Here is a 57,671-nt window from a genome sequence, read left to right as displayed (position 1 = left end):
GGAGCGTGTCGTGTCGGCGAAGGAAGCGCTGGAACAGCTTTCGCCGGGCTGAGGCCGAGTACTGCGCGAGGCGCTACTACAAGACCCCACAATTGTTCGGTGCAGGCCGACCTTCGAACCGGTCGACCACCCAGTTCGCCGCCGCAACCAGCGCCGGGAGCGCCTCGAGCAGATGGCCGGTCGCGGTGCTCGGTAGCACCGGCGGAATCGCGTCGGTCTTGTCGAGGTGGATGGTTGCGCCCTGCGCGCACCAGTCGACCGCGAGCTGCCGCACCTGCCCGAACGGGATGACATCGTCGCTGACGCTGCCGGCAATAAGCACCGGCGCAACGGGTTTCAGCCCGCCGATCCGTTGTGCCTGCAGCACGGCACGCAGATTCGGTGCGGTCGCGGTGATCTCGCCAGCACTGCGGCCATCAGTGGTGAACGACGTCGAATGGCGGAACATCTCGAGCAAGCTCAGTTCGATCACACAGGTCTGTGCGGCGACCGCCAGCATCGCCTTGCCTGCCGGGTTGAGCGCGGCATCGATCTCGCCGCGGGTCTGCGGATAATCGGCGTAGAGCCCGTTGAGCACGTATCCGAGTAATCCCGCAGCGGTGCCGCCAACCCGGTCGAGGCCGAAACCGCCGTCGAGCGCGGGAGCGGCGAGGGCCGCGCCGAGATCGGCTGGTGGGGCGCCCGCGTACGTACCTCTGACGTCGAGTTCCGGCGCGTAGCTGCCCTGCAGTTCCGCCGCCGCGGCAGCGGCGCCACCACCCTGCGAATATCCGAAGATCGCGACCGGTGGACGGGGTTGCAAGCCGGTGTCGGTGAGCCGATCGACGGCGCGCGCCGCGTCGAGCACCGCGTGCGCCTCGGCCAACCGATTGACGTAGTCGTGCATGTAGCCGGTGCCGAGTCCGTGATAATCGGTGACCACGACACCCATTCCGCGCGCCAGCAGCGCGAACGCCGTCGAAACCTCGTAACCGGTGAAGAAATCGGTCGGCGGGCTGTAGTGCGCGACTTCGCCGAACAGCTTGGACGGCGCGCACTGATCGCCCTGCCCCTGCGTGCCGGGTGCGACGACGACGAGCGGTCGCGGCCCCGGTCCGGTCCAGTCCTGCGTCGGCTTCAGGTACGTCCCGGTGACGACGGCCGGTTGGTCATGGGTGTCGTTGCTGAGGTACATGATTCGCCGCGCGCTCGCCGGCAGGGGAAGGGCGAGCGGGAACGGCTGTGTGCGCACGACATCACCGGCCCGGCCGCCCGGAAGGGGATCGGGAATGGCGTAGAAATCGTTCGGTGCCGCGCTCGCGGCACTCGCTGCCAGCGGGGCCACGGCCACCGCGAGCAGCAGGACGCCCAGCCACGCCAGCACTCGATTCGTTCGCGAGACCATGGGCGCCCCCGGAAGCCAGTTCGTTACCGCCGGTATGGACAGTACGGAACGACGTGTGGCGCTGTCCGGAGTTTTCACCGGTCTGTCACACATTGCCTGCCTGTCTCGTCCAATCGGCAAGACCCGAGAGAGGAGCCCAAAATGAAGGTTTTTGTCGCCGGAGCGACCGGCGCGCTCGGTAGGCCGTTGATAGCCGAACTCGTCGAACGGGGCCACGAGGTCACCGGGATGACGCGCACTGCGGCCAAGCAGGATCTGCTGCGCAAGCTCGGGGCCGGGCCCGTGGTGGCGGACGCGCTGGACCCGGGTGCGGTCATGCGCGCGGTCTCGGACGCGGAACCGGACGTCATCGTGCACGAACTGACGGCGATCGGAGCGTTCAATCCGCGCCGGATGGAGAGCGGTTTCGCGTTGACGAACCGCCTGCGCACCGAGGGCACCGACCACCTGCTCGCGGCCGGTCGCGAGGTCGGCGTCAAACGTTTCGTCGCGCAGAGCTTCGCACCGCTGGCGTATCTACGGACCGGCGGCATGATCAAAACCGAGGACGACCCCCTCGACAGCGCGCCACCGGCAACCATTCGGACGTCGAACGCAGCGATCAGGCATCTCGAAGCTGTGGTCGCGGGCGCCGATTGGACCGAGGGCATCACGCTGCGCTACGGCGGCTTCTACGGCCCGGGCACCTCGATGGGTCTCGATCCGCTCGGGGATATGGCCGAGGCCATCCGCAAGCGCCGGATGCCGCTCGCCGGCAAGGGAACCGGCGTGTGGTCATTCGTACACGTGGTCGACGCGGCGAGTGCCACAGCGGAGGCGATCGAGCAAGGTAGTCGCGGCGCATACAACGTCGTCGACGACGAACCCGCCCCGGTGTCCGAGTGGCTCCCCTTCCTGGCCAACGCGCTCGGCGCCAAACCTCCACTGCACGTTCCGCTCTGGCTCGCCCGAATCGCCGGCGGCGAAGCCGCAGCGGTGATGATGAGCGAGCTGCGCGGCTCGTCCAACGCCAAGGCGAAGCGCGAACTCGGTTGGCAGCTCAGGTATCCGAGCTGGCGGGAGGGGTTCGTACACGGGCTGCGGTGAGCGGCACTCGCACGCGGGATCCCATGAAAGGACCCGGTCCGGGCGGCACCTGGACTAGGGTTTGATGCAACCCACCGAGGCTGGACCCATGACCGAGATACCGTTTCGCAGCGCATTGACTCCCTATCTCTGCGTGGCCGACGCGCGCGCGGCGATCAACTGGTACATCGACGTGCTCGGCGCCGAAATCACCTACGAACCGATCGTGATGGTCGATGGACGCATCGGTCACGTCGAACTCGCCATCGGCGGCGCGGGTTGGATGATGGCCGATGAGTTCGAGAGCGCCGGCGTGGCACCCCCGGACCCGGCTCGCGGGAACGCCGTCTCACTGCACCTGACGGTGCCGGATGTGGACGCGTTCGTTGCGCGGGTAACCGCGGCGGGTGTCGATTTGGACCGCGAACCCGAGGACGAACCACCTGCCGGGCGCGTGGCTGCATTTCGCGATCCGTTCGGGCACAGGTGGTTTATCAACACCCCAGCCGACTGAGTCGCCGGCGAACACCCCAGCGTGACGAGGCGCTCGTCGAGCCTGGTGGCAGTGATCGGCCGCACGACGCTGTGCCGGGCGACCGGAGCTCAACTCCCTCCGCTCACAGCGAACAAACCCACGGAACAAACCCATACCCTCCCGGGGTTGAGTAGGTATCGCTCAACTTTGGAGGGCAAACGAACGTGACTTCAACACTGCGTCTACCAGTGCTTTTCCTGACCGAACCGGTCGTGCTGCCCGGCATGGTCGTGCCGATCGAACTCGACGAATCGTCCCAGGCGGCGATCGACGCGGCTCGCGCCGGCAGCGACAGCAAGGTGCTGCTCGCGCCTCGACTGGACGAGGGCTACGCGTCCTACGGCGTGCTCGCGTCCATCGAACAGGTGGGCCGCATGCGTGGCGGCACGCCGGCCGCCGTACTCAAGGCCGAGGAGCGCGCGAAGATCGGGCACGGCGTGACCGGGCCGGGCGCTGCCTTGTGGGTGGAGGCCGAACTCGTCGAGGACAGCACCACCGACGGTCGCACCACAGAACTCGCGGCCGAATACAAGAAGCTCGTCGTCTCGGTGCTGCAACGGCGCGAGGCGTGGCAGATCATCGACGCCGTCAACCGGCTGACCGATCCGTCCGCGATCGCCGACACCGCCGGTTACGCGCCCTACCTCGACGACGAGCAGAAGCGGCAACTGCTCGAGACACCCGATGTGGCGCAGCGTTTGACCTCACTCATCGAGTGGACCAAGGCGTATATCGCCGAAGCGGAGGTCACCGAGAAGATCGGCGCCGACGTTCGCGAAGGCATGGAGAAATCCCAGCGCGAATTCCTGCTGCGCCAGCAACTTGCCGCGATCCGCAAGGAACTCGGCGAAGGCGAACCCGACGGCGCCGACGACTACCGCACCCGGGTCGAGACCGCGGACCTGCCGGAGCAGGTACGCGAGCAGGCGCTGCGCGAGGTCGACCGGCTCGAGCGGTCCAGCGACCAGAGCCCGGAGACGGGCTGGATCCGAACTTGGCTCGACACCGTGCTGGAACTGCCGTGGACAGTGAAAACTGAAGACAAAACCGATGTTTCGGCTGCCCGGGCCGTGCTCGACGCCGATCATCACGGCCTCGACGAGGTGAAGGACCGAATGGTCGAGTACCTCGCGGTCCGCTCCCGGCGCGCGCAGCGCGGGCTCGAAATAGTCGGCGGACGCGGTTCGGGTGCCGTCATGGTGCTCGTCGGTCCGCCCGGGGTCGGCAAGACCTCGCTCGGCGAGAGCGTGGCAAGGGCGTTGGACCGCAAGTTCGTTCGCGTCGCACTCGGCGGTGTCCGGGACGAGGCGGAGATCCGCGGTCACCGGCGCACCTACGTCGGCGCATTGCCCGGCCGGATCGTGCGCGCGATCAAGGAAGCCGGCTCGATGAATCCTGTTGTGCTACTGGATGAGATCGACAAGGTCGGTTCGGACTACCGCGGTGATCCCGCCGCGGCCCTGCTCGAGGTGCTCGACCCGGCGCAGAACCACACGTTCCGCGACCACTACCTCGACCTGGATCTCGACCTGTCCGACGTGCTGTTCATCGCCACCGCCAATGTCATGGACACCATCCCGGGCCCGTTGCTGGACCGGATGGAGCTCATCACCGTCGACGGCTACACCGAGGACGACAAGGTCGCCATCGCCCGCGACTTCCTGCTGCCGAGGCAGCTCGAACGCGCGGCGCTGACCACCGACGAGGTGTCGCTGACCGACGCGGCGTTGCGCGAGATCGCGGCGAACTACACCCGGGAAGCCGGTGTGCGGCAAATGGAACGGCTGCTGGCCAAGGCGCTGCGCAAGGCGGCGACCAAGCTCGGCACTGAAGTCGATCCGGCCGCGATCGCCATCGATGTGCCGGACCTGAAGGAGTTCCTGGGCCGCCCCCGGTTCACGCCGGAGTCCTCGGAACGCACTGCGGTGCCCGGCGTTTCGACCGGACTCGCAGTGACCGGCCTCGGCGGCGACGTGTTGTTCATCGAGGCGAACGCCACGGACGGCGATCGCGCGATGAAGATCACCGGCCAGCTCGGTGACGTGATGAAGGAGTCCGCACAGATCGCGTTGACCTACGTTCGCTCGCACCTCGCCGATATCGGCGCAGACACGGGTGCACTCGATCGCGAGATCCACGTGCACGTGCCCGCGGGGGCCGTCCCCAAGGACGGACCCTCGGCCGGCGTCACGATGGTGACCGCGCTGGTGTCGCTCGCGCTCGGACGACCGGTGCGTTCGGATGTCGGCATGACCGGCGAGGTCACGCTGAACGGGCGGGTGCTGCCGATCGGCGGGGTGAAGCAGAAATTGCTCGCCGCGCAGAGAGCCGGCCTGAGGACCGTCTTCATCCCGGCGCGCAACGAGCCCGACCTGGACGATGTTCCGGCGGACGTGCTCGACGCACTCGATGTGCGGCCGGTCGGCGACGTCGCCGAGATCCTCGCCTACGCGATCGAGCCGGCCGCCGCGCTGGGTACCGCCGCCGCGTAGGCGAAAGCCCTACGCCACGTGCACGTACTGCGATGCCCGCGACGGTCCCCTCCGCCGTCGCGGGCCTCGCGCACTCGGCGCGGCCACTCGTGTCGGGGCCTGCCACCGGTCCAGCACGGCCCGCAAGGCAGGCTGCTCGGCGGCCAGGTCGGCCACGACCTGTTGCGGATCGAGGAACTTCTCTTCGGCCAGATCCAACCGCGCGGTCACATGATTGCGCCACCGGTACTGCAGCGTCAGCAGCAGGCCGTCGATGCCGCCGAACAGCCGGTCGAGATCGGGTAGGTCCCGGAACAGTTCCGGGTCATCGGGATTGCGCTCCGCTCGTGCGAGCACCTCATCGATGATTGCGTTGCGCTGGTGTAGATCCGTCCACGACATCCTCGTTCCCCTCCCGAGTTCGCTGGCGAAATCCCGATGCCCCAACGCTATGGACCACCCGTTGCTCGCGCGCCGTCCCCCGGTCGCTACTTTTCCTCCTACCAGGGGTGGAGTCCACGACCGCTCCCGGAATGATGCGGTCCGCACCCCGTCCGCCTTAGGCTGGCCTGATGAAGGTCGCCGCACCCGTGAGCGCCGTGACGGAGAAGGCGCTGCGGTCCCGGATGGTTCCGGCCAAGGCCGTCGACTACATCGCCCGCCGCATGGCCGAGATGCCGCACGAATACACGCCGGCGGTGGTCATCGTCTCCGATGTCGCCATGGTCGTCATCGCCATCGTCGCGGTGGCACAACGCGACGGCTTCTTCCCACCCGGCGTGGCACTCCTCGGTGGTCTCATCACGATCCTGCCCCTCGTGGCGATGCTCTTCCGCAAGGACTTCATACCCACCCGCGGACAAATGTTCTTCCGACTGTCCGCGGGCGCGATCGTCGGAGCCTCGCTGATCCTGCTCGAGCCCGCGTACGCCGATGTCGCGCCGTTCATCCTGGTGTTGATCGTGGGCGAGATCGCCGCGATGGCGAGCGTTCGGGTCAGCCTGCTCGTCGCTGCCGTTGCGGTGGCCGCGCTGATCGTTCCGGCGTTGCTGGGCCGGCTCGAATTCGTTCCCGTCTACATCACCGTGACGGCGCTGGGCTGGCTGATCGGGTTCGTTCTGCAGACGCAGCTCCGGTTGCTGGAGCAGGAGCGGTTGGCGCAGCTGACGAGGGCGGATCAGGCCGCGAGCGCGGAACGGCAACGCATCTCGCGCGAAGTGCACGACGTGGTCGCTCATTCGCTGAGCGTGACGATGCTGCACCTGACGGCCGCTCGGCGGGCACTGCAGGAAGACAACGACACAGCCGAAGCGATCGACGCGCTCATCGACGCGGAACGCCTCGGCCGGCAGGCGATGAGCGATATCCGGCGAACCGTCGGACTGCTACGCGAGGGACCGGCCGACCATGCGCCGGAGCCGGGAGTGGGTGACATCGGAACTCTGATCGACGATTTCGTCCGCGCCGGCCTACCGGTGGAATCCGCGATCCGCGGCAATTCGAAGCTCGTGCCGGACACGGTCGGCTTGTGCCTGTACCGGATCACGCAGGAGTCACTCGCCAACGTCGCCAAGCACGCGTCCGGTGCGCGGACCCGGATAACCCTGAAGATGGGTTCGACCGGCAGCACACTCATCATCGGAAATGACTTGCCCCGCAAGGTTTTCGGTCAGCAAAGTCAGGGCGGATCCGGATTGATCGGAATGCAGCAGCGTGCGCGGCTGGTCGGCGGCACGCTGACGGCGGGCCGGACCAGGGACAGCTGGCAGGTCCGCGCGGATATCCCCTATCAGCCCGAAAACTCCGCCGCCGGGCACACCTGCACCTTCGGTGAGTGGCGATGACCGCGCCCGACGTCGGCGTCCTGCTGGTGGACGATCAAGATCTGGTCCGCTCCGGCTTGCGCCGGATTCTGCGCCGTAAGGATGGCTTCACCATCGTCGCCGAATGCGCGGATGGCGCCGAGGTGTCTGCCGCCGTGGCGACGCATTCCCCCGATGTGGTGTTGATGGACCTGCGCATGAAGGTCGTCGGCGGCATCGAGGCGACCGAGCGAATCAGCCGCGGCCCCGATCCCGTACCGGTGCTCGTACTCACGACCTTCGACGACGACGAGTTGCTCTCGGGCGCGCTCCGCGCCGGCGCCGCCGGCTTTCTGCTCAAGGACTCACCGGCCGAGGAACTGATCCGCGCGGTGCGCACGGTGGCAGGTGGCGCGTCCTGGCTGGATCCGGCGGTCACCGCTCGGGTACTCAGCACCTATCGCAGCGCGCCCGCGCGGGGCGTTGCCGGTATTGCCGCCGGCGAACTTACCTCGCGCGAGCGCGATGTCCTCGCGCTCATCGGCCGTGGCCGAGCCAATTCCGAGATCGCATCCGACCTGCACATTTCCGAGGTCACCGTGAAGAGCCACGTCGGTCACATCTTCGCCAAACTCGGACTGCGCGACCGTGCCGCCGCGATCGTCTACGCGTTCGATCACGGCATCGTCGCACCGCGCGTCTGAGAGGTTCCGTCGCGCTTACGCCCGATTCCCCGGTGATGTGCATCGAGCCGAGCAAGGAGCCGTACGAGATCGTGCCGCTCGTCGGTGCTGAGCGGTTCGACGAGTGCCTCCTGGATACCGTCGAGTGCCCGCTCCAGCTTGCGCAGCTGGCGAATTCCCGACTTCGTGATGCTGACAATGTTGCGGCGACGGTCCGCGGGATCGGGCGTCCGGTCGACGAAGCCGTTGTCGACCAGTTCGTTGATCCGTGCCACCACATCGCTCGGATCCAATTCGGTGCGCCTGCCGAGCGATGCCTGGCTGCCGGGGCCGAACTCGGCCAGAGCCGCGAGCAGGCGGTACTGGTAGCCGCTCGAGTCGACCGCGGCGAACCCCTCGCGTAGCAGTCGTCGCGCGTGTGCCGCCACCTGACCGACGAGCCACGTCGGTGCTTCCCGCACCCGGGATGGTGGTTCGTCGGGCTCGGTCATGACCTCGATCGTACTAACCATTGGCGACACCAACAATCTGGTGCTACCGTTGGTATTGCCAACGTTGGCGTGACCAACAAATATTCGTCGAGGAGTGGAAATGCCTGCACGACTGACCGACATGATCGACCGTGCCGAACTGACAAGTCTCGTGCACTCGGTAGGACGCAACCTGGACCAGAAGGCGTTCGAGGGCATGCGTGCGATCTACACCGCCGATGCGGAGGCAATCACGCCCGGCGGTACCGCCCACGGCATCGAGGCCGTGATCGCCCAGGTGCGTCGCAATCACCAGGATTACGAAGCGTCGCAACATCTTTTCGGGGATGTGCAGGTCGATGTCGACGGCGATACCGCGGTGATCGGTGCAAACACCGTGGTCACTCTCGTACCCGAAGCCGAACATCGGCACATCCACCGGACTATCGGCGTCCGCTACCGGTTCGACGGGATTCGCACCTCGGAGGGCTGGCGATTGCGCCGCGTCGGCATCACACCAGTGTGGGAGCGCAGCACCATTTCCGCCTGACCGGCGGATTATCCGGGCAACGCAATCCGGTCGAGCTCCGCGGCGAACTTTCCCGAGATCAGGTCGAAACCGTGGCCCGTCGGGTGTAGTTCGTTGGCCCAGTAGTCGCGGTAGTCGTCGCCGGTATGCAGAGTGCCGAGCAGGTCGACGTAGCGGACATGCGCAGCCTCGGGACGTCCGGTGAATTCGACGAGCATGGCGTTGTACAGGTCGACGATTCGTGCCGCGATCCGCTTCTTCTCCGCCAAGTCGGTGAAGTTCTTCGCTTCCAGACTCGGACCGAGCCACGGACCGGGCAGCGGACCCCATCCGCCCAGAAAGCCGCGGCCGTCGGGCACCGGGTAGTCGTAGCCGTGCACCAGGATCGGAATGCGGCGATCGAACAGTGACTCGCACATCCGGGTGACTGCGCCGACGAAATGCGCGAGCGCCGACTGCATTCGGCAGCCGATGAAGTCGGCCAGGATCGCCTCGTCGGCGCCGGGCCTGGCGCTGTTGCGGTGGCCGATGAACACTCCGAATTCGGGCCCGGCAAAGTCGTTTCCACCGCCCGAAAGCAGGATCGCCACCGGTGTCTCGCCGCGGGCGCGCACCCACTCGAGCTGCCGCGCGAGGCCGGTGAGCTGAGCATCGTTGTAGGACATCGACTCCAGCGTGTCGCCCAGGTGCGCGACCGAGACGATCTCCCAGCCGGCGTCGTCCTGCAGCGCCGCGAGAATGTCGCGGCGCGGGTAGTCGAACCACGAGTCGCCCTCGGCGACGAGCAGTCCGCGGCGATCCTCCCGGATCCCGAACCTGCGGCGTTCGGCGAGGATGCGCTCGGCGGTCGCGATGCCCGCCGCGGTCTCGTCGGCAATCGGGCAATCCGGCATCGGACACTCCTCGCCTCGTTGCGACCTGTCCTGAGCACCCATTATTCGTCCGCAATGGCGCCAGGCCGGGTGAAAGTGCGAAAAATGGCTGCTCGGGCCCACCCGTATATTCGTTCCCATGACGTTCTCCGCAATGGTTGCCCGGGAATCCGAGGGCGAGATCGTGCTCGCCGCCGAGCAGGTCGAGGAGGACTTCCTCCCTGCCGGCGAAGTGACGATCAAGGTGCATTTCTCGAGCGTGAATTACAAGGACGCGCTCGCGGTCACCCCGAAGGGTGGCGTGGTGCGCGCATACCCCATCGTGCCCGGCATCGACGTTGCCGGCGAAGTCGTTGCTGCCGAGGATGATTCGTTCGCCGTCGGCGACCAGGTTTTCGTGCACGGATACGACGTCGGCACGGCACGGCACGGCGGCTACGCCGAGCTCGCCCGGGTTCCCTCGGCGGGGGTGGTCAAGCTCGACGGTCTCACCACGCGGGAGGCCGCGGCCATCGGCACCGCGGGGTTCACCGCGGCGCTGAGTGTGCAGGCGCTGCTCGACCGCGGACTCACCCCCGGCGACGGCCCCGTCCTGGTCACCGGCGCCAGCGGCGGAGTCGGCACCGTGAGCGTTGATCTGCTCGCCGCCGCCGGTTTCGAGGTGGTCGCGTCCAGCGGCAAGGCAGACGCGAAGGACCTGCTCACCAGCCTCGGCGCGGCATCGGTGATCGGCCGGCTGCCCGAGGACCCGGACGCCAAACCGCGTCCGCTCGGCAAATCCCAGTGGGCGGCCGCGGTGGACTGTGTCGGCGGCGCGACTCTCGCCTACGTGATCAGCACGCTCGACTATGGCGCGGCCGTCGCGGCCAGCGGCAACACCGGCGGTATCGGCCTGTCCACCACGGTGCTGCCGTTCATCCTGCGCGGTGTCCACCTGATCGGCATCGACTCGGTGCAACTCCCGATGGAAATCCGGCGCCGGGTGTGGGCGAGCCTGGCCGACGACCTGAAGCCGCGCCATCTCGGCGATCTGGAACGTGGGGTGCCGGTCCGCGACGTGGCCGGCGTGCTCGCCGAGATCAAGCGCGGCGAGCGCACCGGCCGCGCGGTTGTGGACGTAGCGAACGGGTTCTGACCCCTCGGGGCGTCAACCCGCGGTCGCGTACTCCGGGCCGCCGGCCGCATCCTCCTGGAACTGCGTGCGGTAGAGCTCCTCGTAGCGCCCCCGCGCCGCCAGCAATTCGGTGTGCGTGCCGCGTTCGATCACGCGGCCGTCCTCGACCACCAGGATCGCGTCGGCGGCGCGGATGGTGGACAGCCGGTGGGCGATCACCAGCGCGGTTCGCCCGGCCAATGCTTCACCGAGCGCTTCCTGCACCGCGGCCTCAGAAGTGGAATCCAGCGACGCCGTTGCCTCGTCCAGGATCACCACCCGGGGTTGTTTGAGCAGCAGTCGCGCGATCGTCAGCCGCTGTCGCTCACCGCCGGACAGCCGGTAGCCGCGCTCACCGACCACGGTGTCCAGACCGTCCGGCAGCGATGCCACCAGCTCGGCGAGCCGTGCGCGCTGCAACGCCTCGGACAACTCGGCCTCGGCCGCCGCCGGCCTGGCGAGCAGCAGGTTGCCCCGAATGGTGTCGTGGAACAGGTGCCCGTCCTGGGTCACCATGCCGACCGTATCCTGGATCGCCTGCGCGGACAGGTCGCGCACGTCCATGCCGGACAACCGGACGGCGCCGGAGTCGACGTCGTACAGGCGCGAAACCAGTTGCGCGATGGTCGATTTGCCCGCCCCGGACGACCCCACCAGTGCGACCACCTGTCCGGGCTCGGCTCGCAGCGAAATCCCGTGCAGCACTTCGATTCCGCCGCGGGTGTCCAGCGTCGCCACCTCCTCGAGCGAGGCGAGCGACACCTTGTCGGCCGCCGGGTAGGCGAACCGGACGTCATCGAGTTCCACCGAAACCGGCCCGGCCGGAACTGCCCGCGCATCGGGCTTGTCGGTGATCAGCGGAGGTAGATCGAGCACCTCGAATACCCGCTCGAAGCTGACCATCGCGCTCATCACCTCCACCCGCGCGCTCGCCAGCGCGGTGAGCGGGCCGTAGAGCCGGGTCAGCAGCAGCGACAGCGCCACCACCGAGCCTGCGTCGAGTTGCCCACGCAGCGCGTAGAAGCCGCCGAGCCCGTAGACGACCGCCACTGCGAGCGCCGATACCAACGTGAGGGACGTGACGAACACGGTCTGCACCATCGCGGTGCGCACACCGATATCGCGGACCCGGCTGGCCCGCGAGGCGAACTCGGCGGATTCCTGCGCGGGCCGGCCGAACAGCTTGACCAGCGTCGCACCGGGCGCGGAGAACCGCTCGGTCATCTGGGTGCTCATCGCCGCGTTGTGGTCGGCCGCCTCCCGCTGAATGCCGGCCAGCCGATTTCCCATCCGGCGCGCGGGCAGCACGAAAACGGGGAGCAGCAGCAGGGCGAGCAGCGTGATCTGCCACGAAATGCCGAGCATCACGACCAGGGTCAGCACCAGCGTGACCAGGTTCGCCACCACCCCGGACAGCGTGTCGCTGAATGCTCGCTGCGCGCCGATGACGTCGTTGTTCAGCCGGCTCACCAGTGCGCCCGTGCGAGTGCGGGTGAAAAACGCGATCGGCATGCGCTGCACGTGGTCGAACACCGCGGTGCGCAGGTCGAGAATCAAACCCTCGCCGATATTCGCCGACAGAAATCTGGTGGCCAGGCCGAGCCCGGCGTCCAGCACCGCAATCAGCGCGATCAGCAGGGCCAACCGGACCACGACCGCCGACTCGGAGCCCTCGGTGATCGCGTCCACAACGCGCCCGGCCAGCACCGGAGTCGCGACGGCGAGAATCGCGCTGACCACGCTCAGCACCAGGAATCCAGCGAGCATCCGCTTGTGCGGCCGCGCGAACCCGCCGATCCGCCGCAGCGTGGCCCGCCGGAACGGCCGCCGCTCGCCCGGCGAGTTCATTCGCCGGTACATCTGGTTCCACGCCACCGATTCGATGCTCATCCCATGTCTCCCGTCGTGCCCCTCCAAGTGAAGCACTGACACCGGACGTTAAGACCTCGAGTTAACTCGAGGTCAAGCGCGCGGGCGCAGCACCGGGTCCGAGACATAAAAATGCCCCGGAGCGCGTGCTCCGGGGCATTGCTGCAGTTGGCTCAGCTACCGAACGGCAGGGTGCCCGGCGTGATGTAGTAGCCGCTGCTTCCCGCGGAGAGGTTTCCCCACGTCCCCAGGATCCAGTTGAGCGCGTTCGTAATCATGAACAACCCTTTCGCTTCGGCGCACCAAGTCCCCTTCGGCAACAGCGCTGGTCACGCAGGGAGAGCGCTGCCGGTGCGCGCACACTCGATCCACGGTACCCCCATCGACAAACCGTGCCCGACGTTCGGGGGCAGGCGCAGAATGGTCTGATGAGCAATCTCGAAGCCACGGCAGGTGTCGTCACCTGCCCGAAATCCGCCGAACCCGAGCAGCCCGATGCTCCGGTCGAGGTGCTCACCCCGCGCAGCGTCCCCCTCGGCGGGCTGCGAGCGATGCCGGTGCGACGCACCCTCCCGCAGCGAAAGCGGTCGCTGATCGGGGCTTGGTGCTTCGCCGACCACTATGGACCCGACGACGTCGCCGAAACCGGCGGAATGGTCGTTGCGCCGCACCCGCACACCGGATTACAAACCGTCAGTTGGCTTTTCGATGGTGAGATCGAACACCGGGACAGCACCGGCGTGCACGCGATGGTGCGTCCCGGCGAGCTGAACCTGATGACCGCGGGGCACGGCATCGCGCATTCGGAGGTTTCCACACCGCGCACCACGACCTTGCACGGAGCGCAGCTCTGGCTCGCGCTGCCGGACGATGCACGCGACATGGCCCCCGGGTTCGCGCACTACGCCCCGACGCCCTTCGACGTACCCGGCGCACGACTGAATGTGTTTCTGGGCACACTTGCCGGGGACACCTCGCCGGTGCACACGTTCAGCCCGCTGCTCGGCGCCGAGATCACCGTCGAGCCCGGTGCGAAAGTCACGCTGGACGTCGATGAGCACTTCGAGCACGGTGTGCTCATCGACACCGGAGCGCTGCTGCTGCACGGCACGCGGCTCGACCGCGCCGAGCTCGGCTACCTCGCGCCGGGCCGGAACCAGCTGATCCTGCACAACCCGACCGCAGCGCCGACCCGCCTGCTGCTGCTCGGCGGCGCACCGTTCGGCGAACAGATCATCATGTGGTGGAACTTCGTCGGCCGCACCACCGAGGAGATCAACGCCTACCGCCGCCAGTGGCAGGCCGAAATCGGTGGCGGGGCCGGTACACCCGACGGGACGCGATTCGGGAAGGTGCCCGGGTATCGCGGCGGCCCGATTCCCGCGCCGGTGCTGCCAAACGTGTCGCTCAAGCCGAGAGGCTGACCGACAGCCCACACTGTGGGGGTGCTGCACCTGCGCATCCTGTCTCCGGCGGCGCTGACCGAGGCCGTGGTCGATGTCCTCGACTCCGATCCGGCGGTCAGCGGCCTCGCGGTCATGCGCGGCGCAGCGCTGCGGCCACCCGGCGACGTCGTCATGGCCGACATCGCCCGCGAGGGCGCCAACGACATCGTGGAGCGGCTGCGCGCGACCAAGGTGCATCGCGAGGGCAGCATTGAAATAGATCCGGTGCCCACCTTCATGTCGCAGGCCGGCTTCGACGCCGAGGTGCGCACTCCGGGCAGCAGCGCGGACGCCGTTGTGTGGGCGGAGGTGGCGCAGCGCTCCTACGACGAGAGCGAGCTCAACTGGACCTTCCTGAGTTTCCTGACGCTGGCCACGATCATCGCGAGCATCGCCATTATCGCCGATTCACAGATCCTGGTGATCGGCGCGATGGTGCTCGGGCCGGAGTTCGGCCCGATCGCCGCGCTCGGCGTCGCGCTTGTCAGACGTCGGTTCGTGCTGTTCGGGCTCGCGGCGCGCACCCTGGTAATCGGCTTCGTCGTCGCGATCGTGACAACCACACTGATTGCTCTGGTCTGGCGCGCGCTCGGCTGGATCACCATCGACGACGTGACCGGGCCCAGGCCGGAAACCGACTTCATCTACTCCCCGGACAAGTGGTCGTTCATCGTCGCCGTGATCGCCGCCGCGGCCGGGGTGTTGTCCCTGACCTCGGCGCGGGTGAGCGGGCTATCCGGTGTGTTCATCTCGGTCACCACCGTGCCCGCGGCGGGCAACATCGCGCTCGGCACGGCGTTCGGCGCCGGCAGCGAGGTGTGGGGCAGCATGGCCCAGCTCGCCCTGAATCTGTCCGGGATGGCGATCGCCGGCTGGGCCACGCTCGCCGTGCAGAACGCCGTGTGGTCGCGGGTGTCCCCGCGCCGTCCGCGGGCCATGACCAGGCCGTATCGGATGCTCTAGGCTGCGATTGTGACCTCGGGGCGCTCGGCAAGTCCCGCGAGCTTTGCCTCGGAACGCGTGCTGCGCACTCCGCTCCCGGTCGACCTCGCGGCCACCCTCGCGCCGCTGCGCCGCGGCCGCGGCGATCCATGCCACCGCACCACCACCGACGGCGCGACCTGGCGTACCTCCCGGATGCCGACCGGACCGGTGACCTACCGGTTGCGCCAGTGCGGCCGGCACGAGGTGCATGCGCAGGCCTGGGGCCGGGGCGCCGCCGAGTTCCTCGACGAGCTACCCGTCATGTTGTGCCTCGACGAGCGGCTCGACGATTTCGCGCCCGAACATCCGAAGATCGTCGAGGCGCACCGGCGCCACCCCGACCTGCGCATGCTGCGCACCGGCCGGGTCTTCGAGGCGCTGGTGCCCGCGATCCTCGAACAGAAGGTGCACGGTATCGCGGCACGCGCCTCGTGGCGGCGACTGGTCGGGCGCTTCGGCGAGCCCGCGCCCGGCCCGGCTCCCGAGAGCATGCGCGTGCCGCCGAGCCCCGAGACGTGGCGGCACGTCCCGTCGTGGGAGTTTCATCGCGCCAACGTCGATCCGCGCCGCGCCCGCACCATCGTCACCGCGGCCCGGGTCGCAGGCCGGCTCGAGGAAGGCGCCCGGCTGACCCCGGGCGAGGCCCAGCGCCGACTGCGCACCGTGCCCGGCATTGGAGTGTGGACCGCCGCCGAGGTGGCGCAGCGCGCATTCGGGGACGCGGATGCGTTGTCGGTCGGCGACTTTCATCTGGCGTCGATGGTCGGCTGGACACTGCTCGGCAACCCGCTCGACGACGACGCGATGGTCGAGTATCTCGAGCCGCTGCGCCCGCATCGGTATCGCGCGGTCCGGCTGCTCGAGGTGAGCGGGCAGGTGGTGCTGCCGAAGTTCGGCCCCAGAACGCCGGTCACCGACCATCGGCAGCACTAGCCGGCTCAGTCGCGCGGGCCACCCGCAACGTAGATAACCTGCCCGGAGACGAAGCCCGCACCCTCGCTGACCAGGAACGACGCGGTGTGCGCGATGTCGTCGGGCTCGCCGGCCCGAGCGACCGGCGTGGCCGCCGCGTTGGCCGCGATGAAATCGTCGAAGCTCATTCCGACGCGCTCGGCGGTCGCCTTGGTCATATCGGTGACGATGAAACCGGGCGCGATCGCGTTCGCCGTGACGCCGAACTTGCCGAGCTCGATGGCCAGCGTCTTGGTGAAGCCCTGCATGCCTGCCTTCGCCGCCGAATAGTTCACCTGGCCACGGTTGCCCTGCGCCGACACGCTCGACAGGTTGACAATGCGGCCCCACTTCGCGTCGACCATGTACTTCTGGGCGGCACGGGTGAGCAGAAACGCGCCCCGCAAGTGCACGTTCATCACGGCATCCCAGTCCGACACCGGCATCTTGAACAGCAGGTTGTCCCGGGTGATACCGGCATTGTTGATCACGACGGTCGGGCCACCGAGTTCCTCGGCGAGCCGGTTGATCGCGGCTTCCACCGACGCCTCGTCGGAGACGTCCGCGCCCAGCGCCACGGCCGAGCCACCGGCCGCCTTGATGGTGTCGACGGTGGTGCCACAGGCACCCTCGTCGAGGTCGAGGACGCCGACCGCGAGTCCGTCGGCGGCCAGCCGGGTGGCAATTGCCGCTCCGATTCCCCTGGCCGCACCCGAGACCACGGCCACCCTCGGCGTCGATTCGGTCATGTCTGCTCCTGTTCTGCTCGGCGATGTTCTCGACCGACAATACGAGCAGCCGTTACGGGGCCGACGAGCTACGCCACCACCAGCCGACCGATCGCACGCAGCGGCAGATGCAACCACGTCGGCCGGTTGCGCGCCTCGTAGGCCGCTTCGTACACCGCTTTGTCGAGTTCGTACGCCCGCAGCAGCGCGGACTGCTCGCGCGGGTCGGTGCCCGCCACCGCGGCATAGCCGTCGCAGAATGCGGAACTGTTTCGCGAAACCCATTCCTGGGCCCGGTATTTGCGCTGCGACTCGCCGGGCAGGCCGTCGCCGAGCGGCTGATGCCCCGCGTAGTCGAAGGACCGGAGCATGCCGGCCACATCGCGCAGCGGGCTGTCCGGCAGCCGGCGCTCCACGACCGGTTTGAGCGGCTCACCCTCGAAGTCGATCAACAGCCAGTGATCCGGGGCGCGCAGCACCTGCCCGAGGTGCAGGTCACCGTGGATGCGCTGGACCGGGGTCGGCCCGCTCTTGGCGGCCTCCTCGTACACCGCGAGCACCGCGTCCCGATGTTCGGCGAGTTCGGGCACCACCCGGGTGGCCACGTCGAGATTGCGGCGGAGCGTGTCGAGGACCGACGACGTCAACGGCTGTTCGGCGGCACCGAGCGCACGCGCAAGGTCGGCGTGTACGTGCGCCACCGCCGCGCCGAGGCGCTCCGCTTCGGCGGCGAAATCGGTGCCGACCTCGGCGGCGTGCAGATCGGCCTCGGCGAACAGGTCGCGAACGCTGGTCAACGCGAGCCGCCAGCCGTCCGAGGCGTTGCCGACGAACTCCTGTGCCATCGCCAACGTGGTCGTGACGCCCTCCAGGTCCGCCTCGACCCAGCCACGCAACGGTGCCACGTAGGGGCAGTCGAGTTCGCCGAGTGCGTGGTGCAACTCGACGTCGGGGTTGATCCCGATCGAGATCTGCCGGAAGAACTTCACCAGCAGGTTGTCACCGAAAACCACGGTGGTATTGGATTGTTCGGCGCTCAGCATACGGCCGTGCGCGGCGGGGTCGACCGCCGTGCCCGCGAGACCATGGAACCGCAGCGGGCCGACCGACTCGGCCCCCGCGAGGGCACGCACGTACCGCGCGATGATCCGCTCGTCGCGCAGTCCGTCGTAGACGACCGTGCGCGGCGATACCGACAACGCATGCTCGGCGAAGTCGTCGGCAGGTCCGGGCCGGTACCCGATCGGCAGCTGGAAGGACAACGGATCCGTGTCCCGGAATGCTACCTCGATCACGAGATGATCTGCGGCCATGCCGCTTTCGCGCAGCATCGGTACGCGCTGCAGCAGGTCGACGCGCACGATCGGGTGGTTCTTCGCGGAGAACCAGCGCTGCGCGGGCAGCCACGCCGCGATCTGTTGGGCCAGCGCGGCGTCATCGGGCAATGGCAGGTCGGCGGCGGTCACGGCTGCACCGCCGCCTCGGCCTCGCTGCTCGCCGGTTGCCCGGTGGCCATCCCCTCGTCGGCCGGATCGGGTTGCAGCGCAAACCAATAGAAGCCGTGCCCGGGCAATGTGATCATGTATTCGGGGCCGGTGATCTTCGGAAACGGGATGGACCCGGTGAGCTCGACCGGGATCCGGCCGTGGAACAGGTCCAAGTCGAGGATCACCGCCTGCGGGAACCGGGAGAGGTTGTTCACGCACAGGATGACCTCGCTGAACCGGCGGTCCTGGTTCGGCCGCTCCAACTCGCGCAGATAGGTCAGCACCGACGGATTGTCGTTGCCGAGCTCGGTGAACGTACCGAGCCCGAACGCCGGATGTTGCTTGCGTACCTGGATCATTCGGCGGGTCCAGTGCAACAGCGTGTTCGTCGAGTTCATCTGTGCTTCGACGTTGACAGCCTGATAGCCGTAGGTCGGATCCATGATGACCGGCAGGTACATCCGCGCGGGATCGGCACGGGAGAAGCCCGCGTTGCGGTCCGGCGTCCACTGCATAGGCGTCCGTACCGAGTCACGGTCGCCGAGCCAGATGTTGTCGCCCATGCCGATCTCGTCGCCGTAGTAGAGCATCGGCGAACCCGGCAAACTCAGCAGCAGCGCGGTGAACAGTTCGAGCTGGTTGCGGTCGTTCTCCAGCAGCGGCGCGAGTCTGCGGCGGATGCCGATGTTGGCCTTCATCCGCGGGTCTTTCGCGTACTCGGCGTACATGTAGTCGCGTTCGTCGTCGGTGACCATTTCGAGGGTGAGCTCGTCGTGGTTGCGCAGGAAAATGCCCCACTGTGCGGATGACGGGATGGCCGGGGTCTGGGCCAGGATTTCCGAGATCGGAATACGATTCTGTCGCCGCACCGCCATGAAAATGCGTGGCATCAGCGGGAAGTGGAACGCCATATGGCATTCATCGCCCTGCTCGGGTTCGCCGAAGTACTCGACGACGTCGGCGGGCCACTGGTTGGCCTCGGCAAGCAGCACTCGGCCCGGGAACTCGTCGTCGACCACTTTGCGGCATTGCTTGAGGAAGGCGTGCGTCTCGGCCAGGTTCTCGCAGTTGGTGCCCTCCCGCTCGAACAGGTATGGCACCGCGTCCAGGCGGAAGCCGTCGATACCGAGATCGAGCCAGAAGCGCAGCACGTCGATCATCGCTTCCTGGACTTCGGGATTGTCGTAGTTCAGGTCCGGCTGATGGGAGAAGAAGCGGTGCCAGTAGTACTGCCCGCGGACCGGATCCCAGGTCCAGTTGGATACCTCGGTGTCAACGAAGATGATCCGCGCGTCGGCGTAGCCCTCGTCGGTGTCGGCCCAGACGTAGTAGTCCCCGTACGGGCCGTCCGGGTCGGCGCGGGATTCGAGGAACCACTGATGGGTGTCCGAGGTGTGATTCATGACGAGATCGGTGATGATCCGGATACCGCGGCGGTGCGCTTCGTCGAGCAGCACCACGAAATCGTCGATAGTGCCGAAATCGGGCAGGATCGCACGGAAGTCGCGAATGTCGTAGCCGCCGTCGCGCAGCGGCGAATCGTAGAACGGCGGCAGCCACAGGCAGTCGACGCCGAGCCACGAGAGGTAGTCGAGGCGATCGGTCAGACCGCGCAGGTCACCGTTGCCGTTGTTGTCACCGTCGCTGAACGCCCGGACGAGCACCTCGTAGAAGACGGCCTTCTTGAACCATTGCGAATCCACCTGCAGCGGCTGCGCATGGTGGAAATCCGCCGCGTCGACCTCGACCAGATGCCCGTCGGGGGTGTGCTCGGCGACAGGTGTCGTACCGGCTCGTGCATCTTCGGGGGCCATGCACACCTCGGGGATTCGCTCGACGACGGTTCCAGCCCGACCCTAGCGAAAGTTCGCGATGTTGCCCGGCGGAGCGCTCAGACCAGTGCCTGCTCCCGGCGGATCCGCCAGCGCACGTACGCCATCTGCGGACGCCCGACGTTACGGATGAACCGGGGGAGGAATCGATTGACGAAGCCGACGAAAAGAAACAGATGCTCGAAGCGGCGCTGATCGGCGGCACTCCACTCCACACCCATGTGCTCGCGGAAGTGCGGTGCCAGGAACCCCGTCGTCAGGAACTGCAGCAGCCCCCCGAGTGGCAGTCGCAGGAACCACGGGATCATCCGCAGGTGCAGCAGGTCGTCGATGTAGGCGCGGACCTCCTCGTCGATGCTCACCCGGGTGCACGCCTCGGTCCAATACGCGTCGAACTCCGCGCGCGTTTTCGGCCACATGTCCTCGTGGACCTGCAGCGTGGTGCCGAGCGACGCGGATGCCTGGTAGAAGCTCTCGGCCTGCTCCGGGCTCATCTTCCCGTTCAGCAGTTGGTAGCCGTCCTCGAACCCGACGTACAGACACGCGGCGACCCACAGCTGCACGTTCCGATCGAAGGCGTTGTATTTCACCTTCGCGCCCGGCTTGGATCGCACCTGCCGATGCGCCCTGTTGACCGCCTCACGCATGGCCAGCTTCTCCTCGTCGGTACCGAGGATGGCCACGGCCAGATACGACGCGGTGGTGCGCAACCGCTTCCACGGATGCACCATCAGCGCGCCGGATTCGACCGGGCTCTCGATCACACCGCGCCCGACCTCGGGCCAGCTCATCTGCATGGCCACATTCGCCGCGGAGGCGGAGAGGCCCCAGAAATCGAGGGCATCGGCCAATCGCGGTGGCCTCTTCGACGTGGGACGATGAACGCCCGGGATGGCGATCCGGATCCGGTCGTTCGGCAGCGGCTGCGCCGGGCCCACCGTGGATCGCACCACTCCGAGGGGGCGCGATCGCTCGGGCGCGGGATCTTCCGCTACGTATGAATCACTTTGTGGGTCATCGTAGTTCGGCTCCCAAGGCTGAGCGTTCATAGCCGGGTTGATCCTTCCTCGCTCGGTCTGGAGATTTCAACTGACGTCGCCTGCACGCTCTCACGCAGATGTGATCCTCGTCAACACTATGTTAGTGCGTATTCGGATTTTGAGCATTGGTCCGACGTGAGCTTTTTCGTGGTTCGATGTGCATCGAAATTGCCACTGTACTGGGAGAGATTCGGGCGATCGTACCTAGGGTGGAAACATTAAGTTAGTTTCCGTTCCGCGCTTCTGTCCGACTGCCTTCAATCGCGCTACACCAGAGGCTTGCCACGCTCCTGCCGCAGCCGCATCTCCCGCAGGTAGTCGTCGTACGGGTACAGCCGCCCGCTTTCGGGCAGCCGAGTGAGGATGCGGCCGAGCGTGCGCATGACGATCTCGAAAGCACGCTGCCGGCGAGGGCTCCACGTCAGGTCGAGTTCGTCGCGAAAATGCTGCGGGAGAAAGCCGGTCGCAAAGAATCGATTCACTCGGCGCAAAGCGAGTCTGCGCAGACGGCTGTGTGGACCCAGATCGACGACTTGGGTGAGCAGGTAGGTCTTCACCTCGTCGTCGAGGCTGATTTCGCTCAGCTTGGAGTCCCAGTAGGCCTCGAAGGCGGCGCGGTCGGCCGGCCACATCTCGGGCCGCATCTGCAGTGTGGTGCCGAACCGGGCGGACTCGCGATAGAGATCATCGGCCGTTTCCTCGTCGAGGTCGCCGAAGAACAGGACCAGGTAGTCACGCACACCGCGGTAGATGCATGCCGCTACCCACAGCTGCAGTTCCGGGTCGAAAGCGTTGTAGGAGACGCGACTGCCGGGATCCGATCGCACCGGACGATGCGATGTGTTCGTTGCCGCACGATAGGCCGCGCGATCGTCCTCGGTGCCGATCATCGCGACCGCCAGATACGTCAGCGTCGTGCGCGCTCGCTTGTTCGGATGCCGGTCGTAGCGACCCCGTTCGACAATGCTCTCGACGACGCCACGGCCGACGGCGGGGTTGCTCAGCTGCATGATCACGTTGGCGTTGCCACCGAGCATTGCACCCGGCCCCACCATGTACTGCCGTCGACGAGCGATCCCGGCATCGGGATCCGGCTCCGTTTGCGCGTCCCACGCCGGTGCGGATCGAATCGGGTACCCCACCATCCACCTCCTGAGTCAGTGAGAGAAATACTGACTCATTCTCTCACCGGAGATTGGGATGATCAACCCCAACACGACGACGTCAGTGCATGACTTCCGCACCCACGGCGGCGCCCTCGCCCTCCGGACCGGTCGCGGCGGGCTTCTTGCGCGGCAGGAAGGAGGCCGGGATCAGCGTCAGGACGATCAACACCACCGCGACGATGAACGTGTGCCCGAACGCCTCGGCCGCCTGCTCGAGCCCCACATCGATGGCACCGGGCGGCAGCGTCGCCGCGACCGACGGGTCGGTCTGCGATGCGATCGCCGGGCCGGCGAACTCCTGTTTGAGCAGGAGGTTGGTCAGTACCACCGACATCGTCGCGGTGCCGATCGAGCCGCCCGTCTGGTTGACGATGTTCATCAGCGTCGACCCGCGCGCAACCTGGGCGTGCGTGAGCGTCTGCAGCGCGGCCGTCATCGTCGGCATCATCGTGCAACCCATGCCGAGCCCCATCACGAACAGCACCGAACACAGCAACGGATACGGCGTCGTGGCACCGACCTGGGTGAGCGCGGCGAGCGCCACGCCGATCACGCTGACGCCGGTAAGCACGATCTTGCCCGGACCGATCTTGTCGACGAGCCGGCCCGCGATCGGCATCGTGATCATCGCGCCCAGACCCTGCGGGGCCATCAGCAGACCCGCCGCCAGGGTGGTTTCGCCGCGCACCTGCAGGAAGTAGCTCGGGATCAGCAGCGCCGCGCCGAAGAACGCGATCGCGAACAGAATCATCGTGCCGACCGCAGCGGCGAGATTCCGGTTGCGGAACAGGTGCAGATCGATCAGCGGATGCTCGGTGCGCAGCGCATGCGGCACGAAGGACGCCAGCAAAATCACGCCGATCACCATCGGGATCAGGACCCGCGCGGATGCCACTGTCCCCACCTCGGGCATCGAGGAAACGCCGAATAGCAACAGGGCCAGGCCCGGCGAGAGCAACAGCATGCCGAGGAAGTCGAACTTCTCCGACGGCACCGGTGCGTCCCTGTCCAGCACGATGAACGCGAGCGTGAACGCGACAATGCCGATCGGCACGTTGATGAGAAAAATCCAGTGCCAGCTCGCCGCCTCGATCAGCCAGCCACCCAGGATCGGACCGCAGATCGGGCCGAGCAGCATCGGCACACCGAGCACGGCCATGACACGGCCGATCCGCTGCGGGCCCGCGGCGCGCGTCATGATCGTCATGCCGAGCGGCATCAGCATGCCGCCGCCGAGGCCCTGCAGGATTCGGAAGCCGATCAGCGACGGCGCACTCCAGGCGAAACTGCACAGCACCGAGCCGAGCACGAACAACGTCAGCGCCGTCAAATACAAGCGTTTGGTACCGAACCGGTCCGCGGCCCATCCGGTCAGCGGGATCACGGTCGCGAGCGCGAGGGTGTAGCCCGTCATGCTCCACGCGGCGATCGCGTAGGTGACGTCGAACTCCTCTTGGAAAGTGGGGATTGCGACGCTCACGACGGTCATGTCCAGAATCGACATGATCGCGCCGATCACGACGACGCCCGCAATGCGCAGAACGCGTGGATCGAGCTTGTCCGGCGGCGTATCTTGATCGCCGACGGTGACCGCGGACGAGGCAGCCTTGTCCGCGGCAGGATCGGTACTCGAGGTCATTACCCAACAATCCCAGTCTCGTGGCGTATGACCAAACCCTTTTTTGGTGTGCGACGCCCGCTACACGAGGGGTCGTCCGGACGCGATCCGGCGGCGCATGTCCCAGAGGTAGACGTTGTTCGGGAAGTTGCGGACGGGACGGGGCAGCAACATGGTCACCCGGGCTCCCGCCGTGACAATCCGATCGAACCTGCGCTGCTGCGCGGGCGTCCATCGGTAGTGCATCTGCTCGCGGAACTCCGGCGGCAGAAAGCCGACGGTGACGAACTTGTTGATCGGGCCGAACACGGTGCTGATCGGCTTCGGCAGGAACGCGACCGTGGCGACCTTGTCCAGATACGCGCGAACCGTGTCGTCGACCTCGATCTGCTCGACGCCTTCCTTCCAGTACCGCGCGAACGCGTCCCGGTCGGCGGGCCACATCGCGTCGGGCACCTGCAGCGTGGTGGCCAGCCGAGCCGACTCCTGATAGATGGTGTCCCGGCTCGCCTCGGAGGCATCGGGAAACAGGATCGCGACGAGGTCCTCGATGCCCTTGTACAGGCAGGCGGCCACCCAGAGCTGAAGGTCGCGATCGAAGGCGTTGTACTGCACCGGACTTCGTGGCGTCGATCGAACCTGCCGATGCTGACCGTCCACCGCGGCGCGGTAGGCCGCCCGCTCCGCCTCGGTGCCCTCCATCGCGACGGCGAGGTAGGTGACGGTGGTACGCAACCGCTTGACCGGGTGCCGAAAGACCTGCCCGCTCTCCACCGTGCTTTCCGCGACGCCGTGCCCGACGGGCAGCCGGGACAGTTGCATGATCACGTTCGCGGCCCCGGCGATCAGGCCGAAGCCCGCTCCGAGATCCTGAACCCGCACGGTGCGGTCACCGGCCATCGTCGACCACCTTGTCATCGAAGAACCGTCCGTCGAAGGATACCGAGAAATGCTGCGCCCCAGTGGGGTCGACGTGCAATTGCGCGTCAGAACCACCTTTCGGCCGGACGGGTCGCGTTAGCCCATCCGAGGCCGAACTGTCACCCTACGCGCCCCAATCGTGACCGATTTGTGCAAAACCTGGTTTTGATCCGCTGTTGCGGGGTAAGCCTGTTGTATGCATACCGTGGCGGGACCTCCGGGCCCCCGGTACAAGTTCTCACTCCTCGGTACCGATTGGGTGGAGTGGGTACTAATCGGAGTAATCAGTGGAGTTTCGGCGGTGGGCGTGGCCGCACTCGGCGGATCGATTCTCGCAGCGGTGTTGACCGCGATACTGGTGGTCGGCGTCGCAGCGATGGTGATCGCGCTGCTCTAATGTCGCGCGGACGCTAGGCACCGACGACATCGACTACGACCTTGCCACGCGCGTGGCCGGCCTCTAGATAGCTGATCGCCTCGGGAATCTCGGCGAACGAATAGTGCCTGTCGATACTCGGACGCAAGGCCCCCGCTTCGACAAATGTGTTCAGCTCGGCGAGGTTCCGGCCGGTCACCTGCACGTTGACCTGCTTGATTCGCTTGCCGCCGCGCACGACAACGCCGACAAGCATTCCCACCGAGGTGAACCCGGTGACCGCGGCCCTACCGGACTGTCCGAGCGCGCGGCGAAGATCGCCGACCCTACGATTCCCGATCGTGTCGAGAACGAGATCGTAGGTCTGCCCCGTGCGCGTGAAATCCTCTGCGGTGTAATCGATTACGTGATCCGCTCCAAACGTGCGGACCAAGTCCAGATTCGGCGTGCTGGTCACGGCCGTTACTTCTGCGCCGGCGGCCTTGGCAAGTTGGATGCCGAAATGCCCGACTCCGCCCGACCCGCCGTTGACCAGCACGGATCGGCCCGCTTCGAGGCGGCCGTGGTAGTCGAGGCCCCGCAACGCGGTCGTGGCAGCAATCGGCAGCGCAGCGGCCTCCGCGTCGGACAAGCCTGCCGGTATCGGCGCCAAAGCCCCGAGCGGGACGCGGGCGTACTCGGCGAAGCCACCGAAGCCGCTGCCGAACAGACATGCGTACACCGCATCGCCGGGTGCCACCGTGGTGACACCGGGCCCCACCGACTCGACCCGACCCGCGATGTCAGCGCCGAGAACGGTCGCCTTGGGCCTGATCGGGCCCAATGTCGCGCGGGAAAAGACGGGCTTGCCACGCAGGCAATGCCAATCCGCGGGGTTGACCGATATCGAGCGCACCTTCACGAGCACCTCGTCCGTACCGGGTTCGGGGACGTCGACCTCGGAAAGCTCGAGCACGTCGGGTCCCCCGTAGGTGCGCGATACGAATGCCTTCACTGTCGCCGGCCAAGAGACCCGTTGATCGACGACATTCGCCGGTTCAGCGGCGGAACAGCTTGTTGCCGAGCCAGACGATCGGGTCGTAGCGGTGCCCCGCGACCCGTTCCTTCATCGGAATCAGCGCGTTGTCGGTGATCTTGATGTGCTCGGGGCACACGTCCGTGCAGCACTTGGTGATGTTGCACAGCCCGAGCCCGAAGTCGTCCTGGGTGGCATCACGGCGGTCGGCCGCGTCGAGGGGATGCATCTCGAGTTCGGCGACACGCATCAGATAGCGCGGGCCCGCGAACGACTCCTTGTTCTCCTCGTGGTCACGCACCACGTGACAGGTGTTCTGACACAGGAAGCATTCGATGCACTTGCGGAACTCCTGCGAGCGCTCCACGTCGACCTGCTGCATCCGGTACTCGCCGGCCTTCAAGCCGGGTGGTGGTGTGAACGAAGGGATTTCGCGGGCCTTGGTGTAGTTGTAGGACACATCGGTGACCAGATCCTTGATCACCGGGAAGGTCCGCAGCGGCGTCACCGTGATCACCTCGGCCTCGGTGAACGTCGACATCCGGGTCATGCACAACAACCGGGGCTTGCCGTTGATCTCCGCGGAGCAGGAACCGCATTTGCCTGCCTTGCAGTTCCAGCGGACCGCGAGGTCGGGGGTCTGGGTCGCCTGCAGGCGGTGGATGATGTCGAGCACCACCTCGCCCTCGTTGACCTCGACGGTGTAGTCCTGCAGATCCCCGTCGGAATCGTCGCCGCGCCAGACGCGGAACTTGGCGTCATAGCTCATGGCTGCCCCTTCCCGTCTCGCGAGTTCTCCGGATGGTTCACCAGTTCGTCAGCGGTGTAATACTTTTCGACCTCGGACAAATCGAACAGCGCGAGCAGGTCGTCGCGCATCGGCAGCTGATCCTTCGGGGTGACGGTGACGGTCGGCAGCGGGTTGTCGCTACTTTCGCCACCGTCTTCGATCTCGCACACCAGCAACCTGTTTCGCCAGTCGGCCTGCATCGACGGATAGTCGTCGCGGGTGTGCCCGCCGCGGCTCTCGGTGCGCAGCAGTGCTGCCTTGGCGACGCATTCGCTGACCAGCAGCATGTTGCGCAAGTCCAAAGCGAGGTGCCAGCCGGGGTTGAACTGGCGGTGCCCTTCGACGGTCACCTTCGTCATTCGTCGCCCCAGCTCGGCGAGCCGGTCGACCGCCTGGGCAACCTCCTCGTCCTTGCGGATGATGCCGACCAGATCGTTCATCGACTGCTGGAGCTCGGTGTGCAGCGTGTACGGGTTCTCCGCACCGTCCACCGGGTCGAACGGCGCGAGCGCCGACTGTGCGGCAGCGTCGATGTCGGATTGCGCGACTGCCGGGCGATGTGACAGCGAACCAACGTACTCGGCGGCGCCCAGCCCTGCGCGGCGGCCGAACACCAGCAGGTCCGACAGCGAATTGCCGCCGAGCCGGTTGGATCCGTGCATGCCGCCCGAGCACTCGCCGGCCGCGAACAGTCCGGGCACGGTCGCGGCACCGCTGTCGGGGTCGACTTCGATACCACCCATCACGTAGTGACAGGTGGGGCCGACTTCCATTGCCTCTTTGGTGATGTCGACGTCGGCGAGTTCCTTGAACTGATGGTGCATCGAGGGCAACCGGCGCATGATCTCGTCCGCAGGCAGCCGCGATGCGATATCGAGGAAAACCCCGCCGTGTGGAGTTCCCCTGCCCGCCTTGACTTCCGAGTTGATCGCGCGGGCGACCTCATCCCGCGGCAGCAGATCAGGGGTGCGGCGTGCGCTGTCGTTGTCCTTCAGCCACGCGTCCGCCTCCTCCTCGGATTCGGCGTACTGCCCTTTGAATACCGGGGGGATGTAGCTGAACATGAAGCGTTCGCCGTCGGTGTTCTTCAACACGCCACCGTCGCCGCGCACACCCTCGGTGACCAGGATTCCCTTGACGCTGGGCGGCCACACCATCCCGGTGGGATGGAACTGCACGAACTCCATGTTGATCAGCGACGCTCCGGCACGAAGCGCGAGTGCGTGCCCGTCGCCGGTGTACTCCCACGAGTTCGAGGTGACCTTGAACGACTTGCCGATACCGCCGGTCGCCAGCACCACCGCGGGCGCCTCGAACAGGATGAACCGGCCGGACTCGCGCCAATAGCCGAACGCCCCCGAGATCGCCCCGTCCTGCTTGGTCAACTCGGTGATCGTGCACTCCGCGAAAACCTTGATCCGCGCCTCGTAGTCGCCCGTCTCCGCGAAGTCCTCCTGCTGCAGCGAGACGATCTTCTGCTGCATGGTGCGAATCAGTTCCAGTCCGGTCCGGTCACCGACGTGCGCGAGCCGCGGGTAGGTGTGGCCACCGAAGTTGCGCTGGCTGATCCGGCCGTCCTTGGTCCGGTCGAACAGCGCGCCATAGGTTTCCAGCTCCCACACGCGGTCCGGCGCCTCGCGCGCGTGCAGCTCGGCCATCCGCCAGTTGTTCAGGAATTTGCCGCCACGCATCGTGTCCTTGAAATGCGTCTGCCAGTTGTCCTTCGAGTTCGCGTTGCCCATCGCGGCAGCGCAGCCGCCCTCGGCCATCACCGTGTGTGCCTTGCCGAACAGGGACTTGCACACCACCGCCACGCGGTAGCCGCGTTCGCGCGCCTCGATGACGGCGCGCAGCCCCGCACCGCCAGCGCCGATCACGACAACGTCGTACTCGAGCCGTTCCACATCGGTCATGGATTTCCTCGAAGCTCCTCGGTTCGGCCGGGGGCACGCATTCGGCGCACCACGGCGGGCGGGCGGGGCTGGTTAGCCGATGAAACGAAGATCGGAGATCGTGTCGCTGGCCACCAGCATGACGTAGAAGTCGGTCAGGATCAGCGTGCCGAGCGTGATCCAGGCCAGCTGCATATGCCGGGTGTTCAGCTTCGAGATCTGCGTCCACATCCAGTAGCGCACCGGGTGCGCGGAGAAGTGTTTGAGCCGGCCACCGGCCACGTGCCGACACGAGTGACACGACACGGTGTATGCCCACAGCAGGACCACGTTCACGACGAGCACGATGTTGCCGAGCCCGAAGCCGAACCCGCCGCCCTTGCCGTGGAACGCCATTACCGCGTCGTAGGTGTTGATCAACGACACGATGACTGCCGCATAGAAGAAGTAGCGGTGCACGTTCTGCACGATCAGCGGCAGCCGCGTCTCACCGGTGTAGCGCGCATGCGGTTCCGAGACAGCGCATGCCGGCGGCGAGAACCACACCGACCGGTAGTAGGCGCGTCGGTAGTAGTAGCAGGTCAGCCGGAAGCCGAGCAGGAACGGCAGGACGACGAAGCCGAGCGGTATCCACATCGGCAGCTCGGGGAACGGCGTGCCGAAATGGCTCGAACCTGGCACACACGACTCACTCAGGCACGGCGAATAGAACGGAGTGAGGTAGTGGTAGTCGTCCACCCAGTACGCCGTGCGCACGAACGATCGCACCGTCGCGTAGATGAGGAAAACCGCCAACCCGAGATCGGTGAGCAGCGGCGCGATCCACCAACGATCGGTCCGCAAAGTGCGGGCAGAAATCTTTGCCCGCGTTGGTGATTGAGTTCCTGTTCCGCTCTGGTTCGACGTGCTCGGGGGCGCGCTCACTTGGTCCGCTCGCGAGAGTGGAAACCAAGTCCTTCGTCTTGCGCGCCCATCCAGGCGGCCTCGTCGGAGCGGCTGTCCGGGACATAGACGACCTCACGCTCGCGGGCCGGCACGACCGGCGGCGGCGCTTGTTCCAGTTCGCCGGCATCGATGTCCAGACGCTCCACGTCGTTGGCGAGACGGCGGATGGGGAATGCGTCGCCGTACTTCGATTGCAGCGACGCCAAGCAGTGTCTGAGCTGACCGATCGAATCCCGTAGGTCGGCAAAATCGGTGGTTGACATCCGTAGCACCTCCGGACGGGGCTGTGTGACTAAGAGCACACTACATAAACTTTGTGGTACTAGCCGCATGTTTTTGCAAACGAATTTTCTGGAAGTTAGCTACTGCCCCCGAGATCCATCACCCGCTCGGCCAGCCGGCGCCATGGCCCCTGCAGTTCCGGCTCGGGCACGGTCGCGGACAGCTCGCCTGCGTCGAGCCGGTAGACGAACCGGTCCGCCCCTGGCCCGGGCGGATCCAGGTCGGGCGGGTGGTTCCACGGACAGTCGTCCACCAGCCGGCACAGCTCATCGGCATGATCGGGCTGATCATCGAGCTGCACGGCCCACGTGCGGATGATTCCGGCCAGGCCACCGCTGCGGGACACGGCTACGCGCATGTGCTCGTTCTACGCCACCAATACCCCCGCTGTCAGGGTTGCAGGGGCACGCCGATGGTTTCCCAACCGCCACGGACGGCGCGCACCTCGGCGGACTCCGCCCCATAGAGCTTCGTCGCGACGGCGACGGTGCGCGCGGCGAACGTCGCGAAGTCTGCCGTGCGGCCCAGTCCACCACCAGTGAGCGTCTCGAACCAGATTCGGCCCGCCCGCTCCCATGCGTGGCCACCGAGCTCGAGCGCGGTGGTCGCGAACGCCCGATTGGGGATCCCCGAGTTGACGTGCACACCACCGTTGTCGCCCGTGGTCCGGACGTAGTCGCGCATGTGGGCGGGCTGGGGATCGCGGCCGAGGACGTCATCGTCGTAGGCGGTGCCCGGCGCGCGCATCGAGCGCATCGCGACACCCTGCACTTCGTCGGTGAACACCTCCGCCCCGATCAACCACGACGCCTCGTCCGCCCGCTGTCCGAGGCGATACTGCTCGACCAGCGCGCCGAACACATCCGAGATCGACTCGTTCAGCGCACCCGGCTGATCCCGGTACACCAGATCCGCGGTATGCGTGGTGATGCCGTGCGTGAGTTCATGGGCGATCACCGTCAACGAGCCGGTGAATCCGCGGAACACCTCGCCGTCCCCGTCGCCGAACACCATCCGCGTCCCGTCCCAGAACGCATTGTCGTAGTTACGCCCGAAATGCACGGTGCCGTTCAGTGGAGTACCCGCGTTGTCGAGCGAGTCCCAGCCGTACACCTGCGCGAAGAGCGCGTGTGTGGCGCCGAATCCGTCGTAGGCCTCGTCGGCGGCACTGTCCCCGGTGGGCGGCTCACCCTCACGGCGCACCGGCACGCCCGGCAATTGCTCGGTGTGCTCGGCGTCGCTGATCGTGCGCGTCAGCCCGGGATCCTCGACCGTCGGCACCGGGCCGGCCGACCGGGCGGCCGCGCGCAGTACCGCATCGTGGCGCAGCGTCGCGTCGGCAACGGCGGGCGCAGCGGTCAGCCGCGGCGCACTGGATGCGGCGATCCGCTCGAGTACATATGGCGGGACGAAGGCGCGGTACATGGCTGCGATCCTCACACGCCGGGCCGACAGGCGAGCCCGTGCCTAGGCGATCGGCTCCCATGCGCGCGACGCCGCCGATCGCAGCACCGCGTCCACGATCCGGGCCGCGCGGACGCCATCGGCGAACCGCGGCAGCCCGTCGGGTTCGGCACCGGCGACGGCGCTGTAAGTGTCGGCGACGAACGCCTCGAAGCAATAGGAGTAGCCCTGGCCGTGCCCGGCAGGCAGCTTGGACAGCCGCCGCTGCGCGTCCGCCCCCGCCGCGGGATTGCGCACCATCACCCGGTTCTCCTCGGCGCCGCCGAACCACGCCGTCTCCGGGTTCTCCTGATCGAAAACCGCACTGCCCGAACTACCGTCGAGCTCGAGCCACAGGCGGTTCTTTCTCCCGGCCGCGACCTGGGACACCGTCGATGTGGCCAGCACGCCCGATGCCGTGCGCAGCAGCACCACTGCGCTGTCCTCGGTCCTTACCGTCACCAGGTCGTCGGTGAGATTCGCTGTAGCGCTGAATGATTCGCCACCGAGGCGCGGGCGTTCGGGATAGGCGATATGCGTCTGGGCGGTCAACTCGACGAACCGCTCGCCGCTGACGAATTCAGTGAGATCGCACCAGTGCGAACCGATATCGGCGAATGCGCGCGACGCACCGCCGCTGGCCGGATCTACGCGCCAGCCCGACACCGCGGGGGCGAGCATCCAGTCCTGCAGGTAACAACCGTGCAGCAGGAGCAGGTTGCCGAACTCGCCGGCCGCACGCCGCGCCCTGATCTCGCGCACGATCGGATGAAAGCGGTAGACGAACGGAACCGTGGCGACGACACCCGCATTCACCGCCGCCGCGTCCAGCGCCTCGGCCTGCGCGACATCCATACCGAGCGGCTTCTCGCACACCACGTGCTTCCCCGCCGCGAGCACGGCGTGCGCGTATTCGGCGTGCGTGGCATTGGGGGTGGCGATGTGTACGACGTCGGCGCCGGAGGCGAGTACCGCGTCGAGGTCGTCGAGCGTGGGCACGGCCCAGCGCGCGGCGAACTCCCGGGAACGCTGCGGGCTCGACCCAAGGACGCCGACGATCTGCGCGCCGGCGAGCAATGCTCCACGCCGATGCAGTTCGGCAATCATGCCGGTGCCGATGATGGCGACGCGCAGTGCTGACGAGGTGGCGCCCATGCGCCGAGAACCTACTCCCGGCTGCGGCGCGCGAACGAGAATTCGCGCTCTTTCGATAACTTTCTAGCGATCTCTAGCTTGATTCACAGAATTGCTTATACATGCCGATCGAAGGTCAACCCGCCGAAGCGAAAGCCCGCGCGTACTGCGCAGCGCCGGCTCGTGCGACGAGCCGGACCACCGATGCCGCCACGGCGGCCGGATCCTCGAGAATGACGCTGTGCCCGGCACCGTCGATGCAGACGAACTCCGCGTCCGGCAGCTGCGCCACGATGGCAAGCGAATGTTGTGGCGGGGTAACCAGATCCGCGGACCCGACAAGCACGAGCACCGGTATCTCGGTAAGTAGCCGCAGGGTTTCGGATTCGTCGAGGTCGACGAGCGCGCCGAGAAAGGCGGTCATCGTGACGATCGAGGTGTCGTTGAGCATTGCCGCGGCCAGCGCCACCACGCTGGGGTTCACGCTGCCGCGTCCGAACGAGGCTGTGCGCGCGATACGCCCGCACAGCCTCCCGCCCAGACGCTTCGATACCGACATCGTTCGTGGCGCGCAGCGCACCGCGCCCCGCAGCAGTGACACCGTTGGCCGATGCAGCAGCCGCCCGAGACCGAGGGTGGTGAGCCCGCCCGCGGCGGTGGAGATCAGTCCGAGGCCGACGATGCGGGAACCGATCAACTCCGGATGTAGCCGCATGTAGGCCAGCGCCGCCATCGCCCCCATCGAGTGACCGATCAAGAGCACCGGCCCGATCGGGGCAATCGTGCGCAACACCACGTCGAGGTCATCGGCGAGCTGATCGAGCGTGCAGGTGTGCACGGGCGCCGACCCGGACGACCCGTGGCCGCGATGGTCGTAGCTGACGATGCGCACATCGGAGCCCCACTGCGGCGCGAGATGGCGGCACAGGTAGACCCACGATTCGGCGTGCAGGCAATGCCCGTGCAGAAACACCACGGTCAGCCCGGCGCGCACCGGCCCATATTCGCGAACCGCGATCGGCACTCCGTCGTCGGCCACGACCGTGCTGCGCCGGGGCAGGGGTGCCGGCGCATCGTCTGCCTCGATCGGCAGAAAGTCGACGTCGACCATGGCCCGCTCCGTTCGATCACTGTCTTCGGTAGTCGGAGCAAGCGCCGCAACATGTTACGGCGGATCCGATTCGTTACGTTCTCGATGCGCAACCGAAGCCGGTTCCGTCCTTTCCGGCGCGCCGGTTGCCGCATCGATTCTGCATCGGCAGGATCGACGGGGTGGACGGCTCATCGGTGATCTGGTTTCGGCGCGACCTGCGCCTTGCCGACCTTCCGACGCTGACCAGCGCTGCCGCGTCGAGCAGGCAATCGGTGGCGCTGTTCGTCGTCGACGACCGACTGCTCGCCGCCTCCGGCGCGCCGCGGCGAACGTTCCTGTTCCGCTGCCTGCGCGCCCTCGACGCGAGCCTCGACGGCAGGCTGCTCGTCGTCCGCGGCGATCCGGCCGAGCTGGTCCCGCTCGTCGCGAAGCGGTTCGGGGCGGCGAAGGTGCACGTCAGCGCGGATTTCGCGCCGTACGGCGAGCAGCGCGACGCGGCGGTCGCCGCGGCACTCGGGCCGGGTATCGAGCTGATGGCCACCGGCTCGCCCTACGCCGTTTCGCCGGGCCGGGTAGTCAAGGCCGATGGCACCCCGTACCGCGTGTTCACGCCGTTTCGCCGCGCGTGGGCCGAGCACGGCTGGCGGGCGCCCGCGAAGACGTCGGCGCGCACCGTCGGTTGGCTGGATCCGGGTGGCTATCGGCGCCGGATCGACATCCCGGGCGACGACGACCTCGGCGACGCAGCGCTGCCCGATCCGGGCGAGTCGGGAGCCGTGCAGCGATGGCGGCGCTTTCGCGACGCGGACCTCGCCGGCTATGCGGGCAACCGGGACCGCCCGGACCTGGATTCGACGAGCAGGATGTCGGCGTATCTGAAGTTCGGCTGCATTCATCCGCGCACGTTGCTACAAGGCCTGGGCGCGAGCGAGGGCGCGACGGCGCTGCGCGACGAACTCGCCTGGCGGGAGTTCTACGCCGACGTGTTGCATCACCGGCCGGAAACGGCGCGCGAAAACTACAACCACAAGTTCGACGCGATCACCTATGACAACGGCAAACAGGCCGAAAAGCACTTCACAGCTTGGTGTTCCGGACACACGGGGTACCCGATCGTCGATGCCGGGATGCGCCAGCTGATCGCCGAGGGCTGGATGCACAACCGGCTGCGAATGATCACCGCGTCGTTTCTCACCAAGGATCTGCACCTGCCGTGGTGGTGGGGCGCACGGCATTTCATGCGGCACCTCATCGACGGCGACCTCGCCTCCAATCAGCACGGCTGGCAGTGGACGGCAGGCTCCGGAACCGATGCCGCGCCCTACTTTCGGGTGTTCAACCCCACGACGCAGGGCGAGAAGTTCGATCCGCACGGCGACTATGTCCGGCGCTGGGTGCCCGAGTTACGCGGCGTGCCGGGCAAGAAGGTCCACGCGTTGCCCGACGGCCCGCCCGCCGGCTACCCCGCACCGCTCGTCGACCACAAGCACGAACGCGAGATCGCGTTGCAACGCTATGCGGCACTCGGTAGCTGATCGTCAGGCGTTTTCTACCGATTTCTAGCAGTTCGGCTAGTTATCGGTAGAAAGACCTGATGAGGCGTATCGACACAGGTCAGGCCGGTGCGCGCGAGTCGGGCACGACCCGGCGATGCAAGTTCTCCTCGGTCGAGGCGCCGCTGCGCCAATCCGAGATCCACGGCCCGGTGCCCTCGCTCGCGTCGAGCACCCCGGCCTCGAGCCAGGTGTAGCGGCCGTCGAGCAGGGCGCGCGCCGTCGCACCGTCGCGATCGTCGGTGTTCTCCCAGAGCGCGTCGAACAGGGCCTCCACGCGCAGCCGGGCCTGCTGACAGAACGTGTCGGCCAACTCCACCGCGGCCGCACCCTCCTCGCCGCCCTCGGCGCGTTGCATTTCGGCGCGCACACAGGCCGCCGACATGGCGAACAACTCGGCGCCGATATCGACGATCCGGCCGAGGAAGCCCTGCCGATACTCCAGCTTCGCCTGCCAGCGCGCCATCCCGTACAGCATCGACCGGGCGAGTTTCCGGGAACGCCGTTCGACGTAGCGCAGATGCGTTGCCAGCGAACCGAATTCGGTATACGAGTTGGGCACCTGCCCCTTTCCTGCGACGAGCTGCGGCAGCCATTTCGCATAGAAGCCGCCCGCACCGAGCGCGGCCCTGGCCTTGGTCTGCAGATCCGCCTTGGGGTTGATCAGCTCACCCGCGGCGGTGACGTGCGCATCGGAGGCCTCGCGTGCGACGAGCAACCGCATGATCTCGCTCGACCCCTCGAAGATCCGGTTGATCCGCAGGTCGCGGAACTGCTGCTCGGCCGGCACGGCGCGCTCACCCCGAGCCTTCAGCGATGGCGCTGTCTCGTATCCGCGTCCGCCGCGGATCTGAATCAGGTCGTCCGCGATTCGGCAGGCCATCTCGCTCGCCCACAACTTCGCGAGCGCGGCCTCGATCCGGATATCGTTGCGGCCCTCGTCGGCCATCTGCCCGGAGAGGTCGAGCACGGCTTCGAGCGCGTAGGTCGTCGCGGCGATGAACGACAGCTTCTCGGCGACCGCGGCATGCTTACCGACGGGCCGACCCCACTGGACCCGTTCGGCGGACCACTCGCGGGCGATCTTCAGACTCCACTTACCCGCCGCCGCACACAGTGCCGGGATCGCGAGCCGACCAGCATTCAGTGTGGTCAACGCAATTTTGAGCCCGTCACCCTCGCGCCCGATGAGGTTCTCGCGTGGGACTCGCACCTTGTGCATCCGGGTGACGCCGTTCTCGATCCCACGCAGGCCCATGAACGCGTTGCGCCGCTCGACGGTGATGCCCGGCGAATCGGCCTCCACCACGAATGCCGAGATACCGCCGCGGCTCGTGTCGCTCTTGGGCACGCGCGCCATGACGACGAGCAGCTCGGCGATCACCCCGTTGGTCGTCCACAGCTTCACCCCGTCGAGCTCGTACGCGGCGCCGTCCTCGATCGGGGTGGCGGTGCTCGCCATCCGCGCCGGGTCCGACCCGACGTCCGGCTCGGTGAGCAGGAACGCGCTGATCGCGCCCTTCGCGCAACGCGGCAGGAAGGCCTGCTTCTGCTCGGGAGTGCCTGCGAGTTTGAGCGGTTCGGGCACGCCGATCGACTGGTGTGCCGACAGCAGCGCCCCGAGGCTGGCGTGGGCCGACCCGACCACCATCAGTGCACGGTTGTACGCCACCTGGGAGAGGCCAAGGCCGCCGTACTCGGGCGAGATCTTCAAACCGAAACAGCCGAGATCGGCGAGTCCACGGAAGTACTCGTCGGGGATCTTCGACTCCCGCTCGATCCGGGCGCCGTCGATACCCGCGCAGTACTGCGTGAGCTCCGCGAGGAATTTCTCGGCGGCGGCCGCCTCGTCCGGTTTCGGTCGCGGATACGGGTGGACCAGGTCCAGCTGGAATCGACCGAGGAAGAGCTCCTTGGCGAAAGATGGCTTTACCCATTCTGTTTCGCGAGATTCCTCGACAAGGGCTCGGGCCTGTTCCTCGGTGGCCTCGACCTTCGCGGTAGTGGTCATGGGACGCTCCTCGGTGAGCTTCTGCTGACCACTCCATTGTTGCCTCGCCGGTAACTTATCGGGTCAATTCGGCAGAATCGTCGGTCCGGAGAGCCAACCGCGCAGGTACTCGTACACCGTGTCGTGGTTGAGCAGGGTGAAATGGTGCGCCGACGGCAGGTGCGCGCCGTCCTCGTCGCGGAAGCCGATCCGCTTGCTCCCGCGGCGTCCCGACGCGCTCGGTGCCAGCACCAGGCCGTCGCCGAGCAGCGCGCCGAGCGGATTGCGCGGGGAGGCGATGATGCCGGCCGAGACGAAGCAATGCACCGCGCCGGCGAGCAGCGGCACCTCGCTGGCGGCCGCGGCGAGCAAGGCATCGGCATTGCGATCGCGCCAGTCCTCGTCGACGAGCGATCCGCGGCGCAGATCCCGAATGCCCGCGCTGCGCCGGCGCAGCAGTCGCCCGATCGGGCGCGTCTCCGGAAGCACGTGCAGCGCCGCGCTCGCATAGTGCACGACCTGCTCGAGCGGTGCGCCGTAGTGCGGCGAGCCGAGGCAGACGATGTGGTGCACACGGCGCACCCAGTACTCGCCGGCCCGCTCGGCTCGATGACACGCGGACCGTGCGACCAGGCCGCCCATCGAATGCCCCACCAGTGCAATCTGTTTCACTTCGACCGGCCAGTTCGCCACCAGTTCGGCGAGCAGACCGGACAGCGATTCGCCATTCTCGGAGATGTGCCGGCCGGTGTTGTAGCGGATGTCGACCGGAGTGCCGCCGAGATCCTCGGCGAGCCGCTCACCATAGGTCGGACGGCCGCCCAGGCGCCAGGCGTACTCGCTCTCGACCAGCCCGTGCAGGAAGACCACGACCCGGTCGGTGGCGTTGGGGAATTCGGCGGCCAACTCCGCACGCTCCGGTGCGACCGCTCTGCCGCCGACGCGGATCGCCATCGGCGTGGCCAGCGGCGAGCGTTCGGCCTCGAGCGTGTCGCCGCGCAGACCCTGCAGGATCGCGAGCAGCACCGCGCCGCGCGCGGTCTCCGACGGGCGGACGGGCTCGGCGTGGCTGCGGGCGAGGAGGTAACCGGCAACGCTGCCACCGGCCGTCGCCGAGCCGCCGACCGCCGCATAGATCGCACCGGAGATGACGTCGTGCAGCTGCTTGATCGGGACTACCGGGGGCCCGACGCCGAGGCGGACGCCGGAAAAGACCCGGTCCGACACTGCGCGGTGGATCTTGCCGATACCGCCGACGGCACCGCCGAGTTCTTCGAGGGCGAGCGCGGTGAGCGCCAGGCTTTCGGATCGATGTTGCGGCTCGACACCGGGCATGGCGCTCAGTGTACGACCGTGCACTGAGCCGCGCGCATCGAACGCGCCCGCCTATTCGTCCGATACGCCGCGCAGGTACTTGCCGAAGTGCGGCACAGTGAAACCGATGGTGCCGCGCTCGGCCGAGTAGATCAGGCCCTTCTTGATCAGGCCGTCGCGCGCCGGCGACAGCGACGCCGGTTTGCGGCCGAGTTCCCTGGCCACCGCGGCGGTCGCCACGGGACCGTCGTCGCCGGACAGATCCGCCATCGCCCGCATGTACTCCCGCTCGGCCGGAGTCGCACGCTCGTAGCGCGAGCCGAAGAAGCCCACCGCGAGTTCCTCCTCCGCGGCGGGCGCGGCCACCCGCACATCCTCCGCGGTGATCGGGCTCTCGGCGGCGTGGTCCCAGGTGGCCTTGCCGTAGGCCTGCACGAAATACGGGTAACCGTCCGCCATCTGATAGAGCACGTCGAGGGCGTCGTCGGTGAACTTCACGTCCTCGCGCTCGGCCGGTGCGATCAGCGCCCGATCGGCGGCGGCACGTTCGAGCCGGTCGATCCGGTGATAGCCGAACAGCCGCTCCGAGTAGCTCTTCGACGCGGACAACACAGCCGGCAAATGCGGCAGCCCCGCTCCGACCACGATCAACGGGGCCGCATCCTGGCTCAGCTCGTGGCACGCGCCGCAGATCGCGGAGATGTCCGCCGGCCCGATGTCCTGCATCTCGTCGATGAAGATCGCGATGCCCACGCCCACGTCACGGGCCAAACTCGCTGCCTCCAAAAGCAATTCGACGAGGTCGATCTCGATATCACCGGAATCCGCCCGCCCGGTGACGGCGGGTACATCGATCCCCGGCTGCCAGCGCTCCCGTACCCCCTTGTCCGCGGTTGCGCGCAGCGCGAAAGCCTTGAGGATGCCGAGAAAGTCGTCGACCCGCTCCGGGTTGCGATGCGCGGCCGCAATGCTGCGCACCGCCATATGCAGCGCCGAGGACAGTGGCCGTCGCAGCTCCTGGTCCGGTCTCGCCTCGATCTTGCCCGTGCCCCAGCCGCGAGACTGCGCGGCCGAGCGAAGGTGATTGAGCAGCACCGTCTTCCCGACCCCGCGTAAACCGGTGAGCATCACGCTGCGTTCCGGCCGGCCGCGCGCGATGCGCTCGAGCACCACCTCGAACGCGTCGAGCTGCTTGGCCCGCCCGGCCAGCTCCGGCGGGCGCTGACCTGCACCGGGAGCGTATGGATTTCGCACAGGGTCCATGCGGGCAGACGGTAGCAAGCAGTGCTAGCGGAATCTGGGAACGTCTAGGGCGTGTCCTAGAGATGTCTAGCGTTCGTAATAAAGAGTGTCGTGGGGCTCGATCCGCACTCAGCCCAACGCCTTGCGCCGACGCCGGGCGATTGCGATCACTTCATCGGCGACGGCACCCGGACCCGCGAGCACATCCCACGCGGCATAGCGCAGCACCATCCACCCGTGCACAAGCATCCAGTTCTGCCTGCGCCGATCCTGGCGGAAGACACCCGGCTCGCTGTGAAACTCGCGGCCATCCACTTCGACCACGAGCCGCGCCCGCTCGTCCACGAAGTCGCCGACAAACGGCCCGACCGGCGCGTTCGGCGCGATCCGAAACCGCCGCTCGGTGAACGCACGGGCCAGCAGCCGCTCGGGTTCGGACGCGAAGTCCTGTGCGGCCACACGCAACTGGCGTGCGACAGCGCCGTTGCCATACCGGCCGGGCGCCTGCTTCACCAGCAGTCGCAGCTCCTCGGCACCGAATGCCGTCGCCAGATTCTTGTCGATGAGCGCATCGGCTTCGAGTCGCGGGAGGACCGCCAAACACAGGCTGTACACGCCGGGCAACACGCGGTGATAGCGGCCGCGCCGGCAGCGATAGTCGATCGTGCTGCCGGCGACACCCTCCCCGAGCAGTTGTGCGCGGGTTCGGATACCGAAGTCATCCATCGGAGGAGCGTCGCGGGGCACCCGGGGCGCCGGCGACGGGGGATCCCGTCACGCGGGCTCAGGACTGTGCAACCAGCCCAAGCCCTACTTCAACTCCGCCCGCATCAGATAGACGTTGTAGTCCGACCAGGTGCTGACCGTGTAGTACAGCTCGCCGTCCCGCGACCACGGGTGGATGAATCCGCCATAGAGAAACGGGTAATCCGCGATCGTGGTCATCGGCGCGCCCTGGGACCACTCGCCCTGCGGAGTCTTGGCTTCCCGCAGCGTGATTGCGGCCTTCCCGGTGTCCAGGTACGACATCTGCCACACCTCACGCTGCGCGTCGTAGCGCACGGAAAGTTCACCGGCCGGGCCGCTGACGATCGGGGTTGCCGCGGCGGCACCACCGACCGGAGTCCAGTTTCCGTTCTGCCAGTATTGATATGCCGTCTTGTTCAGCACCTCGGCGGCCGGCACCCGGGCCAGCCCGACATCACCGAGCCGGGTATTGGGCGTGCCGAACATGTAGACGTAGTCACCGTGCGGCACCATCGCGGTGACCTGGAAGTTGGTCAGACCGAAAATGTTGTCCCACTTGGCATACGGATCCTTCGTCCACGTCTCGCCGTGGTCGTCGGAGTAGGCGATGCCGCCGTAGTTGGTGTAGTTGGTGCCCGGCACGCTGTTCCAGGTCCGCATCGACATGTAACTCATGTACTGCCGATCGCCGATTGCGAAGCCCGAGGTCGGGATCGTGGTGATTTCCACGTTGTCCAACTTCCGACTGCTGAGCAATTCGGTTGCATGGCAACGGGTGTCCTGCACCATTCGGTCCAGCGTCATACCGTCGGACAGGTTCGTATCTGTGCTGAAGCCGAGCACGTTGCTTCGCCAATCCTCGCCGAAGCCGCCCGGTGGGTGAAAATCGCGTCCGACGGTGTCGCCGAACGCAGTGGCGATCTCCCCCGGCGCGCTCTCCCACATGATGCCGAGGTCGGTGCCGTTCACCTGCCAGCGCTTGTCGGTGCGGTTGGTCGAATTGGCGCCGGTCAGCTTGGCGACTTCGCGGACCGCGCCGATCCGTGGCGTCGGCGGTGCCGGTTGCCGCGGCGCGATCTCGACTGCCGGCTGCGCGGGCGCGGGCGGCGGCGGTTGGTCCTGCGGCGCGCCCGGGATCGGGATGCCGAACCAGAAGGGCTTGAAGCCGAGCCTGAACTGCGGGATGTTCAGGTCCGAGGACGACGAGTTGCCGGTCGGCAGGTCGGTCAGGTCCGGGCACGGGCTGTCGCACGGGTTGGTGGGCAGCGCGGTGCTGGTGCGAGTCGGCGGAGCCTCGGCGACGGGGAATGGCACGACCGTGACCGCAGGGACCGGGATGGACAGTTCCTGGGTTCGGCCGACGAGCGGCTCGTGCGTCGGCGAGGGGTCGCTACTGCACGGCCCCGCACCGACCGCCGAAGGCGGCGCCGCGACACCGACCGCCGAAGGCGGCGCCGCGACACCGACCACCGGAGCGGGCGGTTCGGCCGTTGCGTGACCGGCAATCAGCACCGCGCCCGCGGCGAGCACCAGCGCCCCTGCGATGGCGCCCACGCGGTGCGTCACCTGCGGTCGCTCCATTTGCGTTCCTTCGCACCTAGAACTGGGGTCGTTGCGGGAAGATAACACCCTGCGCCGCAGGCCACATGGGGTATCTCGGAGGCAGTCGGACACGCTTGGTCACGACTGGACAACGCGGCTTCCCAGCCGTAATGTTTCCGTTACTTTGTGGGGCAACGCCGGATCACCCGATTCGGCCTCGCGAAGTACCGCCCAATCGGCAATCGAAGTTGATGCCGAGCCGGGGATCCAGGTTCGTTGGGGTGAATCCCCTTTGGTCGCTCGCGGCCGAGGGGTAGGGCTGCCTTCCCAGCCCGAACCCGTCAGCTAACTCGGTCGGCGGACAAGCGGAAGAACGGAGTACGTTTTCGTGGCGAAGCACAGGCTGCAACGCGAATCGCGAGTGAGTGCGCCGGTACGGGGCGCGATCGTCCTCGGTGCCGTCACCGCGGGAACGGTCGCCGTTCCCGCCGCGCCCGCCATGGCCGCGACCTTCAACGTGCCCGGCTTCGGTGATATCCAGGTCCCCGACCTGCCTCAGTTACCGCAGGTCCAGCTTCCGCAGGTGCAGCTCCCGCAGCTCCCCGAGCTCCCGCAGCTGCCCGCGTTCGTACCGCCCCCGCAGCTTGCGCCGCCGGTCTACACCCCGCCGCCGGTCCAGCAGACCGTCGGCGAGCGCGCGCTCGAAGCGGCGAAGACCAAGGTCGGCGCCCAGTACGTGTGGGGTGCCACCGGGCCGAACAGCTTCGACTGCTCCGGCCTCGTCCAATGGGCCTACAAGCAGGCCGGCGTCAGCCTCCCCCGCACGAGTTTCGAGCAGGCCACTGCCGGTAGCCCGATTTCGCTCGACGAGCTGCGCCCCGGCGACGTCGTCATCACCAACGGCGGCAATCACGCCGCGGTCTACGCCGGCGACGGCCAGATCGTGGAGGCCTCGACCTCCGGCGTGCCGGTCAAGTACTCCCCGCTGAGCCAGTACTCGGTGTACACCGCGCGCCGCATCTGAAACGAGCACAGCGCTAGTCTGCGATCGTGAGCCCCGCAGACGGCACGCCGAACACAACAGAAACGGCCCGCGTCGATGCTTGGACGTGGGCCGTTCGGCTTTTCAAAACCCGGTCCCAGGCCGCCACGTCCTGCCGGGCGGGACATGTCCGAGTCAACGGAGTCCCGGTGAAACCGGCTCACCAACTGCGCCGCGGTGACGAGGTCCGCATCCGCGAAGGTGGCCGTGAGCGCATCGTCGAGGTCGAGCGGATCGTCAACAAGCGAGTCGGCCCGCCGATTGCCGCGCAGTGCCTGATCGACAAGAGTCCGCCGCCGCCCCCGCCCGAGGTGCTGGCCGCCCTACCCAGGCGCGACCGGGGGGCCGGGCGACCGACCAAACGCGACCGCCGCGAGATCGATCGGCTGCTCGGTCGGCCCTGATCCAGCGCCTATGACCTGGTTCACAGTGAAATTGGGGGATATCCCACATCGCGCCGAACGGTACCGGCGAGTAGCCAACGGTGTTGGCGCAACACCGCCATCACGCAAGCTACCGGCGGGGAAACCTCAACCGGCACAACCCTACTCGCGAGTACGCCACCATAGCGCGAGCAATGTTCCGACTTGGTCACACCCCCGGTGATTCCGCGGATCATCAAGCAGGACAACGAAGTACGCCTCAGTAGTATTGAGTTTCCGCTGGTGAGAAGCCGTTCTGGGGCGATCGACCAGCGTGACAGCGGCGGAAGAATGCTGCATCCTGGGTGCGACGAGTCACGCCGGCGATGGCGTTGCGCGTGACTCACACCGGCAGCAAGCACCGGCGCATGTTGGCGGGCCGCTCGGCTCGACACCCCCCGACCCGCCTCCGTTGGCGGCTGTCGTGGGCCGAACCTGGACAATGCCGGCGGCGTGTGCCAGAAAAGTACGACAAGTAGCTGGGGCTCGTGTGCCGACACGGCCGGAGCCCCCGCGCGAACAGAACGGCAGGCAGATACATGTTCGAACGGATTGCGATAGTCAACCGTGGTGAGGCGGCGGTCCGCCTGATCAAGGCCGTGCGGGAACTCAACGCCGAATACGACTACGGAATTCGCACGATCGCCCTGCACACCGAGGCCGAACGGCGCGCCATGTTCGTGCGCCAGGCCGACGAGGGCGTTCTGCTGCGGAAGACCACGGCGGCGGCCTCGCCCTACCTCGACCACGCCGAACTCGAACGGGCGCTCGTCGAGGCCAAGGCCGACGCGGTGTGGGTCGGCTGGGGCTTCGTCGCCGAGGATCCCTCCTTCGCCAAGCTGTGCGCGCGGCTCGGCATCACCTTTATCGGCCCCTCCGCCGACGCGATGCAGTTGCTCGGCGACAAGGTCGAAGCGAAGCTGCTCGCGGAAAAGGTCGGTGTGCCGGTCGCCCCATGGTCCGGCGGCCCGGTGTCCACCCGCGCCGACGCCCGTAGGCATGCCCAGGCGATCGGTTACCCGCTCATCATCAAGGCCCGCAGCGGCGGCGGCGGACGCGGCATTCGCAAGGTCTTCGTCGAGGACGAGCTCGAGCTTGCACTCGAACGCACTCAGGGCGAGGCGCAGCGCTCGTTCGGCGACCCGGTCGTCTTCATCGAGCGTCTGGTCACCGATGCCCGCCACGTCGAGGTGCAGTGCATCGCGGACTCGCACGGCAACGTGTGGGCGCCCGGTGTGCGCGACTGCTCGATTCAGCGCAAGAACCAGAAGGTCATCGAGGAATCGGCGTCGCCGGTGATGACCAAGGAGCAGGCCGACCAGCTGCGCCAGGTCTCCAGCGACCTCGTCCGCGCGGCCGGCTACTGCGGTGCGGCCACCGTCGAATTCCTCTACCAGCCCGAGCAGAAGCTCTTCACCTTCCTCGAGGTCAACACCCGGCTGCAGGTCGAGCACCCGATCACCGAGGTGACCACCGGTCTCGACCTCGTGAAGCTGCAGATCCTCGTCGCCAACGGCGAGAAACTGGTCGGAGACTGCCCCGGCGAATGGGGCCACGCGATCGAGGCCAGGCTCAACGCCGAGGACGCCGACAACGGTTTCGCACCCGCCCCCGGCTCGGTGCAATTGCTGCGCTTCCCACTCGGCTCCGGCGTCCGGGTCGACACCGGAATCGCCGACGGCGACGTTATCCCGCCGGACTACGACTCGATGGTCGCCAAGGTCATCGCCTGGGGCCGCGATCGCTCCGAGGCGCTCGGCCGGTTGCGCCGCGCACTGCGCGATACGACCGTCGTGCTCGACGGCGGCACCACCACCAAGTCCTTCCTGCTCAACCTGCTCGATCGTGACGAGGTCATCTCCGGGTCCGCCGATACCGGCTGGCTCGACCGCACCGGCGCGGGCACGACGAAGGGCCCGACCGCAGTCGCCGACGTCGCGCTCATCGCCGGCGCGATCCAGGTCTACGACGGCGAAGAGGCGCACGAGCGGGCGGCCTTCCTGTCCTCGGCCCGCGGCGGGCGTCCTCGGGCCAGCCACACCATCGGCCGCAAGGTCGAGCTGAGCTACCTCGGCCAGAGCTACAAGTTCGTCGTCGGCCAGATCGGCCCACACCGCTACCGGGTGGAGACCGACACCACCGAGTTCGAGGTCAGCCGCGACGCACTCGGCGAGTACGAAAGCCGGCTCACCATCGGTGACCACCCGCATCAGGTGGTCTCGATCGCCGGACCGACGCACTACCTCGTCGAGGTGGACGGCGTTTCGCACCAGATCAGCCAGGACGAGGCCGGCCTGGTTCGGGCACCCGCGCCCGCGGTCGTCGTTGCGGTTCCGGTCGCGGTCGGTGACACCGTCGAGGCCGGCGCGACGCTGGTCGTGCTGGAGAGCATGAAGATGGAGACCGCGGTCCGCGCGCCGTATGCCGGACGTGTCCGTGAGGTCAACGCCATCGTCAACTCGCAGGTCGACGCCGGTGCCGCGCTGCTGCGCGTGGACAAGGCCGAACCGACCCGGCGCAAGCTCGGCTTCGACATGAACCTCGCCGACGAGGCCACCGCCCCGGCACGACGCGTGGAGTTCAACCACACCCGCGCCGCGGCAGGCAATGCCCGCTGCGAGGCATTGGCCAAGCTCGACGCCCTGACCGCGCTCATCACCGGCTTCGACGTCAGCGCCGAACGGGCTCGCGAGCTGCTCGCCGAGTACGAGCAGCTGCGGACCGAGCTGCCCCGCAACGACGCCGAACTGATCACGGCCGAACTCGCGCTGCTGACCACGTTCGCCGACGTGTGCGAGCTGTCCCGGAACCGGCCGACCACTGCCGACGATGCCGCCGAGTCCGTGCACAGCCCGCGCGAGTATTTCCACTCCTATCTGCTCTCGCTCGACGCAGACGTGGAGAAGCTGCCCGATTCGTTCCGGTCCCGGCTCGCGCATGCGCTGCGGCACTACGACGTCGCCGAGCTCACCCGTACCGCCGAACTCGACGAAGCGGTCTATCGACTCTTCCTCGCGCTGCAGCGCATCGACAACCAAGTTCCGGTCATCGCCGGTCTGCTCGAACGGGCACTGTCGGACCTCCCTGCCGAAGCCGAGCCGCCCGCCACGCTGAGCGAAGTGCTCGACCGGGTCATCATCGCCACCCAGATTCGCTTCCCGGTGATCGGCGACGTCGCCCGGAATCTGCGCTTCCGCTACTTCGACGAGCCGGCGATCCGGCGCAGCCGCCGCCAGGCCTACGACGGCGTGCGGGGCAGCCTGCAGTACCTCGTCGAGCGCCCGTCGACACCGGACTACGCCGAGCGAATCGAGCGGATCGTCGAGACCGCCGAGCCGCTCGCCGGGATGCTCGTCGAGTGGAACGCGGATCCGGCGCCGTTGCTGGAGGCGATCACCCGGCAGTACTACCGCATCCGCACGCTCGAGGACGTCAAGGCATTCGACCGCGACGGCACGCATTTCGTCACCGGCACGTTCATCCTGGCGGGTGAGCAGATCTCGCTCGCGTCCACGGTCACCGACCGGGACGGCCTCGTGGGCACGCTGAACCAACTCGACGAGCTGTCCGGCCCGTCGGCGGCGAACCAGGTCGTCGACATCTACCTGCGCTGGCCGGACGCGCCGACCGATCGGGACGACCTCGTCGCGACGTTGCAGCGCGTGCTCGCCGGCCATGCGGCGGCCGAGGGCTGGCGGCGGACCACCGTGACCGTGCTCGGCCGCGACGAAGCCGACCTGCGGCACATCACCTTCCGTCCGGTTCCCGGCGGCGCTGCGGGGCTGGCCGAGGACCAGATCGTCCGCGATATGCACCCGCTCACCGGTCAGCGGCTGAATCTGTGGCGGCTGAAGAACTTCGACGGCACCCGACTCTCCGGTCCGGCCGATACCTACCTGTATCACGTTGTGGCCAAAGAGAACTCGACCGACGAGCGGCTGATCGCGATGGCCGAGATTCGGGACGTTTCGGTGCAGCTCGACGACAACGGCGAGATCGTCACCATGCCCGGTATCGAACGCGCGGTCGCCTCCAGCATGGACGGCATTCGGCGCGAGCAGGCCAAGCGTGGCAACAAGCGGCTCGACAACAACCGCGTCGTGCTCTACGTCTGGCCGGTGCTCGACATTCCGGTCGACCAATTCGGTTCGATTGCACGGCGTTTCGCGCCGCTTACGGCCGGCGCGGGTATCGAGGAAGTCACCTTCATGTGCCGCGTCCGCGAATCGGCCGAGGCGGCGCCGAAGGATCTCGCGGTGCGCTTCTCCTACCGGTCCGGCGCCGGTGTCGTGGTCCGGGCGACCGAACCACCCACCGAGCCGATGCGTCCGCTCGACGAGTACACGCAGAAGGTGCAGCGCTCCCGCGCTCGCGGCACCGTGTACCCCTACGAGCTGGTGCCGCTCCTGGCCGGCCCGCAGGGCTCGTTCACCGAGTACGACTTCGACAAGTCCGGGGCGTTCGTCCCGGTCGACCGTCCGTACGGCCGCAACAAGGCAGGCATCATCGCCGGTGTCGTGACCACCCCGACCGAGCGCTACCCGGAGGGCATGACCCGGGTTGCCCTGTTCGGTGATCCGACCCGCGCACTCGGCACGGTCGCCGAGGCGGAGTGCTCGCGCGTCGTCGCCGGTATCGATCTGGCCGAGCGGCTCGGTGCACCGGTCGAGTGGTTCGCACTGTCCTCGGGTGCCACGATCGCGATGAACAGCGGCACCGAGAACATGGACTGGGTGTCGCGGGCGTTGCGCCGGATCATCACGTTCACCCAGGCCGGCGGCGAAATCAACATCGTGGTCGCCGGGATCAACGTTGGCGCACAGCCGTACTGGAACGCGGAAGCCACGATGCTGCAGCACACCAAGGGCATTCTGGTGATGACGCCGGACAGCGCAATGGTGCTCACCGGCAAGCAGTCGCTGGACTACTCCGGTGGCGTCTCGGCGGAAGACAACTACGGCATCGGCGGTTACGACCGCGTCATGGGGCCGAACGGGCAGGCGCAGTACTGGGCGCCGAACCTGACCGCGGCCTGCGAGGTGCTGTTCGCGCACTACGACCACGCGTATGTGGCTCCGGGCGAACGGTTCCCGCGTGTTGCGACATCGGTCGACCCGGTCGATCGCGACGTGTGCAGCTACCCGCACGTGCATCCGGCCAGCGACTTCACCACGGTCGGCGACATCTTCTCCAAGGAGCGCAACGGCGAGCGCAAGAAGCCGTTCGATATCCGCACGGTGATGCGCTCGGTGGTCGATCAGGACCATGCCGTGCTGGAGCGCTGGGCCGACATGGTCGGCGCCGAGACCTCCGTGGTGTTCGACGCACACCTGGCCGGCAACCCGATCAGCGTGATCGGCATCGAGTCGCGCTCGGTGTCGCGCAAGGGCTGGACACCGGCGGACGGACCGGATGCCTGGACCTCGGGCACGCTGTTCCCGCAGTCGTCGAAGAAGACCGCACGGGCGATCAACGCCGCGAGCGGAAACCGTCCGGTCGTGGTGTTGGCCAACCTGTCCGGATTCGACGGATCGCCCGAATCGCTGCGCAACATCCAGCTCGAATACGGCGCGGAGATCGGTCGTGCCATCGTCAATTTCGACGGTCCGATCGTGTTCTGCGTGATCTCCCGCTACCACGGTGGCGCGTTCGTGGTGTTCTCCGGAGCGCTGCACGACAATATGGAGGTCCTCGCCGTCGAGGGCTCGTTCGCCTCCGTGATCGGTGGCGCCCCCGCCGCGGCAGTGGTTTTCACCCGCGAGGTGAACGCGCGCACCGCGGCCGACCCCGAGGTAAAGGCGCTCGAGGCCGAGCTCGCCGCCACCGACGACGAGGCCCGCCGCTCGGATCTGCGAATCGAGCTCGCCACCAAGCGAACCGCGGTGCGCTCGGACAAGCTGGGCGAGGTCGCCGGGGAATTCGAGGCCATCCACAACATCGAGCGCGCACGTGAGGTCGGATCGGTGCACTCGATCGTGCCCGCGGCGGAGCTCCGACCGCAGATCGCGGCCGCGGTGGAACGCGGCATGGCCCGCGCCCTCGCAAAGGACTGAGGCAAGCACCCAGATACCGCACCCGATCCGGCAACGTCACGTTTGCCGGATCGGGTGCGGTTCGTTTCCGGTCGGTAACTCCAGGATCGCGGCGATCGTTAATCACGCCCATTTCGGCGTTTGCGGTGCATAATTCGGGGTGTCCGACCCGGAATTGCCACCGCACGTTGGAGAGCCGGGCGAGCCGCAGGCCACAGGCGCGGAGCCTGCGGAGCACCCCAAAAACGGGGCGCGGAGCCTGCGGAGCGCCCCAAAAACGCAGAGGAGTCGCGATGACGACCTACGACGAAGTAATCGAGTTCAACAAGAACGTGTGGTGGATTCTGGTGGTGCGCGGTGTGCTCGGCATCATCTTCGGTGTGATCGCACTGGTGTGGCCGGATATCACCGTCTGGGCGATCGTGGTGGTGTTCGGTCTCTACGCCATCATCGACGGCATCGTCGCGTTGGTGCACGTGCTGCGCGGTGATCGGGCGGGCGAATGGGGCTGGTCGCTGCTACTCGGCATCGTCGCCGTCGGCGCGGGCGTCGTGTGCCTGGTGTGGCCGGACATCACCGTGCTGGCGATGGTCTACGTGGTCGCGTTCTACGCGCTGCTGTTCGGCATCATCGGCCTCGCCGCCGCGATCGCCACCCGCAAGTCGCCCGGCCCGGCCTGGTTCCTCCAGGTGGCCGCGAGCATCCTGGCGATCATCTTCGGCATCGTCCTGCTGGTGCATCCGGACTTCAGCGTCAAGATCTTCGTGTACCTGCTCGGCGCGTGGGCAGTGTTCTTCGGAATCCTGCTCATTGCCGCGGGATTCCAGCTTCGCAGCGCGCTCGAGGATGCGGGTGCGGTCTAGCGGCGCGCTCAGTCCTCCGCGTATGCGGCCCGCAGCTTGTCGAGCAGCGGTCCGGCCGCCTCTTTGAAGAACGCCTCCTGGGCCTCGTCACCGATCTGCACCAGGGCGACATCGGTGAACCCCGCCTCGTGGAAAGGCCGGATCGACTCGACGATCGCGTCGAGATCCGGTCCGCACGCGATGTTCTCGGCAACGTCTTCGGCACGGATGTACTGGGTCGCGGCCGAGAAGCCCGCCGGAGTCGGCAGATCGGCGTTCACCGGCCAGCCGCCACCGAACCAGCGGAACTGCTCGTGCGCCCGCTCGATCGCCTGGTCGCGGTCCGGGTCCCAGGAGATCGGCACCTGACCGATCGCCCGCGAACCACCCGGCGTTCCGGTCACGTCGCGGCGCCGCTTGCGCCAAGCCGCCACGAGGTCACCGTCGGGCTCCACAGCAACGACGTGATCGGCCACGCCCGCGAAGCGCTGTGCGGCCTCGGTTCCCGAGATCGCCACCGCGATCGGCACCGGCTGCTCGGGCAGGTCCCAAATGCGGGCCGAGTCGACCTGGAAGTGCTTGCCTTGCCAGTCGACCAACTCGCCTTCGTGCAACAGCCGGATCAGCTGGATTGCTTCCTCCAGCATGTCCTGGCGGACGCGCACCGACGGCCAACCCCGGCCGACGACATGCTCGTTGAGCGACTCCCCGCTGCCGAGGCCAAGGGTGAACCGACCATCGGCGAGGATCTGCATCGTCGCCGCCTTCTGCGCAACCACCGCCGGGTGATAGCGCATGGTCGGGCAGGTGACATACGTCATCAGTTCGATGCTTTCGGTGGCATGCGCGACGGCACCGAGGACCGACCAGGCGTACGGCGCGTGCCCCTGCGCGGTCAGCCACGGGGAGTAGTGATCGCTGGAAACGGTGAAGTCGAACCCGGCCGCTTCGGCCTCGACGGCGTAGCGGACCAGTTCCTTCGGTCCGCTTTGCTCGGTCATCATCGTGTAGCCGAATCGCGTCATCACGATCTCCCTCCATCGTCTTGCTCGTGTTTCCGCACCCCGGGTACCCGGCGTGACGCGGGCTACTCCGGGTGTATTCGCCTCCGTCGCGGGGTACACCCGCCCCATGCCGGATGACACGCCCCGCCCTGCCGTCCTGTTCGATATCGACGGCACGCTGGTGGACTCGAACTACGTGCACGTCCACACCTGGGCCCGTGCCTTCCGGGAAGTGGATTCACCGGTCGACAGCTGGCGCATTCATCGATCGATCGGAATGGACGGCTCGCTACTGGTGGACCGGCTGCTCGGCGATCCCGATCCCGACGTGGCCGAACGTGCCAAGGACCTGCACAGCAAGTACTACCAGGAGTCGAGCGAGCTGCTGACCGTCCTGGGTGGTACCCGGGAACTCCTCGCCGGCATCGCCGACCTGGGCCTACAGGTGGTGCTCGCGACGTCGGCACCGGAGGACGAACTCGCGCTGCTGCGCAAGATCCTCGGAGTCGACGAGATCGTCTCCACCGTGACCTCGAGCGAGGACGTGGATACGGCGAAGCCGAAGCCCGACATCGTGCAGGTCGCGTTGGAGCGCGCCGGCGTCACTGCCGACCAAGCGGTGTTCGTCGGTGACACGGTGTGGGATGGCCAGGCATCGACGAGTGCCCATGTGCCGTTCGTCGCGGTCCGCTCCGGCGGGGTCAGCCGGGCCGAGCTGGAGGAAGCCGGCGCGAGCGCGGTGTACGACGGCCCGGGCGACCTGCTGGCCAACCTCGACGACAGCCCGATCGGAGCACTGGCGCGGCAGCTTCCTGCCGGGGCGGCTCATTAGTCGACGAACTCGGCACGCAGTTCCTTGTCGAGCGATACCCGCACCAGCGCGGCGGCCAGACTGGCCGCCCGCTGCCCGGCGACCTCGCCGAGCCGCTCCGGATCCGTGGGCAGACCGAGGCGTCCCGCCGACTCCGTTGCCTTCTTGTCGAAGTACGGGCGTGCCCAGGTCCACGCGTCCTGAACCTCGCGCAGGAAGATGTCGGCTCCGACGCGCCCGATCCCCTTGAATTCCTGCATCTTTCGCCGGACATCGGCGACGTCGGGATCGTCGCCGGCAAGCTTGCGCAGATCACCGTCGTAGCGTTCTTCGAGCAGTTCCCCCGTCTCGCGCAGACTGGTCGCGGTGCTCTCGTCGTACCGCACATAGTGGGCGCGGCCGAGCGCGGCGATAACGTCGCTGCGCGGGGCGTTCGCCATCTTGGCCGGGGTCGTGAACCCTGCCGCGAACAGCTCGCGCGCGGCGGCAACCGCGATGTCGGCCGAAATCCGCGCGCTGAGCAGCAACGCGAGGACGAGCAGCTGGAACAGCGGCGCCGGGGTGTTCTTCAAGGTGATCCCGGCCTCGTCGGCGTAGGTCGTGCCCGCCTTGTCCAGTAGGGCCGTGGCGAGGCGGCTGTTGTGCTTTGTGGTGGCCATGGCCGTGGGGTGCCCACTCGGTCGAGTGGCTACGACTGGATCATCGAGACGTTCGGATAGCCGTGCTCGGCCAACAGCCGGGTGGACATCCGGGCCGCTCTGCCAACTCGCAGCTGAGCGCCGAGCATATCCTGGCTGTGACACGGCCGAATCCGCCGTTGCAGATCCGTCGGGAGGGGATATCGCCAATGGCCGAACGCATCGTGCTGTACGGAGCAACCGGGTACACCGGCCGGCTGACCGCCACCGAACTGGTCGCCCGCGGTCATACGCCCGTGCTGGCCGGACGCAATACGTTTGCGGTGCGTCAGCTCGCCGACGAACTCGGCGGCCTACCGACCGCCACCGCGGATGCCGCCGATCCGGATTCAGTGCGTGCCCTGGTCGGGCGCGGTGACGTACTGCTCTCGACGGTCGGCCCATTCCACCGGTTCGGCGCGCCGGCCGTGGAAGCGGCGATCGCCGCCGGCGCCAACTACCTCGACTCGACCGGCGAGCAGGCCTTCATCCGCCGGGTGTTCGAGGATTGGGATCCGAGCGCGCGGGCGGCCGGGGTCACCCTGCTGACGGCGTTCGGATTCGATTACGTACCAGGTAATCTCGCCGCGGCACTGGCGCTCGAGCAGGCCGGGCCGGACGCGACGTCGGTGATCGTCGGCTACTTCACCCGCGGCCGTGCGGGGCCGCTGGGTCGCTTCGCAGGCTCCGCTCCTCCCGTAAGCCGGGGCACGATCACCTCGGCGGCACAGGCAATGCTCGAACCCGGGTTCAGCTGGAAGGGTGGGGAACTGCGCACCGAGACGGTCGGCCACGACCTGCTTCGGCACCGGCTGGCCGACGGCCGCACCCGGACCAGCGTCTCGGTGTCGTCCACCGAACACCTGTCGCTGCCCCGGGTATATCCGAGGCTGCGCGAGGTACGTGTCGGGCTCGGCGCGGCCGGCGTCGCAACACCCGCGGTCTGGGCGCTCGGACGGGTCGGCCAGGAAGTGTTGCGTATCCCCGGCATTCGCAGCCGGGTCCGCGACCTCGTGATCGCCCGACTCCCCGGATCGGGCGGCGGACCGAGTGAGGAGCACAACGCCACCTCGGGCTGCCTCGTCACCGCGCACGCCTACGCACCGGACGGCACCGAACTGTCGCGCGTGGTCCTGACCGGACCGAGCGTCTACGGATTCACCGCGAAGATCCTCGCCTGGGGTGCCGAGCAACTCGCCTGCGGCGTGGCCAAGGATGTCGGTGCGGTCGGCCCGGTCGAGGCGTTCGGACTGGACGAGCTCGAGCGTGGTTGCGCGAGTGTGGGATTGCACCGTGCCGACTAGCCCACTCCTGAACAACCGGCGCGCGAGGCTGCGTCGCCGGCTGAACTGGCTGTCGCTGCACGGCGTGATCCGCGGCGCCTCGGCGATCGGCATGCGGCACGGCGAACCGCAGGCCCGGATGCTCGCCGACCCGAAGGTGCGGGCCGACCCGGTCGCGTTCTACGAGGAGCTACGCACCCGAGGCACGGTGGTGCGCAGCCGGATCGGCTACATCGCGGTCGGCTACGACGCCGCGTTCGACGTGCTGCGCTCGGACGATTTCACCGTAATCACCTTCGGTGGCAGGCTGCCGAAACCGTTGCGGCGCCTTGAACAACGCACCCGCGACGCGCGGCTGCACCCATTGCGCCCGCCGTCGCTGCTCGCGGTCGAGCCACCCGACCACACCCGCTACCGCAAGACGGTGTCGGCGGTGTTCACCCGTCGTGCGGTGACCACCCTGCAGGAACGGGTGCGCGAGACTGCCGAGGCATTGCTCGACGGGCTCGAAACCCGGGCCGACGGCGGACCCGGCGGCACAATCGATATCGTGCGCGAGTACTGCGCGCAACTGCCGGTCGCGATCATCAGCGAGATCCTCGGGGTACAGGATGCCGATCGCCCCAAGGTGCTCGAACTCGGCGAGCTGGCCGCCCCCTGCCTCGACATCGGGCTGCGTTGGCAGGAGTACCTGCAGGTCGAGCAGGGGCTGGCCGAGTTCAGCGTCTGGCTGCGCGCACATATCCAGGAACTGCGCCGGGGCAACGGCGACGATCTGATGAGCCGGCTGATCCGCACCTCACAGGACGGCCAGTACCTGACCGACCTCGAGCTGGAGGCGACGGCCGGGCTGGTGCTGGCCGCGGGATTCGAGACGACGGTGAACCTGCTCGGCAATGGTATCCGTCTGCTGCTCGACCACCCCGATCAGCTCACCATCCTGCGGCAGCGCCCCGAGCTGTGGCCGAACGCCGTCGAGGAGATCCTGCGTTACGACTCGCCGGTCCAGTTGAGCGCCCGAGTGGCCCGGGTACAGACCGACATTGCCGGCAAGCCGGTCCGCCGGGGTCAGGCGATCGTGGCGTATCTGGCTGCGGCGAACCGGGATCCGGCGGTCTTCGCCGATCCGCATCGGTTCGATGTCACGCGACCGAATGCGAACAAGCATCTGTCGTTTTCGGGCGGACGGCACTTCTGCCTCGGTGCGGCGCTGGCCCGCTCGGAAGGCGAAGTGGGACTACGGACACTGTTCGAGCGCTTCCCAGAGATCGGTTCTGCCGGGGCGGGCGAGCGGCGGCCAACCCGGGTGCTGCGCGGCTGGACGTCGCTCCCGGTGACGCTCGGTCGGCCGGCGGCTCGAACTACCGGGTAGCTCAGGCCGGTTGCAGCATCGCCACGAGCTGCGTCCGCGCGCGGTTGATCCGGCTCTTCACGGTCTGCACACCGATCTGCTGGTGCTCGGCGATCTCGGCGTAGCTCATGTCGGCGAACTCGCGCAGCACGATCGCCTCGCGGAAATCGTCGGGCAGGGCGGCGAGGGCGCGGCGCACGGCGTCCGCATCGACAACTCGGTCGGCGACCGAGGGCGTGGCCTGACTGCTGAAGTCGTGTAGGTCGGCCGGATCGACGAAGTCGGTCGTTACCCCCGAGGCACGCCGACGATGGATCTGCAGCGCGGCGTTGGACACGACGCGGTAGAACCAGGTGCCGAACCGGGCTTGCCCGCCGAACTTGTCGATGCCCTGCCACGCTGCGATCAGGGCGTTCTGCAACGCGTCCTCGGCGTCGTGCCGATTCCCGGTGATCCGCAGGGCGACATTCCATGCCCGCTCACGCTGCGGCGCGATCAGCTCGGCGAACGCGCCGTTGTCGCCGGCACGGCATCGCGCAAGCAGTTCTGCCTCGCTCACCGTCGCTCCCCCCGCCACGTCCGGCCGGCGCCGATCCGCTGCCGGTCCCGCGATCGTAAAGGGCACCGGCTATCGATGCCGGGTCGGGGTGGGAGGCCGGATCGCGTGAGCGCCATCAGTAGTCGTGATGGCCCGCGTCGAAGGTATCGTCCGGGCCGGCATCGTGCGGATGCTCGAACGACGGGTCCCCGTGGTGCGTGTCGTCCGGCCAGTCGTGGCCGTGCGCGCCACCCAGATCGGGGTGATCGCCATCGCCGGCATGCGTCCCGGCATCGTGCGCCGGGTGCCCGTGCACGACGCCCGGGTCGACCGGGTCGAGATCCAGGTCGTCCACGTCCAGTTCCGCGTCCGGCCCGGGTACGAGATCGGGATCGGCCTCGGGGGTCGCCGGGTCCACGGCGATTTCGAGCATGCGCGCGAAGGTGTCGTCGGGCAGCGGCTCGACTACCGCGCCCACGTCGATGCCCAGCTGTTCCCACAGGGAGACGTCGTCACTCTCGGGTGTCATCGCGTCCTCACCTCCCCAGTGTGCCGCGTCGCCGACCGTTGTGGTCGATTCGGTCCCCACATCAGTTCGGCAATCCTGCTGCTTGCAGGAAGGTCTTGCCTGCCCCCGTGCCGCTGATCGAGCTGAAATTGACGATCAAACCGGTCTCGGTGTTGACGTAGGTGGTGTACCCGGTATCGCTCACCACCGCGGCACTCTTGCCGTCCGCCGATTCCTTGACCCTGGCCGGCTGCTCGAACTTTCGCCAATGCCGCAGCTGCTGGGTCGCGTCCTTCTTGCTGACCATCGAGGAGAACGATTCCTCCATCTGCTTCGGATCCCTGCTCAACGCCCGACCGACCACCGATGCCCGGTCGATACTGCAGAACTGCTTGTAGGCGCCTTCCGGGGTGTATCCGTTGCTGCGGCAGTCGGTGGCCGAGTCCACCAATGGCGCCGGGAGCACGGCATCGACCGCGGCCGCATCTCGCCCGACACCATCGCTTGCCGCGGCACTCACCGACTCGGCAGCGGGTTCCGCGCCGCCGGCGGCGGCAATCTGGGGTTCGGTCGAGGCGCCGTCGTCCCCGGCCAGGCTCCACGCCGCGACGCCCGCGCCGCCGAGGACTGCGATCGCCGCCACCGCGGCGATCGCGATGGCGATCGGCTTACGCGACTTGCCGCGCCGCCCGGCGGGCGCCGGTGTCGCGGTGGGCACGCTCGACGCAACGGATCCGGCGGGCATGCCGTCCGACGTCGGCTCGGTGCCTGCCTCGGTGAGTGCGCCACGCGCCACGA

Annotated in this window: 50 protein-coding genes and 1 riboswitch (1 of these 51 running past the window's edge); of the genes, 19 read left to right on the top strand and 31 right to left on the bottom strand. The window is 67.5% G+C overall.

Features of this window, described 5'->3' with window-relative positions; translation table 11 throughout:
- On the top strand, positions 1-52 hold the 3' end of the coding sequence (locus OG921_RS07250; RefSeq protein ID WP_266111714.1) for a nitronate monooxygenase family protein. It extends 932 nt beyond the left edge of the window; only the last 52 of its 984 coding nucleotides appear in the window; the start codon falls outside the window, past its left edge; it ends in the stop codon at positions 50-52.
- A gap of 24 nt (positions 53-76) precedes the next feature.
- On the opposite strand, the gene OG921_RS07245 is transcribed toward OG921_RS07250, so the two are convergent.
- Positions 77-1,384 carry a lipase family protein gene (locus OG921_RS07245; RefSeq protein WP_266111713.1) on the bottom strand — a complete coding sequence of 436 codons (1,308 nt, stop codon included), beginning with the start codon at positions 1,382-1,384 and terminating at the stop codon, positions 77-79.
- 141 nt (positions 1,385-1,525) lie between these two features.
- Here OG921_RS07245 and OG921_RS07240 point away from each other — a divergent pair, with 141 nt between their 5' ends.
- The 3 genes from OG921_RS07240 to lon all read left to right on the top strand — a co-directional run bounded on the left by OG921_RS07240 (position 1,526) and on the right by lon (position 5,476).
- Positions 1,526-2,470 carry an NAD(P)-dependent oxidoreductase gene (locus tag OG921_RS07240; RefSeq protein ID WP_266111712.1) on the top strand — a complete coding sequence of 315 codons (945 nt, stop codon included), beginning with the start codon at positions 1,526-1,528 and terminating at the stop codon, positions 2,468-2,470.
- An 88-nt stretch (positions 2,471-2,558) separates the two neighbouring features.
- A complete protein-coding gene (locus OG921_RS07235; protein WP_266111711.1) occupies positions 2,559-2,963 on the top strand; it encodes a glyoxalase/bleomycin resistance/extradiol dioxygenase family protein in 405 nt (134 codons plus the stop codon).
- Positions 2,964-3,148: 185 nt separating this feature from the next.
- Entirely contained in the window at positions 3,149-5,476 is a 2,328-nt protein-coding gene (gene lon / locus OG921_RS07230) for an endopeptidase La (RefSeq protein WP_266111710.1), read from the top strand.
- Positions 5,477-5,485: 9 nt separating this feature from the next.
- Here lon and OG921_RS07225 read toward each other — a convergent pair whose 3' ends face one another.
- Positions 5,486-5,857 (bottom strand): hypothetical protein, encoded by a 372-nt coding sequence (locus tag OG921_RS07225; RefSeq protein ID WP_266111709.1) that lies wholly within the window; start codon positions 5,855-5,857, stop codon positions 5,486-5,488.
- Positions 5,858-6,027: 170 nt separating this feature from the next.
- On the opposite strand from OG921_RS07225, the gene OG921_RS07220 reads away from it, so the two are divergent.
- Complete coding sequence (locus OG921_RS07220; protein ID WP_266111708.1) at positions 6,028-7,299, top strand: sensor histidine kinase; 1,272 nt, start codon at positions 6,028-6,030, stop codon at positions 7,297-7,299.
- The gene (locus OG921_RS07215; protein ID WP_266111707.1) at positions 7,296-7,961 is read left to right on the top strand and encodes a response regulator transcription factor; all 666 of its coding nucleotides are present in this window, start codon (positions 7,296-7,298) and stop codon (positions 7,959-7,961) included. Before OG921_RS07220 ends, OG921_RS07215 begins: the two co-directional genes overlap by 4 nt.
- Here the strand turns inward: OG921_RS07215 and OG921_RS07210 are convergent.
- On the bottom strand, positions 7,934-8,431 hold the full coding sequence (locus OG921_RS07210; RefSeq protein ID WP_266111706.1) for a MarR family winged helix-turn-helix transcriptional regulator: 498 nt from the start codon (positions 8,429-8,431) through the stop codon (positions 7,934-7,936). The genes OG921_RS07215 and OG921_RS07210 overlap by 28 nt on opposite strands.
- Before the next feature lie 100 nt (positions 8,432-8,531).
- On the opposite strand from OG921_RS07210, the gene OG921_RS07205 reads away from it, so the two are divergent.
- Positions 8,532-8,960 carry a nuclear transport factor 2 family protein gene (locus tag OG921_RS07205; RefSeq protein ID WP_266111705.1) on the top strand — a complete coding sequence of 143 codons (429 nt, stop codon included), beginning with the start codon at positions 8,532-8,534 and terminating at the stop codon, positions 8,958-8,960.
- Positions 8,961-8,968: 8 nt separating this feature from the next.
- Here OG921_RS07205 and OG921_RS07200 read toward each other — a convergent pair whose 3' ends face one another.
- Positions 8,969-9,832 (bottom strand): hypothetical protein, encoded by an 864-nt coding sequence (locus tag OG921_RS07200; protein ID WP_266111704.1) that lies wholly within the window; start codon positions 9,830-9,832, stop codon positions 8,969-8,971.
- 118 nt (positions 9,833-9,950) lie between these two features.
- On the opposite strand from OG921_RS07200, the gene OG921_RS07195 reads away from it, so the two are divergent.
- Positions 9,951-10,946, top strand: coding sequence for an acryloyl-CoA reductase (locus OG921_RS07195; protein WP_266111703.1), 996 nt, complete (start codon positions 9,951-9,953; stop codon positions 10,944-10,946).
- Positions 10,947-10,958: 12 nt separating this feature from the next.
- Here the strand turns inward: OG921_RS07195 and OG921_RS07190 are convergent, their stop codons facing one another.
- Positions 10,959-12,854 (bottom strand): ABC transporter ATP-binding protein, encoded by a 1,896-nt coding sequence (locus OG921_RS07190; protein ID WP_266111702.1) that lies wholly within the window; start codon positions 12,852-12,854, stop codon positions 10,959-10,961.
- 407 nt (positions 12,855-13,261) lie between these two features.
- Between OG921_RS07190 and OG921_RS07185 the strand changes: the two genes are divergently transcribed.
- The 3 genes from OG921_RS07185 to OG921_RS07175 are packed head-to-tail and all read left to right on the top strand — an operon-like array spanning position 13,262 to position 16,195.
- The gene (locus tag OG921_RS07185; RefSeq protein WP_266111701.1) at positions 13,262-14,257 is read left to right on the top strand and encodes a pirin family protein; all 996 of its coding nucleotides are present in this window, start codon (positions 13,262-13,264) and stop codon (positions 14,255-14,257) included.
- A gap of 21 nt (positions 14,258-14,278) precedes the next feature.
- Positions 14,279-15,241: a DUF389 domain-containing protein gene (locus OG921_RS07180; RefSeq protein WP_266111700.1), complete on the top strand. Its 963-nt coding sequence runs from the start codon at positions 14,279-14,281 to the stop codon at positions 15,239-15,241.
- Between the two features lie 57 nt (positions 15,242-15,298).
- Positions 15,299-16,195: a DNA-3-methyladenine glycosylase gene (locus OG921_RS07175; RefSeq protein WP_266112262.1), complete on the top strand. Its 897-nt coding sequence runs from the start codon at positions 15,299-15,301 to the stop codon at positions 16,193-16,195.
- Between the two features lie 5 nt (positions 16,196-16,200).
- Here OG921_RS07175 and OG921_RS07170 read toward each other — a convergent pair whose 3' ends face one another.
- The 16 genes from OG921_RS07170 to OG921_RS07095 form a co-directional block, all read right to left on the bottom strand.
- Positions 16,201-16,962, bottom strand: coding sequence for an SDR family NAD(P)-dependent oxidoreductase (locus tag OG921_RS07170; protein ID WP_266111699.1), 762 nt, complete (start codon positions 16,960-16,962; stop codon positions 16,201-16,203).
- Between the two features lie 68 nt (positions 16,963-17,030).
- Positions 17,031-18,407: a phosphotransferase gene (locus tag OG921_RS07165; protein WP_266111698.1), complete on the bottom strand. Its 1,377-nt coding sequence runs from the start codon at positions 18,405-18,407 to the stop codon at positions 17,031-17,033.
- Complete coding sequence (treS, locus tag OG921_RS07160; protein WP_266111697.1) at positions 18,404-20,242, bottom strand: maltose alpha-D-glucosyltransferase; 1,839 nt, start codon at positions 20,240-20,242, stop codon at positions 18,404-18,406. The genes OG921_RS07165 and treS overlap by 4 nt, the downstream gene beginning before the upstream one ends.
- Before the next feature lie 77 nt (positions 20,243-20,319).
- On the bottom strand, positions 20,320-21,159 hold the full coding sequence (locus tag OG921_RS07155; protein ID WP_266112261.1) for an oxygenase MpaB family protein: 840 nt from the start codon (positions 21,157-21,159) through the stop codon (positions 20,320-20,322).
- Positions 21,160-21,566: 407 nt separating this feature from the next.
- The gene (locus OG921_RS07150; RefSeq protein ID WP_266111696.1) at positions 21,567-22,445 is read right to left on the bottom strand and encodes an oxygenase MpaB family protein; all 879 of its coding nucleotides are present in this window, start codon (positions 22,443-22,445) and stop codon (positions 21,567-21,569) included.
- 79 nt (positions 22,446-22,524) lie between these two features.
- Positions 22,525-24,105, bottom strand: a complete 1,581-nt coding sequence (locus OG921_RS07145) for a DHA2 family efflux MFS transporter permease subunit (protein WP_266111695.1) — start codon at positions 24,103-24,105, stop codon at positions 22,525-22,527.
- Between the two features lie 60 nt (positions 24,106-24,165).
- Positions 24,166-25,002 carry an oxygenase MpaB family protein gene (locus OG921_RS07140; RefSeq protein WP_266111694.1) on the bottom strand — a complete coding sequence of 279 codons (837 nt, stop codon included), beginning with the start codon at positions 25,000-25,002 and terminating at the stop codon, positions 24,166-24,168.
- 413 nt (positions 25,003-25,415) lie between these two features.
- The gene (locus OG921_RS07135; RefSeq protein ID WP_266111693.1) at positions 25,416-26,375 is read right to left on the bottom strand and encodes an NAD(P)-dependent alcohol dehydrogenase; all 960 of its coding nucleotides are present in this window, start codon (positions 26,373-26,375) and stop codon (positions 25,416-25,418) included.
- A gap of 43 nt (positions 26,376-26,418) precedes the next feature.
- On the bottom strand, positions 26,419-27,165 hold the full coding sequence (locus tag OG921_RS07130; RefSeq protein WP_266111692.1) for a succinate dehydrogenase/fumarate reductase iron-sulfur subunit: 747 nt from the start codon (positions 27,163-27,165) through the stop codon (positions 26,419-26,421).
- Complete coding sequence (locus tag OG921_RS07125; RefSeq protein ID WP_266111691.1) at positions 27,162-29,099, bottom strand: fumarate reductase/succinate dehydrogenase flavoprotein subunit; 1,938 nt, start codon at positions 29,097-29,099, stop codon at positions 27,162-27,164. The genes OG921_RS07130 and OG921_RS07125 overlap by 4 nt, the downstream gene beginning before the upstream one ends.
- Before the next feature lie 72 nt (positions 29,100-29,171).
- Positions 29,172-30,002 carry a hypothetical protein gene (locus OG921_RS07120; protein WP_266111690.1) on the bottom strand — a complete coding sequence of 277 codons (831 nt, stop codon included), beginning with the start codon at positions 30,000-30,002 and terminating at the stop codon, positions 29,172-29,174.
- On the bottom strand, positions 29,999-30,286 hold the full coding sequence (locus tag OG921_RS07115; protein WP_266111689.1) for a hypothetical protein: 288 nt from the start codon (positions 30,284-30,286) through the stop codon (positions 29,999-30,001). Before OG921_RS07115 ends, OG921_RS07120 begins: the two co-directional genes overlap by 4 nt.
- Before the next feature lie 95 nt (positions 30,287-30,381).
- Positions 30,382-30,663: a protealysin inhibitor emfourin gene (locus OG921_RS07110; protein WP_266111688.1), complete on the bottom strand. Its 282-nt coding sequence runs from the start codon at positions 30,661-30,663 to the stop codon at positions 30,382-30,384.
- Between the two features lie 32 nt (positions 30,664-30,695).
- The gene (locus OG921_RS07105) at positions 30,696-31,730 is read right to left on the bottom strand and encodes a M4 family metallopeptidase (protein WP_266111687.1); all 1,035 of its coding nucleotides are present in this window, start codon (positions 31,728-31,730) and stop codon (positions 30,696-30,698) included.
- A gap of 42 nt (positions 31,731-31,772) precedes the next feature.
- Entirely contained in the window at positions 31,773-32,903 is a 1,131-nt protein-coding gene (locus tag OG921_RS07100) for a Gfo/Idh/MocA family protein (protein WP_266111686.1), read from the bottom strand.
- Between the two features lie 115 nt (positions 32,904-33,018).
- Positions 33,019-33,993 carry an alpha/beta fold hydrolase gene (locus OG921_RS07095; RefSeq protein ID WP_266111685.1) on the bottom strand — a complete coding sequence of 325 codons (975 nt, stop codon included), beginning with the start codon at positions 33,991-33,993 and terminating at the stop codon, positions 33,019-33,021.
- Positions 33,994-34,154: 161 nt separating this feature from the next.
- On the opposite strand from OG921_RS07095, the gene OG921_RS07090 reads away from it, so the two are divergent.
- Positions 34,155-35,510, top strand: a complete 1,356-nt coding sequence (locus OG921_RS07090) for a deoxyribodipyrimidine photo-lyase (protein WP_266111684.1) — start codon at positions 34,155-34,157, stop codon at positions 35,508-35,510.
- A 79-nt stretch (positions 35,511-35,589) separates the two neighbouring features.
- Here OG921_RS07090 and OG921_RS07085 read toward each other — a convergent pair whose 3' ends face one another.
- The 5 genes from OG921_RS07085 to OG921_RS07065 all read right to left on the bottom strand — a co-directional run bounded on the left by OG921_RS07085 (position 35,590) and on the right by OG921_RS07065 (position 42,402).
- Positions 35,590-37,539, bottom strand: a complete 1,950-nt coding sequence (locus tag OG921_RS07085) for an acyl-CoA dehydrogenase family protein (RefSeq protein WP_266111683.1) — start codon at positions 37,537-37,539, stop codon at positions 35,590-35,592.
- A gap of 63 nt (positions 37,540-37,602) precedes the next feature.
- Positions 37,603-38,853 (bottom strand): triacylglycerol lipase, encoded by a 1,251-nt coding sequence (locus OG921_RS07080; RefSeq protein ID WP_266111682.1) that lies wholly within the window; start codon positions 38,851-38,853, stop codon positions 37,603-37,605.
- 51 nt (positions 38,854-38,904) lie between these two features.
- On the bottom strand, positions 38,905-40,095 hold the full coding sequence (locus OG921_RS07075) for an AAA family ATPase (protein ID WP_266111681.1): 1,191 nt from the start codon (positions 40,093-40,095) through the stop codon (positions 38,905-38,907).
- 108 nt (positions 40,096-40,203) lie between these two features.
- The gene (locus tag OG921_RS07070; protein ID WP_266111680.1) at positions 40,204-40,800 is read right to left on the bottom strand and encodes an endonuclease domain-containing protein; all 597 of its coding nucleotides are present in this window, start codon (positions 40,798-40,800) and stop codon (positions 40,204-40,206) included.
- 84 nt (positions 40,801-40,884) lie between these two features.
- Positions 40,885-42,402, bottom strand: a complete 1,518-nt coding sequence (locus tag OG921_RS07065; RefSeq protein WP_266111679.1) for a DUF4185 domain-containing protein — start codon at positions 42,400-42,402, stop codon at positions 40,885-40,887.
- Between the two features lie 179 nt (positions 42,403-42,581).
- A riboswitch (cyclic di-AMP (ydaO/yuaA leader) is annotated at positions 42,582-42,738 on the top strand.
- A 13-nt stretch (positions 42,739-42,751) separates the two neighbouring features.
- Between OG921_RS07065 and OG921_RS07060 the strand changes: the two genes are divergently transcribed.
- From OG921_RS07060 to OG921_RS07045, 4 genes are all read left to right on the top strand, one after another.
- Positions 42,752-43,387 (top strand): C40 family peptidase, encoded by a 636-nt coding sequence (locus OG921_RS07060; RefSeq protein WP_266111678.1) that lies wholly within the window; start codon positions 42,752-42,754, stop codon positions 43,385-43,387.
- A 26-nt stretch (positions 43,388-43,413) separates the two neighbouring features.
- On the top strand, positions 43,414-43,809 hold the full coding sequence (locus OG921_RS07055; protein WP_266111677.1) for an RNA-binding S4 domain-containing protein: 396 nt from the start codon (positions 43,414-43,416) through the stop codon (positions 43,807-43,809).
- 557 nt (positions 43,810-44,366) lie between these two features.
- On the top strand, positions 44,367-49,880 hold the full coding sequence (locus OG921_RS07050; protein ID WP_266111676.1) for a biotin carboxylase N-terminal domain-containing protein: 5,514 nt from the start codon (positions 44,367-44,369) through the stop codon (positions 49,878-49,880).
- 272 nt (positions 49,881-50,152) lie between these two features.
- Complete coding sequence (locus tag OG921_RS07045) at positions 50,153-50,722, top strand: HdeD family acid-resistance protein (protein ID WP_266111675.1); 570 nt, start codon at positions 50,153-50,155, stop codon at positions 50,720-50,722.
- 8 nt (positions 50,723-50,730) lie between these two features.
- Here OG921_RS07045 and OG921_RS07040 read toward each other — a convergent pair whose 3' ends face one another.
- On the bottom strand, positions 50,731-51,726 hold the full coding sequence (locus OG921_RS07040; protein ID WP_266111674.1) for an LLM class F420-dependent oxidoreductase: 996 nt from the start codon (positions 51,724-51,726) through the stop codon (positions 50,731-50,733).
- 106 nt (positions 51,727-51,832) lie between these two features.
- Here OG921_RS07040 and OG921_RS07035 point away from each other — a divergent pair, with 106 nt between their 5' ends.
- Positions 51,833-52,537, top strand: a complete 705-nt coding sequence (locus OG921_RS07035; protein WP_266111673.1) for an HAD family hydrolase — start codon at positions 51,833-51,835, stop codon at positions 52,535-52,537.
- Here the strand turns inward: OG921_RS07035 and OG921_RS07030 are convergent.
- Entirely contained in the window at positions 52,534-53,175 is a 642-nt protein-coding gene (locus OG921_RS07030; protein ID WP_266111672.1) for an endonuclease, read from the bottom strand. The genes OG921_RS07035 and OG921_RS07030 overlap by 4 nt on opposite strands.
- 188 nt (positions 53,176-53,363) lie before the next feature.
- Between OG921_RS07030 and OG921_RS07025 the strand changes: the two genes are divergently transcribed.
- Together OG921_RS07025 and OG921_RS07020 are read left to right on the top strand one after the other, a co-directional pair.
- Positions 53,364-54,497, top strand: a complete 1,134-nt coding sequence (locus tag OG921_RS07025; RefSeq protein ID WP_266111671.1) for a trans-acting enoyl reductase family protein — start codon at positions 53,364-53,366, stop codon at positions 54,495-54,497.
- A gap of 28 nt (positions 54,498-54,525) precedes the next feature.
- A complete protein-coding gene (locus OG921_RS07020; protein ID WP_266112260.1) occupies positions 54,526-55,848 on the top strand; it encodes a cytochrome P450 in 1,323 nt (440 codons plus the stop codon).
- 1 nt (position 55,849) lies between these two features.
- On the opposite strand, the gene OG921_RS07015 is transcribed toward OG921_RS07020, so the two are convergent.
- From OG921_RS07015 to OG921_RS07005, 3 genes are all read right to left on the bottom strand, one after another.
- Positions 55,850-56,386: an RNA polymerase sigma factor gene (locus OG921_RS07015; protein WP_266111670.1), complete on the bottom strand. Its 537-nt coding sequence runs from the start codon at positions 56,384-56,386 to the stop codon at positions 55,850-55,852.
- Between the two features lie 115 nt (positions 56,387-56,501).
- Positions 56,502-56,894, bottom strand: a complete 393-nt coding sequence (locus OG921_RS07010) for a hypothetical protein (protein WP_266111669.1) — start codon at positions 56,892-56,894, stop codon at positions 56,502-56,504.
- Positions 56,895-56,955: 61 nt separating this feature from the next.
- A partial coding sequence (locus OG921_RS07005; RefSeq protein ID WP_266111668.1) for a hypothetical protein occupies positions 56,956-57,671 on the bottom strand: 716 nt, incomplete at its 5' end.

Origin of the sequence: Aldersonia sp. NBC_00410 (assembly GCF_026342035.1) — a bacterium.
Lineage (GTDB): Bacteria > Actinomycetota > Actinomycetes > Mycobacteriales > Mycobacteriaceae > Aldersonia.
Note: the sequence above shows the minus strand (reverse complement) of the source record. Positions and strands in the feature narration are given on the sequence as shown.

What these genes read in the sequence shown, in the direction of transcription:
- OG921_RS07245 (WP_266111713.1), bottom strand. Translation starts at nt 1,384, where the DNA reads ATGGTCTCGCGAACGAATCGAGTGCTGGCGTGGCTGGGCGTCCTGCTG.
- OG921_RS07240 (WP_266111712.1), top strand. Translation starts at nt 1,526, where the DNA reads ATGAAGGTTTTTGTCGCCGGAGCGACCGGCGCGCTCGGTAGGCCGTTG.
- OG921_RS07235 (WP_266111711.1), top strand. Translation starts at nt 2,559, where the DNA reads ATGACCGAGATACCGTTTCGCAGCGCATTGACTCCCTATCTCTGCGTG.
- OG921_RS07225 (WP_266111709.1), bottom strand. Translation starts at nt 5,857, where the DNA reads ATGTCGTGGACGGATCTACACCAGCGCAACGCAATCATCGATGAGGTG.
- OG921_RS07220 (WP_266111708.1), top strand. Translation starts at nt 6,028, where the DNA reads ATGAAGGTCGCCGCACCCGTGAGCGCCGTGACGGAGAAGGCGCTGCGG.
- OG921_RS07215 (WP_266111707.1), top strand. Translation starts at nt 7,296, where the DNA reads ATGACCGCGCCCGACGTCGGCGTCCTGCTGGTGGACGATCAAGATCTG.
- OG921_RS07210 (WP_266111706.1), bottom strand. Translation starts at nt 8,431, where the DNA reads ATGACCGAGCCCGACGAACCACCATCCCGGGTGCGGGAAGCACCGACG.
- OG921_RS07205 (WP_266111705.1), top strand. Translation starts at nt 8,532, where the DNA reads ATGCCTGCACGACTGACCGACATGATCGACCGTGCCGAACTGACAAGT.
- OG921_RS07200 (WP_266111704.1), bottom strand. Translation starts at nt 9,832, where the DNA reads ATGCCGGATTGCCCGATTGCCGACGAGACCGCGGCGGGCATCGCGACC.
- OG921_RS07195 (WP_266111703.1), top strand. Translation starts at nt 9,951, where the DNA reads ATGACGTTCTCCGCAATGGTTGCCCGGGAATCCGAGGGCGAGATCGTG.
- OG921_RS07190 (WP_266111702.1), bottom strand. Translation starts at nt 12,854, where the DNA reads ATGAGCATCGAATCGGTGGCGTGGAACCAGATGTACCGGCGAATGAAC.
- OG921_RS07185 (WP_266111701.1), top strand. Translation starts at nt 13,262, where the DNA reads ATGAGCAATCTCGAAGCCACGGCAGGTGTCGTCACCTGCCCGAAATCC.
- OG921_RS07170 (WP_266111699.1), bottom strand. Translation starts at nt 16,962, where the DNA reads ATGACCGAATCGACGCCGAGGGTGGCCGTGGTCTCGGGTGCGGCCAGG.
- treS (WP_266111697.1), bottom strand. Translation starts at nt 20,242, where the DNA reads ATGGCCCCCGAAGATGCACGAGCCGGTACGACACCTGTCGCCGAGCAC.
- OG921_RS07150 (WP_266111696.1), bottom strand. Translation starts at nt 22,445, where the DNA reads ATGGTGGGGTACCCGATTCGATCCGCACCGGCGTGGGACGCGCAAACG.
- OG921_RS07145 (WP_266111695.1), bottom strand. Translation starts at nt 24,105, where the DNA reads ATGACCTCGAGTACCGATCCTGCCGCGGACAAGGCTGCCTCGTCCGCG.
- OG921_RS07140 (WP_266111694.1), bottom strand. Translation starts at nt 25,002, where the DNA reads ATGACAAGGTGGTCGACGATGGCCGGTGACCGCACCGTGCGGGTTCAG.
- OG921_RS07130 (WP_266111692.1), bottom strand. Translation starts at nt 27,165, where the DNA reads ATGAGCTATGACGCCAAGTTCCGCGTCTGGCGCGGCGACGATTCCGAC.
- OG921_RS07125 (WP_266111691.1), bottom strand. Translation starts at nt 29,099, where the DNA reads ATGACCGATGTGGAACGGCTCGAGTACGACGTTGTCGTGATCGGCGCT.
- OG921_RS07115 (WP_266111689.1), bottom strand. Translation starts at nt 30,286, where the DNA reads ATGTCAACCACCGATTTTGCCGACCTACGGGATTCGATCGGTCAGCTC.
- OG921_RS07110 (WP_266111688.1), bottom strand. Translation starts at nt 30,663, where the DNA reads ATGCGCGTAGCCGTGTCCCGCAGCGGTGGCCTGGCCGGAATCATCCGC.
- OG921_RS07105 (WP_266111687.1), bottom strand. Translation starts at nt 31,730, where the DNA reads ATGTACCGCGCCTTCGTCCCGCCATATGTACTCGAGCGGATCGCCGCA.
- OG921_RS07100 (WP_266111686.1), bottom strand. Translation starts at nt 32,903, where the DNA reads ATGGGCGCCACCTCGTCAGCACTGCGCGTCGCCATCATCGGCACCGGC.
- OG921_RS07095 (WP_266111685.1), bottom strand. Translation starts at nt 33,993, where the DNA reads ATGGTCGACGTCGACTTTCTGCCGATCGAGGCAGACGATGCGCCGGCA.
- OG921_RS07085 (WP_266111683.1), bottom strand. Translation starts at nt 37,539, where the DNA reads ATGACCACTACCGCGAAGGTCGAGGCCACCGAGGAACAGGCCCGAGCC.
- OG921_RS07080 (WP_266111682.1), bottom strand. Translation starts at nt 38,853, where the DNA reads ATGCCCGGTGTCGAGCCGCAACATCGATCCGAAAGCCTGGCGCTCACC.
- OG921_RS07075 (WP_266111681.1), bottom strand. Translation starts at nt 40,095, where the DNA reads ATGGACCCTGTGCGAAATCCATACGCTCCCGGTGCAGGTCAGCGCCCG.
- OG921_RS07070 (WP_266111680.1), bottom strand. Translation starts at nt 40,800, where the DNA reads ATGGATGACTTCGGTATCCGAACCCGCGCACAACTGCTCGGGGAGGGT.
- OG921_RS07065 (WP_266111679.1), bottom strand. Translation starts at nt 42,402, where the DNA reads ATGGAGCGACCGCAGGTGACGCACCGCGTGGGCGCCATCGCAGGGGCG.
- OG921_RS07050 (WP_266111676.1), top strand. Translation starts at nt 44,367, where the DNA reads ATGTTCGAACGGATTGCGATAGTCAACCGTGGTGAGGCGGCGGTCCGC.
- OG921_RS07045 (WP_266111675.1), top strand. Translation starts at nt 50,153, where the DNA reads ATGACGACCTACGACGAAGTAATCGAGTTCAACAAGAACGTGTGGTGG.
- OG921_RS07040 (WP_266111674.1), bottom strand. Translation starts at nt 51,726, where the DNA reads ATGACGCGATTCGGCTACACGATGATGACCGAGCAAAGCGGACCGAAG.
- OG921_RS07035 (WP_266111673.1), top strand. Translation starts at nt 51,833, where the DNA reads ATGCCGGATGACACGCCCCGCCCTGCCGTCCTGTTCGATATCGACGGC.
- OG921_RS07030 (WP_266111672.1), bottom strand. Translation starts at nt 53,175, where the DNA reads ATGGCCACCACAAAGCACAACAGCCGCCTCGCCACGGCCCTACTGGAC.
- OG921_RS07025 (WP_266111671.1), top strand. Translation starts at nt 53,364, where the DNA reads ATGGCCGAACGCATCGTGCTGTACGGAGCAACCGGGTACACCGGCCGG.
- OG921_RS07010 (WP_266111669.1), bottom strand. Translation starts at nt 56,894, where the DNA reads ATGACACCCGAGAGTGACGACGTCTCCCTGTGGGAACAGCTGGGCATC.